Annotated in this window: 46 protein-coding genes, 3 tRNA genes and 2 pseudogenes (2 of these 51 cut by a window edge); 39 read left to right on the top strand and 12 right to left on the bottom strand. The window is 58.5% G+C overall.

Annotated elements, in window-relative coordinates; translation table 11 throughout:
- The 3 genes and pseudogenes from ACA048_RS03775 to ACA048_RS03785 all read right to left on the bottom strand — a co-directional run.
- Window positions 1–567 carry the 5' end (the start) of a LutB/LldF family L-lactate oxidation iron-sulfur protein gene (locus ACA048_RS03775; protein WP_497627997.1) on the bottom strand. It extends 888 nt beyond the left edge of the window, so only the first 567 of its 1,455 coding nucleotides appear in the window; the start codon lies at window positions 565–567; its stop codon lies beyond the left edge, outside the window.
- Window positions 564–1,388: a (Fe-S)-binding protein gene (locus ACA048_RS03780; protein WP_497627998.1), complete on the bottom strand. Its 825-nt coding sequence runs from the start codon at window positions 1,386–1,388 to the stop codon at window positions 564–566. The genes ACA048_RS03775 and ACA048_RS03780 overlap by 4 nt, the downstream gene beginning before the upstream one ends.
- A 151-nt stretch (window positions 1,389–1,539) precedes the next feature.
- Window positions 1,540–3,233: pseudogene (locus ACA048_RS03785) on the bottom strand (lactate permease LctP family transporter).
- A gap of 263 nt (window positions 3,234–3,496) precedes the next feature.
- Between ACA048_RS03785 and ACA048_RS03790 the strand changes: the two are divergent.
- Entirely contained in the window at window positions 3,497–4,264 is a 768-nt protein-coding gene (locus ACA048_RS03790) for an FCD domain-containing protein (protein ID WP_223516354.1), read from the top strand.
- A 51-nt stretch (window positions 4,265–4,315) separates the two neighbouring features.
- Here the strand turns inward: ACA048_RS03790 and smpB are convergent, their stop codons facing one another.
- Window positions 4,316–4,798: an SsrA-binding protein SmpB gene (smpB, locus tag ACA048_RS03795; RefSeq protein WP_007942908.1), complete on the bottom strand. Its 483-nt coding sequence runs from the start codon at window positions 4,796–4,798 to the stop codon at window positions 4,316–4,318.
- A gap of 118 nt (window positions 4,799–4,916) precedes the next feature.
- On the opposite strand from smpB, the gene ACA048_RS03800 reads away from it, so the two are divergent.
- From ACA048_RS03800 to ACA048_RS03810, 3 genes are read left to right on the top strand one after another with little or no spacing between them, the layout of a single operon-like run.
- Window positions 4,917–6,320 (top strand): sodium-dependent transporter, encoded by a 1,404-nt coding sequence (locus ACA048_RS03800; RefSeq protein ID WP_497627999.1) that lies wholly within the window; start codon window positions 4,917–4,919, stop codon window positions 6,318–6,320.
- A 7-nt stretch (window positions 6,321–6,327) separates the two neighbouring features.
- Window positions 6,328–6,762: a type II toxin-antitoxin system RatA family toxin gene (locus tag ACA048_RS03805; protein WP_223516357.1), complete on the top strand. Its 435-nt coding sequence runs from the start codon at window positions 6,328–6,330 to the stop codon at window positions 6,760–6,762.
- A complete protein-coding gene (locus ACA048_RS03810; protein WP_497628000.1) occupies window positions 6,755–7,069 on the top strand; it encodes an RnfH family protein in 315 nt (104 codons plus the stop codon). Before ACA048_RS03805 ends, ACA048_RS03810 begins: the two co-directional genes overlap by 8 nt.
- A 60-nt stretch (window positions 7,070–7,129) precedes the next feature.
- On the opposite strand, the gene ACA048_RS03815 is transcribed toward ACA048_RS03810, so the two are convergent.
- Window positions 7,130–7,651, bottom strand: a complete 522-nt coding sequence (locus ACA048_RS03815) for an outer membrane protein assembly factor BamE (protein ID WP_497628001.1) — start codon at window positions 7,649–7,651, stop codon at window positions 7,130–7,132.
- A gap of 97 nt (window positions 7,652–7,748) precedes the next feature.
- Here ACA048_RS03815 and fur point away from each other — a divergent pair, with 97 nt between their 5' ends.
- Complete coding sequence (fur, locus tag ACA048_RS03820; protein WP_003197684.1) at window positions 7,749–8,153, top strand: ferric iron uptake transcriptional regulator; 405 nt, start codon at window positions 7,749–7,751, stop codon at window positions 8,151–8,153.
- A gap of 75 nt (window positions 8,154–8,228) precedes the next feature.
- Here the strand turns inward: fur and recN are convergent, their stop codons facing one another.
- Window positions 8,229–9,902, bottom strand: coding sequence for a DNA repair protein RecN (gene recN / locus ACA048_RS03825; protein ID WP_497628002.1), 1,674 nt, complete (start codon window positions 9,900–9,902; stop codon window positions 8,229–8,231).
- A gap of 239 nt (window positions 9,903–10,141) precedes the next feature.
- Here recN and grpE point away from each other — a divergent pair, with 239 nt between their 5' ends.
- The 8 genes from grpE (at window position 10,142) to ACA048_RS03865 (ending at window position 20,603) form a co-directional block, all read left to right on the top strand.
- The gene (grpE, locus tag ACA048_RS03830) at window positions 10,142–10,708 is read left to right on the top strand and encodes a nucleotide exchange factor GrpE (protein WP_452624892.1); all 567 of its coding nucleotides are present in this window, start codon (window positions 10,142–10,144) and stop codon (window positions 10,706–10,708) included.
- Window positions 10,709–10,810: 102 nt separating this feature from the next.
- Window positions 10,811–12,727 (top strand): molecular chaperone DnaK, encoded by a 1,917-nt coding sequence (dnaK, locus tag ACA048_RS03835; protein WP_497628003.1) that lies wholly within the window; start codon window positions 10,811–10,813, stop codon window positions 12,725–12,727.
- Between the two features lie 297 nt (window positions 12,728–13,024).
- Window positions 13,025–14,149 (top strand): molecular chaperone DnaJ, encoded by a 1,125-nt coding sequence (gene dnaJ, locus ACA048_RS03840; RefSeq protein WP_497628004.1) that lies wholly within the window; start codon window positions 13,025–13,027, stop codon window positions 14,147–14,149.
- A gap of 10 nt (window positions 14,150–14,159) precedes the next feature.
- Window positions 14,160–14,963 carry a 4-hydroxy-tetrahydrodipicolinate reductase gene (gene dapB / locus ACA048_RS03845; RefSeq protein WP_497628005.1) on the top strand — a complete coding sequence of 268 codons (804 nt, stop codon included), beginning with the start codon at window positions 14,160–14,162 and terminating at the stop codon, window positions 14,961–14,963.
- A 259-nt stretch (window positions 14,964–15,222) separates the two neighbouring features.
- On the top strand, window positions 15,223–16,359 hold the full coding sequence (gene carA, locus ACA048_RS03850; protein WP_497628006.1) for a glutamine-hydrolyzing carbamoyl-phosphate synthase small subunit: 1,137 nt from the start codon (window positions 15,223–15,225) through the stop codon (window positions 16,357–16,359).
- A 116-nt stretch (window positions 16,360–16,475) separates the two neighbouring features.
- Entirely contained in the window at window positions 16,476–19,697 is a 3,222-nt protein-coding gene (gene carB / locus ACA048_RS03855) for a carbamoyl-phosphate synthase large subunit (protein WP_497628007.1), read from the top strand.
- The gene (gene greA, locus ACA048_RS03860) at window positions 19,694–20,170 is read left to right on the top strand and encodes a transcription elongation factor GreA (protein ID WP_027924456.1); all 477 of its coding nucleotides are present in this window, start codon (window positions 19,694–19,696) and stop codon (window positions 20,168–20,170) included. Before carB ends, greA begins: the two co-directional genes overlap by 4 nt.
- Before the next feature lie 28 nt (window positions 20,171–20,198).
- Window positions 20,199–20,603, top strand: coding sequence for an MFS transporter (locus ACA048_RS03865; RefSeq protein ID WP_497628008.1), 405 nt, complete (start codon window positions 20,199–20,201; stop codon window positions 20,601–20,603).
- Between the two features lie 9 nt (window positions 20,604–20,612).
- On the opposite strand, the gene ACA048_RS03870 is transcribed toward ACA048_RS03865, so the two are convergent.
- Window positions 20,613–20,921, bottom strand: coding sequence for a YhbY family RNA-binding protein (locus ACA048_RS03870; RefSeq protein WP_007942889.1), 309 nt, complete (start codon window positions 20,919–20,921; stop codon window positions 20,613–20,615).
- Window positions 20,922–21,026: 105 nt separating this feature from the next.
- Here ACA048_RS03870 and rlmE point away from each other — a divergent pair, with 105 nt between their 5' ends.
- The 17 genes from rlmE (at window position 21,027) to ACA048_RS03955 (ending at window position 37,087) form a co-directional block, all read left to right on the top strand.
- Window positions 21,027–21,656, top strand: a complete 630-nt coding sequence (rlmE, locus tag ACA048_RS03875; RefSeq protein WP_020299918.1) for a 23S rRNA (uridine(2552)-2'-O)-methyltransferase RlmE — start codon at window positions 21,027–21,029, stop codon at window positions 21,654–21,656.
- A gap of 202 nt (window positions 21,657–21,858) precedes the next feature.
- Window positions 21,859–23,769, top strand: a complete 1,911-nt coding sequence (gene ftsH / locus ACA048_RS03880; RefSeq protein ID WP_497628009.1) for an ATP-dependent zinc metalloprotease FtsH — start codon at window positions 21,859–21,861, stop codon at window positions 23,767–23,769.
- An 8-nt stretch (window positions 23,770–23,777) separates the two neighbouring features.
- A complete protein-coding gene (folP, locus tag ACA048_RS03885) occupies window positions 23,778–24,629 on the top strand; it encodes a dihydropteroate synthase (protein ID WP_497628010.1) in 852 nt (283 codons plus the stop codon).
- Window positions 24,630–24,645: 16 nt separating this feature from the next.
- Window positions 24,646–25,983 (top strand): phosphoglucosamine mutase, encoded by a 1,338-nt coding sequence (gene glmM / locus ACA048_RS03890; RefSeq protein WP_497628011.1) that lies wholly within the window; start codon window positions 24,646–24,648, stop codon window positions 25,981–25,983.
- A 66-nt stretch (window positions 25,984–26,049) separates the two neighbouring features.
- On the top strand, window positions 26,050–26,805 hold the full coding sequence (gene tpiA / locus ACA048_RS03895) for a triose-phosphate isomerase (RefSeq protein ID WP_497628012.1): 756 nt from the start codon (window positions 26,050–26,052) through the stop codon (window positions 26,803–26,805).
- Between the two features lie 4 nt (window positions 26,806–26,809).
- Window positions 26,810–27,193, top strand: a complete 384-nt coding sequence (gene secG / locus ACA048_RS03900) for a preprotein translocase subunit SecG (protein WP_109787598.1) — start codon at window positions 26,810–26,812, stop codon at window positions 27,191–27,193.
- Window positions 27,194–27,215: 22 nt separating this feature from the next.
- Window positions 27,216–27,301 (top strand) — tRNA-Leu (locus ACA048_RS03905).
- 96 nt (window positions 27,302–27,397) lie between these two features.
- A tRNA-Met gene (locus tag ACA048_RS03910) sits at window positions 27,398–27,474 on the top strand.
- Between the two features lie 138 nt (window positions 27,475–27,612).
- Window positions 27,613–28,071, top strand: coding sequence for a ribosome maturation factor RimP (rimP, locus tag ACA048_RS03915; protein ID WP_010463487.1), 459 nt, complete (start codon window positions 27,613–27,615; stop codon window positions 28,069–28,071).
- Between the two features lie 47 nt (window positions 28,072–28,118).
- Window positions 28,119–29,600: a transcription termination factor NusA gene (gene nusA, locus ACA048_RS03920; protein WP_007942874.1), complete on the top strand. Its 1,482-nt coding sequence runs from the start codon at window positions 28,119–28,121 to the stop codon at window positions 29,598–29,600.
- Between the two features lie 27 nt (window positions 29,601–29,627).
- Window positions 29,628–32,156 carry a translation initiation factor IF-2 gene (infB, locus tag ACA048_RS03925; RefSeq protein ID WP_497628013.1) on the top strand — a complete coding sequence of 843 codons (2,529 nt, stop codon included), beginning with the start codon at window positions 29,628–29,630 and terminating at the stop codon, window positions 32,154–32,156.
- Between the two features lie 159 nt (window positions 32,157–32,315).
- Window positions 32,316–32,717 (top strand): 30S ribosome-binding factor RbfA, encoded by a 402-nt coding sequence (gene rbfA, locus ACA048_RS03930; protein ID WP_007942872.1) that lies wholly within the window; start codon window positions 32,316–32,318, stop codon window positions 32,715–32,717.
- Between the two features lie 3 nt (window positions 32,718–32,720).
- The gene (gene truB, locus ACA048_RS03935; RefSeq protein ID WP_064679784.1) at window positions 32,721–33,638 is read left to right on the top strand and encodes a tRNA pseudouridine(55) synthase TruB; all 918 of its coding nucleotides are present in this window, start codon (window positions 32,721–32,723) and stop codon (window positions 33,636–33,638) included.
- Between the two features lie 115 nt (window positions 33,639–33,753).
- Entirely contained in the window at window positions 33,754–34,023 is a 270-nt protein-coding gene (rpsO, locus tag ACA048_RS03940) for a 30S ribosomal protein S15 (RefSeq protein WP_003176135.1), read from the top strand.
- 195 nt (window positions 34,024–34,218) lie between these two features.
- On the top strand, window positions 34,219–36,324 hold the full coding sequence (gene pnp, locus ACA048_RS03945) for a polyribonucleotide nucleotidyltransferase (RefSeq protein WP_007942868.1): 2,106 nt from the start codon (window positions 34,219–34,221) through the stop codon (window positions 36,322–36,324).
- 132 nt (window positions 36,325–36,456) lie between these two features.
- Window positions 36,457–36,532, top strand: a tRNA-Thr gene (locus ACA048_RS03950).
- A gap of 249 nt (window positions 36,533–36,781) precedes the next feature.
- Complete coding sequence (locus ACA048_RS03955; protein ID WP_497628014.1) at window positions 36,782–37,087, top strand: DUF6388 family protein; 306 nt, start codon at window positions 36,782–36,784, stop codon at window positions 37,085–37,087.
- A 99-nt stretch (window positions 37,088–37,186) separates the two neighbouring features.
- Here the strand turns inward: ACA048_RS03955 and nadC are convergent, their stop codons facing one another.
- Window positions 37,187–38,035 (bottom strand): carboxylating nicotinate-nucleotide diphosphorylase, encoded by an 849-nt coding sequence (nadC, locus tag ACA048_RS03960; RefSeq protein WP_223516391.1) that lies wholly within the window; start codon window positions 38,033–38,035, stop codon window positions 37,187–37,189.
- A gap of 153 nt (window positions 38,036–38,188) precedes the next feature.
- On the opposite strand from nadC, the gene ampD reads away from it, so the two are divergent.
- From ampD to ACA048_RS03980, 4 genes are all read left to right on the top strand, one after another.
- Entirely contained in the window at window positions 38,189–38,749 is a 561-nt protein-coding gene (gene ampD, locus ACA048_RS03965) for a 1,6-anhydro-N-acetylmuramyl-L-alanine amidase AmpD (RefSeq protein WP_497628015.1), read from the top strand.
- The gene (gene ampE, locus ACA048_RS03970; protein WP_497628016.1) at window positions 38,746–39,582 is read left to right on the top strand and encodes a regulatory signaling modulator protein AmpE; all 837 of its coding nucleotides are present in this window, start codon (window positions 38,746–38,748) and stop codon (window positions 39,580–39,582) included. The genes ampD and ampE overlap by 4 nt, the downstream gene beginning before the upstream one ends.
- A gap of 1,509 nt (window positions 39,583–41,091) precedes the next feature.
- A complete protein-coding gene (locus tag ACA048_RS03975; protein WP_411741848.1) occupies window positions 41,092–41,796 on the top strand; it encodes a methyl-accepting chemotaxis protein in 705 nt (234 codons plus the stop codon).
- Between the two features lie 163 nt (window positions 41,797–41,959).
- On the top strand, window positions 41,960–42,349 hold the full coding sequence (locus ACA048_RS03980; RefSeq protein WP_497628017.1) for a hypothetical protein: 390 nt from the start codon (window positions 41,960–41,962) through the stop codon (window positions 42,347–42,349).
- Here ACA048_RS03980 and ACA048_RS03985 read toward each other — a convergent pair whose 3' ends face one another.
- Together ACA048_RS03985 and cra are read right to left on the bottom strand one after the other, a co-directional pair.
- Entirely contained in the window at window positions 42,350–43,126 is a 777-nt protein-coding gene (locus tag ACA048_RS03985) for a TatD family hydrolase (protein WP_497628018.1), read from the bottom strand.
- 3 nt (window positions 43,127–43,129) lie between these two features.
- Window positions 43,130–44,125: a catabolite repressor/activator gene (gene cra, locus ACA048_RS03990; protein WP_497628019.1), complete on the bottom strand. Its 996-nt coding sequence runs from the start codon at window positions 44,123–44,125 to the stop codon at window positions 43,130–43,132.
- A gap of 280 nt (window positions 44,126–44,405) precedes the next feature.
- Here cra and ptsP point away from each other — a divergent pair, with 280 nt between their 5' ends.
- From ptsP to ACA048_RS04010, 4 genes and pseudogenes are all read left to right on the top strand, one after another.
- Entirely contained in the window at window positions 44,406–47,267 is a 2,862-nt protein-coding gene (gene ptsP, locus ACA048_RS03995; RefSeq protein ID WP_497628020.1) for a phosphoenolpyruvate--protein phosphotransferase, read from the top strand.
- Complete coding sequence (gene pfkB, locus ACA048_RS04000; RefSeq protein ID WP_497628021.1) at window positions 47,267–48,208, top strand: 1-phosphofructokinase; 942 nt, start codon at window positions 47,267–47,269, stop codon at window positions 48,206–48,208. Before ptsP ends, pfkB begins: the two co-directional genes overlap by 1 nt.
- Window positions 48,209–48,219: 11 nt before the next feature.
- Complete coding sequence (locus ACA048_RS04005; RefSeq protein ID WP_497628022.1) at window positions 48,220–49,959, top strand: PTS fructose-like transporter subunit IIB; 1,740 nt, start codon at window positions 48,220–48,222, stop codon at window positions 49,957–49,959.
- 151 nt (window positions 49,960–50,110) lie between these two features.
- Window positions 50,111–51,733, top strand: a pseudogene (locus ACA048_RS04010) (alkaline phosphatase D family protein).
- 386 nt (window positions 51,734–52,119) lie between these two features.
- Here the strand turns inward: ACA048_RS04010 and ACA048_RS04015 are convergent.
- On the bottom strand, window positions 52,120–54,648 hold the full coding sequence (locus ACA048_RS04015) for a PepSY domain-containing protein (RefSeq protein ID WP_497628023.1): 2,529 nt from the start codon (window positions 54,646–54,648) through the stop codon (window positions 52,120–52,122).
- Window positions 54,649–54,814: 166 nt separating this feature from the next.
- Window positions 54,815–57,133 carry a TonB-dependent receptor gene (locus tag ACA048_RS04020; protein WP_497628024.1) on the bottom strand — a complete coding sequence of 773 codons (2,319 nt, stop codon included), beginning with the start codon at window positions 57,131–57,133 and terminating at the stop codon, window positions 54,815–54,817.
- Window positions 57,134–57,341: 208 nt separating this feature from the next.
- Between ACA048_RS04020 and ACA048_RS04025 the strand changes: the two genes are divergently transcribed.
- Window positions 57,342–57,671, top strand: partial view of a Fe2+-dependent dioxygenase gene (locus ACA048_RS04025; protein WP_497628025.1) — the 5' portion only. The gene runs 351 nt beyond the window's last position; 330 of the gene's 681 nt are visible here — the first part of the coding sequence; its start codon is at window positions 57,342–57,344; its stop codon lies off the right edge, out of view.

Below are 57,671 nucleotides of genomic sequence, written 5' to 3' on the forward strand. Positions count from 1 at the left end.
TTGGTCAACGTCCTTGGTGTATTCCACGCCAAGTTTGTCGTGGAACAAGGACGCGACCTGACCGGCATTCTTGTGGATCGCCGGCATAATAATGTGTGAAGGCTTCTCGTGGTCGAGCTGGACAATGTACTCCCCCATGTCCGACTCCAGGCATTCAATGCCTTGAGCCTCGAGGACATGATTCATCTCCATCTCTTCGCTGACCATCGATTTGCCCTTGATCACTTGCCGCCCCTCGTGAGCGCGGATGATCGAGAGGACGATGCCATTGGCTTCGTCCACCGTTTCCGCCCAGTGCACTGTCACACCGTTGCGGGTCAGGTTCTGTTCAAGCTGCTCGAGCAGGTCGGGCAACTTGGATAACGCACGTGCGCGGACAGCATTGCCCAGCGCTCTCAGATGTTCTCTTTCGTGGGCATCGCTGAAGGACGCTGCCCGTTTGGCCATCAGTGAATCCATCGCAGTGCGAAAGTTGTTTCGCAATTGCTTGTCGTCCAAAGCCTTGTGAGCCCGGGCGCGAAAATCTTCTTCGACGTTGACCGTCGGAATAATCGTGGACGTGCTCATTGGGCACCTCCGGTTCGCTGCCAGAGGAAACTGGCCAGGTGTTGGCCGCGCAACGCTTCCTGCTGTTTCTCCAGCGAGCCGTTGATGTTCATCAGGCAACCGCAGTCGGCACTGAGTACCTTGTGCGCACCGGACTCTTTCAAGGACCGGGTCTTGTCCGCCACCATCGCGCCGGAAATGTCCGGCATACGGACGCTGAATGTCCCGCCAAAGCCACAACATTCGCTTTCGTGATCGTGATTGACCCGCTCCACGTTACTCAGTTGTGACAAAAGCTCGCGACCGTGCAGGTGGGTGTTCATCTCACGGCGTGCCGAGCACGACGTGTGCAACGCCACTTTGACCGGCTCGCCGCTGTCCTTGAGCTGCACCTTGCAGACAAACAGCAGGAACTCGGCCAATTCATACGTCCGGGCGGCGAGCGCCTGGACCTGCTTCAACGTGTCCGGCTCGTCCTTGAACAAGTCGGCGTAGTGTTCGCGCAACATCCCGGCACACGATCCCGACGGCACCACCACCGGATAATCCCCGGCGAACAGCGCCAGTTGCGAGCGTGCCACGGTCCTTGCCTGCTCGGTGTAACCCGAGGTGTAGGCCGGTTGTCCGCAGCAGCTTTGCCCTTGCGGGTACTCGACACGAATGCCTTCACGTTCCAGCAAGTGGATCGCGTCCATCCCGGCTTCCGGGTAGAACAAGTCCACCACGCAGGTGCCGAACAGGTAGACCCGTGACGGTTTCTCGCTGGGGTATTGCCGAGGCTCGGGCGGTGGCGGGGCGACGCGGGTCGCGTTCGGCACAGCGTTGTAAAAAAGCTCGCTCATCAGGCGTGTCTCCGGGTGGGCCCGGTTATCCGTCCGCTGAGGCTGCTGAACATAGAGCGGGAAGCTTTCAGCAGCCTTGCAGCCCGGGTTGTGAATTGCTGACGCCGGAATCGTGGTCCGGCGTCGGTTTTTGCTTTTTAACCTGTAGTACTTAGTGCACCAGCATGCCGGTGAACCAGTAGGCCTGAGCCAAGGTGATCAAACCGACTATCGTTGCAAAGAATAGGCTGTGCTTGAGGGTGAAGCGGAACAGATCCGATTCTTTGCCCACCAGGCCGGTCGCAGCGCAGGCCACGGCGATCGATTGTGGCGAGATCATCTTGCCGGTCACGCCGCCACTGGTGTTCGCCGCCACCAGCAACACATCGTTGACGCCGATTTGATGCGCAGTAGTCGCTTGCAACGAGCTGAACAGGGCGTTGGAGGAGGTGTCAGAACCGGTCAGGAACACACCCAGCCAGCCGAGGAACGGCGAGAAGAACGGGAACGCTGCGCCGGTGCCGGCCAGTACGAGGGCCATGGTCGACGACATGCCCGAGTAATTGGTGACGAAAGCAAACGCCAACACCATACCGATCGACAGAATCGGCCAGCGCAGCTCGTAGAAGGTCTCTCTCAAAGTGGTCAGACCAGTTTTGATGTTGATCTTCAATACCAGCATCGAGATCAGCGCGGAGAAGAAAATAGCGGTGCCGGTTGCGGAGATCGGATCGAGCTTGAACACCGCCGGAATAGCGGTTGGAGCCGCAACGATGGGTGCAACCTTGATCACCATTTGATCCAGGTGCGGGATCGCGAAGTTGAACACCCAGCTGTACATCGAACCGCCGGCAGCGAACATTGCCTTGAACGGTTTCAGGGTCCAGATGGTGACCAGCACGGTGAGGATCAAGAACGAGACCAGGCTTTGATGATTTCCAGGAGGCTGTAAGGAGAAGCGACGGTGGTGCGCTTCTGGCCGAAACCACCAACGCTGGCGGTCACCACGGACGCCGAGACGGCGCCGACGATGTGCTGCCCGGCGGCGCGTTTCGGTTGCCAGACTTTGAGGAACAGGGTCAGGGAAATCAGGCTGGCCAAGGCCGAGGTGATGTCCGGCAGTTCCGGGCCAATGAAGTTCGAAGTGAAATACTGGGTGACGGCAAAGCTCAAACCAGCCACCAGTGCAGCAGGCCAGGTTTCCCGAACGCCGCGCAGGCCATCCATCATGAACACCAGCCAGAACGGCACGAATAGCGACAGCAGCGGCAGTTGACGGCCAGTCATGGCGCCGATCTTGAACGCGTCGATGCCGGTCACTTGCCCGGCAACGATGATCGGAATCCCCAATGCACCGAATGCGACGGGCGCGGTGTTGGCGATCAGGCACAGCCCGGCCGCGTACAGCGGATTGAAGCCCAGTCCGACCAGCAGCGCGGCGGTAATCGCAACCGGGGCGCCGAAGCCAGCGGCGCCTTCGAGGAACGCACCGAAGCAGAACCCGATCAGCAGCACCTGCAAACGCTGGTCGTCGGTGATTGACAGTACTGAACTGCGGATCACTTCAAACTGGCCACTCTTGACCGTCAGTTTGTAGAGGAACACGGCTGCCACAATGATCCAGGCGATGGGCCACAGACCGTAAGCGAAGCCATACCCGGCGGCGGCGAACGCCATGTCGACCGGCATCTGGAAGGCAAAGATCGCCACGGCAATGGACAACGCCAGGGTGATGCTGCCGGCCACGTGGCCTTTGAGGCGGAACACCGCCAACGCCAGGAAGAAAAACACGATAGGGATAACGGCCGCGAGGGCGGAGATGCCGAGACTGCCGAGCGGGGTATAGAGCTGTTGCCAGGTTTGCATATGGGGTGGCCCCTAATTGTTGTTGGTCAGGCACTGTGCAGCGTTCTTGGCTAATTGGTAATACCAATTTACAATCGCTGTTGGCTAGGGTAAAAGCCTTATGTGCGGTGTGTCAATTTGCCGCCCTAAAACTTTTGTCGAATAAGCCGTGCGCATTGCTGCTGACCGGTTTGATCGAGCGTCGTCTTGCCAGGTGCTGGCGTCGCGCCAATAGGCCAGAATAGAGAGCCCGGCGAGCGGTCGGGATCGTGGAGAATTGAGTTATGGGGTTTGATCAGATTCGTCAGCGCCGTTTGTCTGACGATATTGTCGAGCGGCTCGAGGGGATGATCCTTGAAGGCACGCTGAAGTCCGGTGAGCGCTTGCCGGCCGAACGTGCGCTGGCCGAGCAGTTCGGCGTGTCACGCCCTTCGTTGCGCGAGGCGATTCAGAAACTGGCCGCCAAGGGCTTGCTGGTCAGTCGTCAGGGCGGGGGCAATTATGTCGTCGATTCGTTGGGGTCGACCTTCAGCGATCCATTGCTGCACCTGCTGGAAAATAACCCCGAGGCGCAGCGCGATCTGCTGGAGTTTCGCCACACCCTGGAAGCCTCCTGCGCTTATTACGCGGCATTACGCGCCACCGATGTGGACCGTGAGCGGCTGACAGCCGCGTTTGAAGTATTGCAGGATTGTTATTCGCGTCATGACGACGTGAGTCGGGCCGAAGAAGGCGCGGCGGACGCGAGTTTCCACCTGGCCATTGCTGAAGCCAGTCATAACGCGGTGTTGCTGCACACGATTCGCGGGCTGTTCGATCTGCTCAAGCGCAATGTGGTGACCAACATTGGCGGCATGTATAAACAACGCACCGAAACCCGCGACATGCTGATCACGCAGCACCGGGAGTTGTACACGGCGATTATCGAAGGGCGAGCGGAGCAGGCGCGGGAAGTCTCCAGTCGACACATCTTGTATGTGCAGGAAGTGCTGGAAGAGGTGCGTCAGGAAGTGCAGCGCATGGCTCGGGCGGAGCGGCGCAAGGGGATGTAGTCAGCAAACGATCGTTCCCACGCAGAGCGTGGGAATGATCAGGGTAGGAAATTAATCTTCCTTGCCCTTGTTGCGCACCGCACGCGCCAATTCACGACCGGCGTCGCGTTCGCGTTCGGTGTCACGCTTGTCGTATTCCTTCTTGCCCTTGCCCAGCGCGATCTCGCACTTGACCATGTGCTTGCTCCAGTACCAGGACAGGCACACGCAGGCATAACCTTTTTGCTGCACGGCGGTAGCCAGCTTTTCCAGCTCGCGGCGGTTGAGCAGCAATTTTCGGGTGCGGGTCGGGTCAGCGATGACGTGGGTGCTGGCCGTCATCAGCGGCGTAATGTGGCTGCCGAGCAGCCAGGCTTCGCCATCCTTGAGCAGCACGTAACTGTCGACCAGTTGCAGCTTGCTTGCCCGCAAACTTTTTACTTCCCAGCCGGCCAGGACCAGACCAGCCTCGAACTTATGCTCGATGAAGTAATCGTGTCGCGCCTTTTTGTTCTGCGCGATGGTCCCTGTGGGGTGTTTCTTCTGTTTAGCCATAGGGGCGGCATTATAGGGAGTTGCGCGCGAGTCGGCTACGGTATCGCTACGTGCTTGAGCAGGTTGATTGAATCCCGGACAATGCGGCCTCTTTTTTGAACGCTTGGGCGTGATAACGATGTCGACAGACAAGGTTTCTGTCCACGGCAGTTGGGCTAGCCGCTGGGTCTTCATACTCGCCGCGACCGGTTCGGCCGTGGGCCTGGGTAGTATCTGGAAATTCCCGTACATGGTCGGCGTCTACGGCGGCGGGGCTTTCGTGCTGATGTTCCTGGCCTGTATCGCCCTGATCGGCGTGCCGGTCATGTTGGCTGAAACCCTGATCGGCCGTCGTGCACGGCAAAGTCCGGCCAACGCCTTGAAGGTGCTGGCGCTGGAGGCGGGGCACTCGGCCAAGTGGTCCTGGGGCGCTTTCGCCGGGATGATCACGGCGTTGCTGATCCTGTCTTTCTATAGCGTGGTCGGCGGCTGGTCGCTGGATTACATCATCGACATGGGGCGTGGCGATTTTCAGGGGGTGACGGCTGATCAGGTCGGCGCGTACTTCGGCAATGTGATTGCCGATCCGTGGCGCCTGACACTTTGGCACACGATTTTCATGCTGCTGTCGGCTGTCGTGATCGCCAAAGGCGTGGTCGCCGGGCTTGAGCGCAGCTTGCGCATCATGATGCCACTGCTGTTTGTGATGGTTATCGTTCTGCTGGGTTACAGCATGACCACCGGCCATTTCATGGACGGTGTGCATTTCATGTTCGACTTCCACCCGGAAAAAGTCCTCGACGGTTTGCTGCCCGCCATGGGGCACGCATTCTTTTCGCTGAGCGTGGGTGTCGGCTCGATCATGATCTACGGCGCTTACATGCCGAAGCACTCGTCGATTTCCGGCACTATCGTCGGCGTGGCGCTGCTCGATACGTTCGTTTCGTTGGTGGCCGGTCTGGCATTGTTTCCGATTGTGTTCGCCGCGGGTCTGAACCCGAGCGAAGGCCCTGGTCTGATGTTTGTCAGCCTGCCATTTGCCTTTGGCAACGTAGCGTTCGGCCAGTTGATGGGCGTAGTGTTCTTCGTGCTGGTCGCGGTCGCCGCCTGGAGTTCGGCGATTTCACTGCTGGAACCGATGGTTGCGTACCTGGTTGAGCGCACCAAAGTCAGCCGCGCCTGGGTGACGTTCTGGTTGGCATTCATCTGCTGGTTCGTCGGGCTGGGCACGGTGTTTTCCTTCAATATCTGGAAGGAAGCCAAGTTTTTCGTGAACGAAGGCGGGATGTTCCATCTCTACCAATGGGGTGCGGCCGGCGGTCTGGACTTCTTTGGCGTGATCGACTTCTTCACCTCGCGGATCATGTTGCCACTCGGTGGTTTGTGTTTCGTGGTGTTTGCAGGCTGGATCATGGGGCGTGAAGCGGTGCGTGACGAGTTGTCGATCCGCAGCCCAATGCTGTTTGGCTTCTCCCTGTTTTTGATGCGCTATGTGGCGCCCATCGGCATTCTCGTAGTATTTGCCGCCCAGCTGTGGAAGTGACGCTGACATGACGACGCATATTCAACGTTCGGCCCTGCTGCCGTACCCGGCGCAGGCCCTGTATGACCTGGTCAATGACGTGGCGCGTTATCCGGAGTTTCTGCCATGGTGCTCGGCTGCCGAGGTGCTGGAAAGCTCACCTGAGCATATGCGTGCCAGTGTGGGTGTGGCGAAGGGTGGTTTGAGTCAGCATTTCGTCACTCGAAACACTTTAGTGCCCGGCCATTCGATTGAGATGAATCTCGAAGAAGGCCCTTTCACTCAATTGCACGGCATCTGGGTGTTCAAGCCGCTGACTGAGAAGGCCTGCAAGATCAGTCTGGACCTGTCGTTCGACTACGCCGGACCGATTGTTCGCGCGACGTTGGGGCCCTTGTTCAATCAGGCTGCCAACACGTTGATGGACGCGTTCTGCCAGCGCGCCAAACAGATTCATGGTTGAGGCCTTGATCGATGTCGAGGTGGCGTATGCCGCCGTTGATCGTCAGGTGTTGCTGGTGGTTGCTGTGCCTGAGGGCACATCGGTGCGCGAAGCGTTGCGCCGATCTACGGTCGGCGCTCAATTTCCTGAGCTGGATCTGGGTAATTGCCCGGTGGGAATATTCGGCAAGGTCATTGCCGACCCGCAGGTGCGCCCGGTTCAGGCAGGAGATCGGATCGAGATTTACCGGCCATTACTGGCGGATCCGAAGGAAGTTCGTCGGTTGCGTGCCGCCAAGGCGGCCGAGGCTAAAGCCCGGAATCAGTGAGTCGCTAAACGCTGGACAATAAAAAACCCGGATATTCCGGGTTTTTTATTGCGTCGCAAATTATTGCGGCGTGGTGTTCAACGGTTCTGGCGTCGGGACTGGGACGGTTTGTGCTCCGTCAACGTCCTTCTGGATCTGATCCAGTAACGAGCCTGGCTTGACCGGTTTTTCAGGTTTCGGCAACTCGAGGTGTTCTACTGGTTCTTTGATTGGCGTGTCGGTGCCGAGAATGGCTTCATCGCGGCTCATGCCAGGCATGAAATCACCAGAAAGGCTGACAAGCTGATCGTTTGGGTTGAAGATAACGGTAACGCGTTCCTGCTGGCGTTCACCGCCACCCGGTTGCATGCTGTACAGATAATCCCAGCGATCGGCATGGAACGTGTCGGTCAACAGAGGGTTACCCATGATAAACCGTACTTGCTTGCGGGTCATTCCCGGGCGTAACTGGTCTATCATGTCCTGCGTGACGACATTGCCCTGCTGGATGTCGATTTTGTAAACCCCGGGGAATGAACAACCGGCGAGTGCGAGCAGTCCCACAAAGGTGAAACTGGTTAGCAAGAGCTTGGTGTTTTGCATCGGTGGGCGACTTCCACTATCTTGGCTGGGACAACGTAAACGCCGATCATACCCGCATTAAGAGAAGCTGCGAAGCAGCATCGCGAGAAAGCTGACCATGGTTGAAAATAGCGAACTACGCAAAGCCGGCCTCAAAGTGACCCTGCCACGGGTCAAAATTCTGCAAATGCTCGATTCCGCCGAGCAGCGCCACATGAGTGCCGAAGATGTTTATAAGGCGCTGATGGAGGCTGGTGAGGACGTCGGTCTGGCCACGGTTTACCGTGTACTGACTCAGTTCGAGGCAGCTGGCCTTGTGGTGCGGCACAACTTCGACGGAGGCCACGCGGTCTTCGAACTGGATGACGGCAAGCATCACGACCATATGGTCAACGTCGAAACCAGCGAAGTGATCGAATTCTTCGACGAAGAAATCGAGCGCCTGCAGAAAGCCATCGTCGACAAGTATGGTTTCGAGATGGTTGATCACAATCTGGTGCTGTACGTACGCAAGAAAAAGTAAGCATGTCGCGCGAATTTCACATTCGCGAAACGAACGAAGGCGACCCCAGGGTCGCCTTCGTGCTGTCTGCCGTTCTTAAATTTTTGCAGTAACGACCATTTTTCTCGCGTGCGCCAAGGACTCCTTGGTCAGGTCGATGCCACCCAGCATCCGCGCCACTTCCTCCACGCGATCATTCTTGCTCAGCTTGGAAACGGCTGTGTGGGTCGCTGCCTCACCGCGCACTTTGTGCACGAATAAATGTTGGTGACCCTGCGCCGCCACTTGCGGCAAGTGAGTCACCGTCAGCACCTGCCCGCGTTCCCCGAGTCGGCGTAACAATTGGCCAACGATCTCGGCGGTCGGGCCGCCGATACCCACGTCCACTTCGTCGAACACCAATGTCGGTACACGAGAGGTCTGTGCGGTGATCACCTGAATCGCCAGGCTGATCCGCGACAGCTCACCGCCGGATGCCACTTTGGCCAAGGCCTTTAATGGTTGGCCAGGGTTGGCGCTTACCAGCAACTCAACCTGCTCAAGGCCATTGGGCAGCAGTTCATCGCTGCTGTTGGGGCGCAGTTCGATAGTGAAGCGACCACCGGGCATGCCCAGTCGTTGAATCTCTTGTTCTACGGCGCTGGCCAGACTGCTCGACGCTTGATGACGCAAGTCACTCAGTTCGCGCGCCTTCTCCTGATAATGACGGGCATAGGAGGCCAGTTCATCGCTCAGTCGTTCGATGGACTCATCGTTGGCATTCAGGGTTTCGATTTCATCCAGCAGCCGCTGCTGCATCTCCGCGACCTCTGTCGGCTGGATGCGGTGTTTGCGGGCCATGGTGTAGATCGCGTCGAGGCGTTCTTCCAGGTATTGCAGGCGCGCCGGGTCGGCGTCGAAGTTATCGAGGAAGCGGTTCAACTCGCCCACCGCTTCTTCAACCTGAATCTGTGCGCTGGTCAGCAGGCTGCTGGCTTCGCCCAGGGCGCCGATCGAATTGTTGACGCTCGAGAGGCGGTTAAGGCTGGCGGTCAGGGCGTTCAGGACATTGCCGGAATCACTTTCGCTGCACTGCTCGACGACCTGCCGACAGATGCCCAGCAAAGTTTCGGCATTGGTAAGGTTCTTGTGTTCCTGTTCCAGTTGCTCCAGCTCGTTTTCACCGAGGCCGAGGTTCTCCAGCTCTTCGAGTTGATAGCTGAGCAATTGATGCCGAGCGCGTTGCTCGTCGCCGGAGTTGGAAAGGCGTTCCAGTTCCTGGCGGGTCTGGCGCCAGCGTTGGGCCGCCAGTTGTACCTGGCGGGCAAGGTCCGTCGCGCCGGCGTACTCGTCGAGCAGGCGGCGGTGTGTGTCGGTTTTGAGCAGCGATTGGTGTTCGTGCTGGCTGTGGATATCGATCAGCAGCTCGCCCAAGGCTTTGAGGTCGCCGAGCGGGCAGGGTGTGCCGTTGATATAGCCACGGGAACGGCCTTCGGCGGTGATCACCCGGCGCAGGATGCACGGGCCATCACTTTCGAGGTCGCGCTCGGCGAGCCAGGCGCTGGCTTCCGGGATATCGACCAGGTCAAAGGTCGCCAGAATGTCGGCCTTGTCGGCGCCGGGGCGAACCACGCCACTGTCGGCTCGATCGCCCAGTGTCAGGCCCAGGGCGTCGAGCATGATCGACTTGCCGGCGCCGGTTTCCCCGGTGATCACGCTCATCCCACGATCGAGTTCGAGATCGAGGTGTTCAACGATGGCGTAGTTATGTACGGACAGGTGCACCAGCATAAAGGCCGCTCCCAGGCTTTAGGTCTGGTTATTTATACAGTGTTTTATTTGCGCCTGACAATGCCCTGCATGCCTCGATTTGCTCGGTCTGACGAAATGCCTGGCGCATCGGCAAATCGCAATGCAGCGCTTTTTGTAGGGTTAATCACAACAACCCCCTTGAAGCTGATTTTTGCGGCCCCATATACCGGGGCAGAAGCGTGAGTTGAGCTCACGGACGATATTGAAAGGAGAAATCTATGGCTGACGAACAGACAGTGGATACGCAAAATCAAGACGCCAACCAGGGCTCCGCGGCTTCGGGTGAAGACCTGGCGGCTCGTGTACAAGTGCTCGAAGAGCAACTGGCAGGCGCGCAGGATCAGGCTTTGCGTGTTGCCGCCGATCTGCAGAACGTCCGCCGTCGCGCCGAGCAGGATGTAGAAAAAGCGCACAAATTCGCCCTGGAAAAATTCGCAGGCGATTTGCTGCCGATCGTCGACAGCCTGGAGCGTGGTCTGGAGTTGTCCAATCCGGACGACGAAAGCATCCGCCCAATGCGCGAAGGTATCGAGCTGACCCTGAAAATGTTCCAGGACACCCTCAAGCGCTATCAGCTGGAAGCCATCGATCCGCATGGCGAACCATTCAATGCTGTTCAGCATCAGGCAATGGCCATGCAGGAAAGCGCCGACGTCGAGCCGAACAGCGTGCTCAAGGTGTTCCAGAAGGGTTATCAGCTCAATGGTCGCCTGCTGCGCCCGGCCATGGTCGTGGTTAGCAAGGCCCCTGCGCCAGTTTCGCCTTCGATTGACGAGCAGGCTTGAAATTGGCCGCAAGGCCCCCATTTATAAGCCAAGCGTTTAAGTGCTACCGCAGTTAGCCACCACTGCTGCGGCAACCAAATCCAAAGTTTCGGGAGAGTGAACATGGGCAAAATTATCGGTATCGACCTGGGGACTACCAACTCCTGCGTCTCCGTGCTGGAAAACGGCGTAGCCAAAGTTATTGAAAACGCTGAAGGCGCGCGTACTACGCCGTCGATCATCGCTTACGCCAACGATGGCGAAATCCTCGTGGGCCAGTCGGCCAAGCGTCAGGCTGTGACCAATCCGCATAACACCCTGTACGCGGTGAAGCGTCTGATCGGTCGTAAGTTCGACGAAGAAGTCGTACAGAAAGACATCAAGATGGTGCCTTACAAAATCGCCAAGGCTGACAACGGCGACGCGTGGGTAGAAGTGAACGGCCAGAAAATGTCGCCGCCACAAATCTCGGCTGAAATTCTGAAGAAAATGAAGAAGACCGCCGAAGACTACCTCGGCGAGCCAGTGACCGAAGCGGTGATCACCGTTCCGGCCTACTTCAACGACAGCCAGCGTCAAGCCACCAAAGACGCCGGCCGCATTGCGGGTCTGGACGTTAAACGTATCATCAACGAACCAACCGCGGCCGCTCTGGCTTACGGTATGGACAAGGCGAAGGGCGATCACACCGTGATCGTTTACGACCTGGGCGGCGGTACTTTCGACGTTTCCGTGATCGAAATCGCTGAAGTCGATGGCGAGCACCAGTTCGAAGTATTGGCCACCAACGGTGACACGTTCCTGGGCGGTGAAGACTTTGACATTCGTCTGATTGACTACCTCGTTGACGAATTCAAGAAAGAAAGCGGCATGAACCTTAAAGGTGACCCGCTGGCCATGCAGCGCCTGAAAGAAGCCGCTGAAAAAGCCAAGATCGAACTGTCCTCCGCTCTGTCGACCGACGTGAACCTGCCGTACATCACAGCAGACGCTACCGGTCCTAAGCACTTGAACGTGAAAATCTCCCGCGCCAAGCTCGAAGCGCTGGTAGAAGACCTGGTTCAACGCACCATCGAACCTTGCCGCATCGCTCTGAAAGACTCGGGTATCGACGTTGGCGCTATCAACGACGTAATCCTGGTAGGCGGTCAGACCCGTATGCCACTGGTTCAGAAGCTGGTAACCGAGTTCTTCGGTAAAGAAGCTCGTAAAGACGTGAACCCGGACGAAGCTGTTGCCATGGGTGCTGCTATCCAGGGCGCGGTATTGGCTGGCGACGTGAAAGACGTTCTGCTGCTGGACGTTAGCCCACTGACCCTGGGTATCGAAACCATGGGTGGCGTGATGACTGCGCTGATCGAGAAAAACACCACGATTCCTACCAAGAAATCGCAAGTGTTCTCGACTGCCGATGACAACCAGGGCGCTGTGACCATTCACGTGCTGCAAGGTGAGCGTAAGCAAGCGGCTCAGAACAAGTCCTTGGGCAAGTTCGACCTGGCCGAGATTCCGCCAGCGCCACGTGGCGTGCCACAAATTGAAGTGACCTTCGACATCGACGCCAACGGCATCCTGCACGTAGGCGCCAAAGACAAGGCCACCGGCAAGACTCAGTCGATCGTGATCAAGGCCAACTCCGGTCTGTCCGAGGAAGAAATTCAGCAGATGATTCGCGATGCTGAAACCAACGCTGACGCAGATCGCCAGTTCGAAGAGCTGGCAACCGCTCGCAACCAGGGTGATGCGCTGGTTCACTCGACGCGCAAAATGGTCGCTGACGCTGGCGATAAAGTGACTGCCGAAGAGAAGACTGCAATCGAAGCCGCTGTTGTTGCTCTGGAAGCCGCTGTTAAAGGCGACGACAAAGCTGCAATCGAAGCCAAGGTTGAAGAGCTGTCGAAAGTCTCTGCTCCAGTGGCGCAGAAGATGTACGCCGAACAGGCCCAGCCTGCTGAAGGCGCGGCACCGCACGACGAAAAAGCTGAAAAGGCTGACGACGTTGTCGATGCCGAGTTCGAAGAAGTCAAAGACCACAAGTAAGTTGTTGGTCGCCCGGTTGACTGCCTTCAGGCGGTGACTGGTAGGATGTCGCCGCGCGGGAGCTTGCTCCCGCGTTGGCGTGTCTGGAACACGCGAATTTTTACAGCATGCGACAACGTTCGCGTGCTGCTGGTATGGCCGGGAATGCTCCTGCTTTTCGTGCCGAAAGTACCGCAATGAATCAAAGACCAGGATCGTTGAATTGACGTGAGTTGGGTCCGGGCCTGTATTGGGGCTCAACGAGTTTGGCAAGGTTCAGGAGAGGTTTGCCGAACGTCCTCAAGAGTGCAAAGACATATGGCAAAGCGTGACTATTACGAAGTATTGGGTGTTGAGCGTGGCTCAAGCGAAGCGGACCTGAAAAAGGCCTACCGTCGCCTGGCGATGAAGCACCACCCGGACCGTAATCCCGATGACAAAGCGTCGGAAGAGATGTTCAAAGAGGCTAACGAAGCCTACGAAGTGCTGTCCGATTCAGGCAAGCGCGCGGCCTACGACCAGTACGGTCATGCTGGTGTCGACCCAAGCATGGGTGGCGGCGGTGCCGGTTTTGGCGGTCAGAACTTCTCCGACATCTTTGGCGATGTCTTCAGTGACTTCTTCGGTGGCGGTCGCGGCGGTTCCCGAGGCGGTGCCCAGCGCGGCAGTGACCTGCGTTACACCCTGGAATTGAATCTGGAAGAAGCGGTGCGCGGTACCACCGTGAATATCCGTGTTCCGACGCTGGTCAACTGCAAGCCATGCGACGGCTCGGGTGCCAAGAAAGGCTCCTCGCCAGTCACTTGCCCGACGTGCGGCGGTATCGGTCAGGTCCGTATGCAGCAAGGTTTCTTCTCGGTGCAGCAAACCTGCCCGCGCTGCCACGGCCAAGGCAAGATTATTTCCGACCCGTGCAACTCCTGCAATGGCGAAGGTCGTGTAGAAGAGTACAAAACCCTTTCCGTGAAAGTGCCGGCCGGTGTCGATACCGGTGACCGCATTCGTCTGTCCGGCGAAGGCGAGGCGGGCGCTCAGGGTGGGCCGACTGGCGACCTGTACGTGGTGATCAATGTGCGCGAGCACGCGATCTTCCAGCGTGACGGCAAGCACCTGTTCTGCGAAGTGCCGATCAGTTTTGTCGATGCTGCATTGGGCGGCGAGCTGGAGATTCCGACCCTCGATGGTCGAGTCAAGCTGAAAATCCCTGAGGGGACCCAGACCGGCAAGCAGTTCCGTGTTCGCGGCAAAGGTGTTGCGCCAGTGCGTGGCGGCGGAGCAGGTGATTTGATGTGCCGTGTGGCGGTCGAAACCCCGGTCAACCTGGGTCGTCGTCAGCGTGAATTGCTGGAAGAGTTCCGCAGCTCCTTGGCGGACGACAACAGCCATTCGCCAAAAACCACCGGTTGGTTTGAAGGCGTGAAGCGCTTCTTCGGCGATTTGTAAGGAGACAGGCATGCGACGTATTGCAGTGATGGGCGCCGCGGGGCGCATGGGCAAAACCCTGATCGAAGCGGTTCAGCAAACCCCTGGCGCCGGTCTGACGGCTGCCATTGATCGTCCTGACAGCTCGCTGGTTGGCGCGGATGCCGGTGAGTTGGCTGCGCTGGGCCGTATCGGTGTGCCATTGTCGGGTGATCTGGATCGGGTGGTTGACGAGTTCGACGTGTTGATCGACTTCACGCACCCGACGGTGACGCTGAAGAACCTCGCGTTCTGCCGCAAACATCACAAGGCGATGATTATCGGCACCACCGGTTTCAGCGTTGAAGAGAAGCAATTGCTGGCGGAAGCGGGCAAGGACATTCCGATCGTCTTCGCCGCCAACTTCAGCATCGGTGTCAATCTTTGCCTGAAGTTGCTCGACACTGCTGCTCGCGTGTTGGGTGATGATGTCGATATCGAAATCACTGAAGCCCATCATCGGCACAAAGTCGATGCGCCGTCCGGCACCGCCGTTCGCATGGGTGAAGTGATTGCCGATGCGCTGGGGCGTGATCTGAAGAAAGTGGCGGTTTATGGTCGTGAAGGCCAAACCGGCGCTCGTGCTCGCGAGACAATCGGATTCGCCACTGTACGTGCCGGTGACATCGTGGGTGATCACACGGTGCTGTTCGCTGCCGACGGTGAGCGTGTCGAGATCACCCACAAGGCGTCCAGCCGCATGACCTTCGCCAAGGGCGCGGTGCGTGCTGCGTTGTGGCTGGATGGTCGTGAGCCTGGCCTTTACGACATGCAAGACGTGCTCGATCTGCGTTAAGATACGCCCGAAATCGGGCTCAAGCCCTGCGTTTGAGCCCGGTTTTGCCCCGCCAAGCGACGACCTGTCGCATTCTCCAGCCTTTCGGGCTCATTGGCGGTAGACCAAAAATTCCTTTTTCTGTAAGCTACAGCTTTAGTGTGTCCACTAAAAGCGCGCAGAATTATTCGGTGAAGAAGCGGGGTGACGTGTCCATACGTCACTCCGCTTTTTTACAACCTGCGATCGCCCTTTCAGGCTTTATTTACGGGAGGTCTTCTTGACTAAGCCAGCCATACTCGCCCTTGCTGATGGCAGCATTTTTCGCGGCGAAGCCATTGGAGCCGACGGTCAAACCGTTGGTGAGGTGGTGTTTAACACCGCAATGACCGGCTATCAGGAAATTCTTACCGATCCTTCCTACGCCCAGCAGATTGTTACCCTGACTTACCCGCACATCGGCAACACCGGCACCACGCCGGAAGACGCCGAGTCCGACCGCGTCTGGTCCGCTGGCCTGGTCATCCGTGACCTGCCGCTGGTTGCGAGCAACTGGCGTAACACGATGTCTCTGTCCGATTACCTGAAAGCCAACAACGTTGTGGCTATCGCCGGTATCGACACCCGCCGCCTGACGCGCATCCTGCGTGAAAAAGGCGCACAGAACGGCTGCATCATGGCCGGTGACAACATTTCCGAAGCCGCCGCCATCGCCGCCGCACAGGGTTTCCCTGGCCTCAAAGGCATGGACCTGGCGAAAGTCGTCAGCACCAAAGAGCAGTACGAATGGCGCTCGACGGTCTGGGATCTGAAAACCGACAGCCACGCGACCATCGACGCTTCCGAGCTGCCGTACCACGTGGTGGCCTATGACTACGGCGTCAAGCTGAACATCTTGCGCATGCTGGTCGAGCGCGGTTGCCGCGTGACCGTCGTGCCTGCACAGACGCCAGCCGCCGACGTTCTGGCGATGAAGCCGGACGGCGTGTTCCTGTCCAACGGCCCTGGTGATCCGGAGCCTTGCGACTACGCGATCCAGGCGATCAAAGATGTGTTGGAAACCGAAATTCCGGTATTCGGCATTTGCCTGGGTCACCAACTGCTGGCTCTGGCTTCCGGCGCCAAGACCCTGAAAATGGGCCACGGCCACCACGGTGCCAACCACCCGGTCCAGGATCTGGACAGCGGTGTAGTGATGATCACCAGCCAGAACCACGGTTTTGCGGTAGACGAAGCGACCCTGCCAGCCAACGTTCGCGCGATCCACAAATCGCTGTTCGACGGCACCCTGCAAGGCATCGAGCGTACCGACAAGAGCGCCTTCAGCTTTCAGGGTCACCCGGAAGCCAGCCCTGGCCCGAACGACGTAGCGCCATTGTTCGATCGCTTCATCAACGAGATGGCCAAGCGACGCTGATCTCGCCTTGATGGTGCGAAGCTTGAGGGCGGTCCCGACACCGGCGGCCCCCTCAAGGCTTCAAAGATTGAACAAGACGGCTTGCCGACTGACCTGCGGATTTGAGTGACAAACCCATGCCAAAACGTACAGACATTAAAAGCATCCTGATTCTCGGCGCTGGCCCGATCGTTATCGGCCAGGCCTGCGAATTCGACTACTCCGGCGCCCAGGCCTGCAAAGCCCTGCGCGAAGAGGGTTACCGCGTCATCCTGGTGAACTCCAACCCGGCGACCATCATGACCGACCCGGACATGGCTGACGCCACGTACATCGAGCCGATCAAATGGCAGACCGTTGCCAAGATCATCGAAAAAGAGCGTCCGGACGCGCTGTTGCCAACCATGGGCGGCCAGACTGCTCTGAACTGTGCACTGGACCTGGAGCGCGAAGGCGTTCTGGAGAAGTTCGGCGTAGAGATGATTGGCGCCAACGCTGACACCATCGACAAGGCTGAAGACCGTTCGCGCTTCGACAAGGCGATGAAATCCATCGGCCTGGATTGCCCGCGCTCCGGTATCGCCCACAGCATGGAAGAGGCCAACGCAGTCCTCGAAAAGCTGGGCTTCCCGTGCATCATTCGTCCGTCCTTCACCATGGGCGGCACCGGTGGCGGTATCGCTTACAACCGTGAAGAGTTCGAAGAAATCTGCGCCCGCGGTCTGGATCTGTCGCCGACCAAAGAGCTGCTGATCGACGAGTCCCTGATCGGCTGGAAAGAATACGAGATGGAGGTTGTCCGCGATAAGAAGGACAACTGCATCATCGTCTGCTCTATCGAAAACTTTGACCCGATGGGCGTGCACACCGGTGACTCGATCACCGTTGCTCCGGCACAAACCCTGACGGACAAGGAATACCAGATCATGCGTAACGCCTCGTTGGCGGTACTGCGTGAGATCGGCGTGGAAACCGGCGGCTCCAACGTCCAGTTCGGCATTTGCCCGGACACTGGCCGTATGGTCGTGATCGAGATGAACCCGCGTGTATCCCGCTCTTCGGCACTGGCCTCGAAAGCCACTGGTTTCCCGATTGCGCGTATCGCTGCCAAGCTGGCGATCGGCTACACCCTCGACGAATTGCAGAACGAAATCACCGGCGGCGCTACTCCTGCGTCCTTCGAGCCGTCCATCGACTACGTCGTGACCAAGCTGCCGCGTTTCGCCTTCGAGAAATTCCCGAAAGCCGATGCGCGCCTGACCACTCAAATGAAGTCGGTCGGCGAAGTCATGGCCATTGGCCGGACATTCCAGGAATCCCTGCAGAAAGCCCTGCGCGGCCTGGAAGTGGGTGTTTGCGGTCTGGACGAGAAGCTCGACCTGGGCAACCCGGAAAGCATGAGCGTACTCAAGCGCGAACTGACCGTGCCGGGCGCTGAGCGTATCTGGTACGTGGCTGACGCCTTCCGCGCCGGCCTGTCGGTCGAAGACATCTTCGGCATGAACATGATCGACCCGTGGTTCCTGGTGCAGATCGAAGATCTGATCAAGGAAGAAGAGAAGGTCAAGACCCTGGGTCTGGCCAGCATCGACCGCGACTTGATGTTCCGCCTCAAGCGCAAAGGCTTCTCCGACATGCGTCTGGCCAAGCTGCTGGGCGTGACCGAGAAGGCCCTGCGCCGCCACCGCCACAAGCTTGAGATTTACCCAGTCTACAAGCGCGTTGACACCTGCGCGGCCGAGTTTGCCACCGACACCGCTTACCTCTACTCGACGTACGAGGAAGAGTGCGAAGCCGCGCCATCGGGTCGCGACAAGATCATGATCCTCGGCGGCGGTCCAAACCGAATCGGCCAGGGCATCGAGTTCGACTACTGCTGCGTGCACGCGGCACTGGCCCTGCGCGAAGACGGTTACGAGACCATCATGGTCAACTGCAACCCGGAAACCGTTTCCACCGACTACGACACCTCCGATCGCCTGTACTTCGAACCAGTGACCCTGGAAGACGTGCTGGAAATCGTCCGCGTCGAGAAGCCAAAAGGCGTGATCGTCCAGTACGGCGGCCAAACCCCGCTGAAACTGGCTCGCGCTCTGGAAGAAGCCGGCGTGCCGATCATCGGCACCAGCCCTGACGCCATCGACCGTGCCGAAGACCGTGAACGCTTCCAGCAGATGGTTGAGCGTCTGAACCTGCGTCAGCCACCAAACGCCACCGTGCGCAGCGAAGACGAAGCGATTCGTGCTGCTGCGAAGATCGGTTACCCGCTGGTGGTTCGTCCGTCCTACGTACTGGGCGGTCGCGCGATGGAAATCGTCTACGAAGAAGAAGAGCTGAAGCGCTACCTGCGTGACGCGGTGAAAGTGTCGAACGACAGCCCGGTGCTGCTCGATCACTTTCTCAACTGCGCCATCGAAATGGACGTGGATGCGGTTTGCGACGGCACCGACGTGGTGATCGGCGCGATCATGCAGCACATTGAACAGGCGGGCGTTCACTCCGGTGACTCCGCGTGCTCCCTGCCACCGTACTCGCTGCCTGGCCACATCCAGGACGAGATGCGCGAGCAAGTCAAGAAAATGGCCCTGGAGTTGGGCGTGGTCGGCCTGATGAACGTTCAGTTGGCGCTGCAAGGCGAAGACATCTACGTCATCGAAGTCAACCCGCGCGCTTCCCGTACCGTGCCGTTCGTGTCCAAGTGCATCGGTGTTTCCCTGGCAATGATCGCGGCTCGCGTGATGGCTGGTAAAACCCTGAAAGAAATCGGCTTCACCAAAGAAATCATTCCGAACTTCTACAGCGTGAAGGAGGCGGTGTTCCCATTCGCCAAATTCCCTGGTGTGGACCCGATCCTCGGCCCAGAGATGAAGTCCACCGGTGAAGTGATGGGCGTGGGCGACACCTTCGGTGAAGCATTCGCCAAAGCCCAGATGGGCGCCAGCGAAGTGCTGCCGACCGGCGGTACCGCGTTCATCAGCGTACGTGACGACGACAAGCCGCTGGTTGCAGGCGTAGCCCGTGATCTGATCAACTTGGGCTTCGAAGTGGTTGCCACTGCCGGTACTGCCAAGCTGATCGAGGCTGCAGGCCTGAAAGTGCGCCGTGTGAACAAGGTGACCGAGGGTCGTCCGCACGTGGTCGACATGATCAAAAATGACGAAGTCACCCTGATCATCAACACCACCGAAGGTCGTCAGTCGATCGCTGACTCGTACTCCATTCGTCGTAATGCGCTGCAGCACAAGATCTACTGCACCACGACTATTGCTGCTGGCGAAGCTATCTGCGAAGCGCTGAAGTTCGGTCCCGAGAAGACCGTTCGCCGCTTGCAGGATCTACACGCAGGATTGAAGGCATGATCAAATACCCAATGACCGTCCAGGGCGCGAAAGCCCTGGAAGAAGAACACGCTCACCTGACCAAGGTCGTACGTCCCAAGCTCAGCCAGGACATCGGGACGGCCCGTGAGTTGGGTGACTTGAAGGAAAACGCCGAATACCACGCTGCTCGTGAGCAGCAGGGGATGGTCGAGGCGCGGATTCGTGACATCGAAGGCCGGATTCAGAATCAGGTCATCATCGATGTCACGACCATTCCTCACACCGGCAAAGTGATTTTCGGCACCACCGTTGAAATCGCCAACGTCGAGACTGATGAAAGCGTCACTTACCACATCGTGGGTGAGGATGAGGCTGACTTCAAGCTCGGCAAGATTTCCGTCGGTTCGCCACTGGCCCGCGCCTTGATTGCCAAGGAAGAGGGTGACGTGGTTGCCGTGAAAACGCCGAGTGGCGTCATCGAGTACGAGATTGTCGAAGTCCGCCACATCTAAAGGCCTGCGCCCACTACGTGCGGGCGCCATGGTTTGGCAGCTGACTCAGATGTTGTGGGTTGGCGGTCTGTGGCTGTTACACATCGGTCTGGTGCCGGCGTTGGGTCGAATTGGCCTGGCGCCGCTGCTGATCGACGAAATTGCAGGCATGCTGAATGTGCTGATGGTGGGATTCGCCGCAGCGTGCGTGATTTTTCAGGCTTTGGTGCTGGTACAGGCCGAGGGCCTTGCCGGGCTATGGCGCGATATTCGTGGGCAGTTGCTGCTGATGGCGCTGAGTACGTGTGCGATGTTTTTCGCTGTGCGCTTCGGTTGGCCGGATGCAGTGCGTTGGCAGGTGTTCAGCTATCTTGTTCTGGGATTTTCCGGGCTGGTGCTGGTGTTGCAGCCGGTGCCGGGGAGGAGCGGCAGGGTGCGCGAAGCACACCCTTGACCCTTGCCATCACTTGAAGCGATGGACGTTCGACAGCTGCTTGTTGACGCTGAAGTTCTTGCGGTAAATCAGTGCCATCTTGCCGATGACCTGAACCAGATCCGCTTTACCGACCTTGCAGAGTTCTGCAATGGACGCCAGGCGTGATTCGCGATCGAGGATGTTGAGCTTGATTTTAATCAGCTCGTGATCCGCCAACGCGCGTTCAAGTTCGGCTAACACACCTTCAGTCAAACCGTTGTCAGCCACAATCAAAACTGGTTTCAGATGGTGGCCAATGGATTTGTACTGTTTCTTCTGCTCTTGAGTGAGCGGCATAATCTGACCCCTGCGTCTGATCTTGTAAAAAGCGGCGGCCAGTTTACCCGAGCGAGTCCGGGACCGCCCAGTTAATCACGACCCGTTTTATTTTCGAGGTGGCCCGTGGCCCGTTCCAAGACAAGCCTTAAGTGGCTGCAAAGACATGTCAATGATCCCTATGTGAAGCAGGCGCAGAAGGATGGTTACCGCTCGCGTGCAAGTTACAAGCTTCTGGAGGTCCAGGAGAAATACAAACTGATCCGTCCAGGTATGAGTGTTGTCGACCTGGGAGCGGCGCCCGGCGGCTGGTCGCAGGTCACTAGTCGGCTGATCGGTGGTCAGGGGCGTCTGATCGCCTCGGACATCCTGGAAATGGACAGCATTCCGGACGTGACTTTCATCCAGGGTGACTTCACCCGGGACGACGTGCTCGCTCAGATCCTTGAAGCCGTTGGTAATTCGCAGGTGGACCTTGTGATTTCCGATATGGCCCCCAATATGAGTGGTACGCCTGAGGTGGACATGCCGAAAGCCATGTTTCTATGTGAGCTGGCTCTTGATCTGGCGGCTCGGATACTCAAGCCGGGTGGTAATTTCGTGATCAAGGTGTTTCAGGGCGAAGGGTTTGATGCTTACGTGAAGGACGCTCGTCAGAAATTCGACAAGGTCCAGATGATCAAGCCGGACTCTTCCCGTGGCAGTTCCCGCGAGCAATACATGCTGGCTTGGGGTTACCGCGGACGTAGTGAGTAAAACGAGGTTTTTTAGCGGGTCGATAGGTTTTTCGTATTTCGCCTCGCGAGCTTTAGCGAATATTGTGTAGAAAGTGTTTCACAAAGGGTTACAGACGGCGCCTGCCAGAGCCGTAGGTAATGTAGTAAGTTAGGCCGGTGAATATCATGCGAAGCGCGCGCCATTAGCGGAGCTTGCTTCAGAGGGTAGTTAATTGAACGATATGGCAAAGAATCTGATCCTGTGGTTGATCATCGCGGCTGTCCTGGTGACAGTGATGAACAACTTCTCCAGCCCTAACGAGCCGCAGACCCTCAACTATTCCGACTTCATCCAGCAGGTCAAGGATGGCAAGGTCGAGCGCGTAGCAGTTGACGGCTATGTGATTACCGGTAAGCGCACTGATGGCGACAGCTTCAAGACCATCCGTCCGGCAATCCAGGACAACGGTCTGATCGGCGATCTCGTGGACAACCACGTCGTGGTCGAAGGCAAGCAGCCTGAACAGCAAAGCATCTGGACTCAACTCCTGGTCGCAAGCTTCCCGATCCTCGTGATCATCGCCGTGTTCATGTTCTTCATGCGGCAGATGCAGGGTGGTGCGGGCGGCAAGGGCGGGCCGATGAGCTTCGGCAAGAGCAAGGCGCGCCTGCTCTCCGAAGATCAGGTGAAAACCACCTTGGGTGACGTTGCCGGGTGTGACGAAGCCAAGGAAGAAGTCGGCGAACTGGTCGAGTTCCTCCGTGATCCGGGCAAGTTCCAGCGTCTGGGTGGTCGTATTCCACGCGGTGTGCTGATGGTCGGTCCTCCGGGTACCGGTAAAACCTTGCTGGCCAAGGCGATTGCCGGCGAAGCGAAAGTGCCGTTTTTCACCATCTCCGGTTCCGATTTCGTTGAAATGTTCGTTGGCGTCGGTGCAAGCCGTGTTCGCGACATGTTCGAGCAGGCCAAGAAGCACGCGCCATGCATCATCTTCATCGATGAAATCGACGCCGTTGGTCGCCACCGTGGCGCCGGCATGGGCGGCGGTCACGATGAGCGCGAGCAGACTCTCAACCAGTTGCTGGTAGAGATGGACGGCTTTGAAATGAATGACGGCATCATCGTTATCGCTGCAACCAACCGTCCGGACGTATTGGACCCGGCATTGCTGCGTCCAGGCCGTTTCGACCGTCAGGTTGTGGTGGGTCTGCCAGACATTCGTGGTCGCGAACAGATTCTTAAGGTTCACATGCGCAAGGTGCCAATGGGTGACGACGTCGCTCCGGCAGTGATCGCTCGCGGTACACCTGGTTTCTCCGGTGCTGACCTGGCTAACCTGGTGAACGAGGCCTCCTTGTTCGCAGCCCGTGCCGGCAAGCGCATCGTCGAAATGAAAGAGTTCGAACTGGCGAAAGACAAGATCATGATGGGCGCCGAGCGCAAATCCATGGTCATGTCCGAGAAAGAAAAGCAGAACACCGCTTATCACGAAGCCGGTCACGCTATCGTTGGTCGCGTCGTGCCAGAGCATGATCCGGTTTACAAGGTCTCGATCATTCCGCGCGGTCGTGCGCTGGGTGTGACCATGTTCCTGCCGGAAGAAGATCGTTACAGCCTGTCCAAGCGTGCGCTGATCAGCCAGATCTGCTCGCTGTACGGCGGCCGAATTGCTGAAGAAATGACCCTGGGCTTCGATGGCGTCACCACAGGTGCCTCCAACGACATCATGCGTGCCAGCCAGATTGCGCGGAACATGGTGACCAAGTGGGGCTTGTCGGAAAAACTCGGTCCGTTGATGTATGCCGAAGAAGAGGGCGAAGTGTTCCTCGGTCGCGGCGGCGGTGGTCAGAGTGCAAGCTTCTCCGGTGAGACAGCCAAACTGATCGATTCCGAAGTGCGCAGCATCATTGATCAGTGTTACGGCACGGCCAAGCAAATCCTCACGGATAACCGCGACAAGCTTGATGCCATGGCAGATGCCTTGATGAAATACGAGACGATCGATGCTGATCAGATCGATGACATCATGGCGGGTCGTGCGCCTCGCGAACCTCGTGACTGGTCAGGCGGTACCGGTACTTCCGGGGCACCTCCGGTGGTGCAGGATGAGCGTCCGGAAACACCGATCGGCGGTCCGGCTGCTGACGTATAAGGTTTGAAATGACTTCTGTTCAGTCCTCGACCCGGTTGCCTTGCGGCAACCGGGTTCTTGATTTGGCCCAGACGCATGTCATGGGCATACTCAATGTCACTCCTGATTCCTTTTCTGATGGCGGCCGATACAGCCAGCTCGATGCGGCTCTGCGCCACGCCGAGTCGATGGTGGCGGCAGGTGCGACGCTGATTGATGTCGGTGGCGAGTCAACCCGTCCAGGTGCCCGGGCGGTTTCACCGCTTGAGGAGCTGGAGCGCGTAGCGCCTATCGTTGAGCGCATCAGTCGCGAACTGGATGTGATTATTTCTGTCGATACCTCCACCCCGGCGGTTATGCGCGAGACTGCGCGGTTGGGTGCTGGCTTGATCAATGATGTGCGCTCGCTACGTCGAGACGGTGCCCTGGATGCTGCGGCAGCCACCGGGCTGCCCGTGTGCCTGATGCATATGCTCGGTGAGCCGGGTGACATGCAGGACAATCCGTTCTACCAGGACGTCACCAAAGAAGTGGGCGAATTTCTCGCTGAGCGCATGGCTCAGTGCGCGTCGGCGGGAATCCCATCGGAGCGGATTATTCTTGATCCGGGTTTTGGCTTCGCGAAAACCTTGCAGCACAATCTAAGCTTGTTTAAGCATATGAAAGCCTTGCATGTCTTGGGGCGGCCTCTGTTGGTCGGGGTTTCGCGAAAGAGCATGATTGGTCAGGCCTTGAATCGCCCGGTTGGGGAGCGTCTGTACGGTGGTCTGGCGCTCGCAGCGCTGGCTTCGGCCAATGGGGCGCGTATATTGCGCGTCCATGATGTAGCCGAAACAGTGGATGTGGTGCGGATGATCGCCGCAGTGGAATCAGCCGAATAAAAATGATGGAGCACTTATGAGTAAAAAATACTTTGGCACCGACGGTATTCGTGGCCGGGTCGGTGAATACCCGATCACTCCTGATTTCATGCTCAAGCTCGGTTGGGCTGCGGGCATGGCGTTCCGCAAGATGGGCGCCTGCAAGGTGTTGGTAGGCAAAGACACCCGAATCTCTGGTTATATGTTCGAGTCGGCACTCGAGGCCGGTCTTACGTCGGCAGGCGCTGACGTGATGCTGCTGGGCCCGATGCCTACACCGGCGATCGCCTACCTGACGCGCACCTTTCATGCCGAAGCCGGTATCGTGATCAGTGCCTCGCACAATCCTCACGATGACAATGGCATCAAGTTTTTTTCCGGAAAGGGCACCAAGCTTCCGGATGAAGTCGAGTTGATGATTGAAGAGTTGCTCGATACGCCGATGACCGTGGTTGAGTCGAGCAAGATCGGTAAAGTGTCACGTATCAACGACGCCTCTGGCCGTTATATCGAATTCTGCAAAAGCAGCGTCCCGACCAGCACCAGCTTCGCGGGCCTGAAGATCGTCATCGACTGCGCCCACGGCGCGACCTACAAGGTTGCCCCGAGTGTGTTCCGTGAGTTGGGGGCTGAAGTCGTTGTGCTGTCCGCTCAACCTAACGGCCTGAACATCAATGACAATTGCGGTTCGACCCATATGGGTCAATTGCAGGCTGCCGTATTGGCCGAACACGCCGATCTGGGTATCGCATTCGATGGTGACGGTGATCGCGTCCTGATGGTCGATCATACGGGTGCCATTGTTGACGGTGACGAGCTGCTTTACATCATCGCCCGCGATCTGCATGAGCGAGACATGCTGCAAGGTGGCGTGGTCGGTACGTTGATGAGTAACCTGGGGCTGGAGCTGGCCCTGGCTGATCTGTCGATTCCATTTGTGCGCGCCAACGTTGGCGACCGGTATGTCATCGCTGACTTGCTTGAGCGCAACTGGTTGGTGGGTGGTGAGAACTCGGGGCATATCGTCTGCTTTAACCACACTACTACTGGTGATGCGATAATAGCGGCATTGCAGGTTCTGATGGCGCTGAAAAGGCGCTCCGAAGGTCTGGCGCAGGCTCGTCAGGCGCTTCGTAAGTGCCCGCAGGTGCTGATCAATGTCCGATTTGGCGGTGGTGCGAATCCGCTCGAGCATCCTTCGGTCAAGGAGGCCAGCGATCGCGTCACCAAGGCTATGGCGGGTCGTGGTCGTGTGCTCTTGCGCAAGTCCGGGACAGAGCCATTGGTGCGTGTCATGGTCGAAGGCGAGGACGAAGCACAGGTTCGCGGTTACGCCGAAGAGCTGGCAAAACTCGTTACTGAAGTTTCTGCCTGAATTCGGCTTGCCAGCCTTGATTGTGTTGGGTAACATCTGCGCCCACTTTGACCGACGAGGTACAGCATGCGTCGCCCTATGGTAGCTGGTAACTGGAAGATGCACGGTACCCGCGCCAGCGTCGCTGAGCTGATCAACGGCCTTAGTCATCTGGCCTTGCCGAGCGGTGTTGATGTAGCGGTATTCCCGCCTTGCTTGCATATCAATCAAGTGATTGATGGCTTGAAAGGAAAGTCGATTTCGGTCGGCGCGCAGAACTCTGCGGTGGAATCCGGGCAGGGCGCATTGACCGGTGAAATTGCGCCGAGTCAGTTGGTGGATACAGGCTGTTCCCTGGTGCTTGTCGGGCACTCTGAGCGCCGCCAGATAATGGGCGAGCGAGACGAGATGCTGATTCGCAAGTTTGCAGCGGCACAGGCATGTGGCTTGATTCCGGTGTTGTGTGTAGGGGAGACCCTTGAGCAGCGCGAAGCCGGGAAAACTCTTGAGGTTGTCGGGCGTCAGCTGGGCAGTATCATAGAGGAGCTGGGTGTCGGTGCTTTTGCAAATGCAGTAATCGCTTACGAGCCGGTCTGGGCCATTGGTACCGGGCTGACTGCTTCGCCGCAACAGGCGCAGGATGTGCATGCAGCCATTCGCGCTCAGTTGGCGGCAGAGAATTCTGAAGTCGCACAAGGTGTGCGGCTTCTATACGGCGGCAGCGTGAAGGCGGCCAATGCGGTCGAACTGTTCGGCATGCCGGATATCGATGGGGGGCTCATTGGTGGAGCTTCCCTGAATGCAGACGAGTTCGGTGCGATCTGTCGCGCCGCGGGAAACTGAAAAAATGCTGGAAACAGTCGTAGTCGTTTTTCATCTGCTGGGTGCATTGGGCGTAGTTGCTCTGGTATTGCTGCAGCAGGGTAAAGGTGCGGATGCTGGCGCGTCTTTCGGAGCAGGTGCTTCAAATACTGTGTTCGGAAGCCAAGGTTCCTCTACCTTTCTTAGTAAGTTTACTGCTATACTTGCCGCAGGTTTTTTCATAACCAGCTTAGGGTTAGGTTACTTTGCTAAAGAGAAAGCTCACCAGCTGACTCAAGTAGGTCTCCCAAATCCAGCGGTGTTGGAAGTTCCAAAGCAGCAACCGGCTTCTGATGATGTCCCGGTGCTTCAAGAGCAAAAGTCGGCTAATCCAGCGACTGACGTACCTCCAGCTCAAGAGCAAAAGTAAGAAGAGTTTCAAGCGTAGTATTGCCGAGGTGGTGGAATTGGTAGACACGCAACCTTGAGGTGGTTGTGCCCATAGGGTGTAGGGGTTCGAGTCCCCTTCTCGGTACCAATTATCAGGAGAGCCCGCTGTTGCGGGCTTTCTTGTAGGTGGAAGGTTACATTGACCCTGTCAGGGATCGGTCGTATACTTCCGCCCCAGCTTTGTCGCGGGGTGGAGCAGTCTGGTAGCTCGTCGGGCTCATAACCCGAAGGTCGTCGGTTCAAATCCGGCCCCCGCAACCAGTTTAAGGAGCCCCTTTTAAGGGGCTTTTTGTTAGCTGGACACTTTCTACGCCGCTGTTCGACGGCGTTTCAAGGATGGGCGTTTCGCCCATTTTTTTATTTTGCATAGCATGCACATACATGCACGAGGGGGTTCAGGTGTCGAGCAAGCTAGAAGAGTTGCAGGCCTTGTTGGCCCCGGTGGTCGTGGCCCTGGGCTATGAATGCTGGGGTATTGAGTTTTCGGCTCAGGGTCGTCACTCGATGTTGCGCGTTTATATCGATAAAGAGGGCGGCGTGCTGGTGGACGATTGCGCCATTGTCAGCCGTCAGATCAGCGGTGTCCTGGATGTTGAAGATCCGATCGCCGTTGAATACACCCTTGAAGTTTCCTCGCCTGGCATGGAACGCCCGCTGTTCACTATTGAGCAGTTTGCAAAATTTGCCGGTGAACAAGTGAAGATCAAGCTGCGCTCGCCTTTTGAAGGACGACGCAACTTTCAGGGCCTTCTGCGCGGTGTAGAAGAGCAGGACGTCGTGGTGCAGGTAGAAGACCATGAGTTCCTGTTGCCGATCGATATGATCGACAAGGCCAACATTATTCCCAGTTTTGACTGAGACGCGGATCCCGCGGATCCAATGGCTTGCGAAAGGCGAGGCGTACGATGAGCAAAGAAGTACTGCTGGTTGTTGAGTCGGTATCCAATGAAAAGGGCGTACCGGCAAACGTAATTTTTGAAGCGTTGGAGCTGGCTCTGGCCACTGCTACCAAAAAGCGTTTTGAGGACGAAGTCGATCTGCGTGTGGAAATCAATCGCCACACCGGTGCTTACGAGACATTCCGTCGCTGGACGGTTGTCGAAGAAGCAGACCTGGACGATCCGGCCATTGAAACCTGGCCTAGCAAGGTTGCCGAAACGCATCCTGGTTCCAAGGTTGGTGATGTAGTCGAAGAAAAAATTGAATCCATTGAGTTCGGCCGTATCGCTGCACAGACTGCCAAGCAAGTCATCGTGCAAAAAGTTCGTGAAGCCGAGCGCGCTCAAGTCGTTGACGCCTATCGCGAGCGCCTGGGGGAAATCATCTCCGGCACCGTGAAGAAAGTGACCCGCGACAACGTGATCGTCGATCTGGGCAACAACGCTGAAGCGTTGCTGGCTCGTGAAGACATCATTTCTCGCGAAACCTTCCGTGTCGGTGTGCGCCTGCGTGCGCTGCTCAAGGAAATCCGCACCGAGAACCGCGGCCCGCAGCTGATCCTGTCGCGTACCGCGCCGGAAATGCTGATCGAGTTGTTCCGCATCGAAGTGCCGGAAATCGCTGAAGGCCTGATCGAAGTAATGGCTGCGTCCCGTGATCCGGGTTCGCGCGCCAAGATCGCGGTCCGTTCCAAGGACAAACGCATCGACCCGCAGGGCGCTTGCATTGGTATGCGCGGTTCGCGCGTCCAGGCAGTGTCGGGTGAGTTGGGCGGTGAGCGTGTGGACATCGTCCTGTGGGACGACAACCCGGCTCAGTTTGTGATCAATGCAATGTCGCCGGCTGAAGTGGCGGCAATTATCGTTGACGAAGATGCCCATGCAATGGACATCGCCGTTGGCGCAGACAATCTGGCTCAGGCCATTGGTCGCGGTGGTCAGAACGTGCGTCTGGCTAGCCAATTGACTGGCTGGACCCTGAACGTGATGACCGAATCGGACATCCAGGCTAAGCAGCAAGCAGAAACCGGCGACATCCTGCGCAACTTCATCGACGAGCTGGAAGTCGACGAAGACCTGGCACAGGTGCTGGTAGATGAAGGCTTCACCAGCCTGGAAGAGATTGCCTACGTACCGTTGGAAGAAATGCTCAACATCGACGGCTTTGACGAAGAAACCGTCAACGAGCTTCGTGCTCGTGCCAAGGATCGTTTGTTGACCAAAGCCATCGCTACTGAGGAAAAGCTGGCAGACGCCCATCCGGCCGAAGACCTGCTCTCGCTTGAGGGTATGGACAAGGATTTGGCGATGGAACTGGCGGTGCGCGGCGTAATTACCCGCGAAGACCTGGCCGAGCAGTCTATTGACGACCTGCTCGACATCGACGGCATTGACGATGATCGTGCCGGCAAGTTGATCATGGCCGCCCGAGCCCACTGGTTCGAGTAATTAGGCGCGGCCTGAGGAGAGAAGTGCATGACGCAAGTCACGGTGAAACAACTGGCCGATGAGGTCAAAACACCGGTAGAGCGCCTGTTGCAGCAGATGCGTGAGGCAGGTCTGCCGCACACCGCCGCCGAAGAAAATGTGACTGACAGTGAGAAGCAATCTTTGCTGACTCATTTGAAAAGCAGCCACAAGGCGAAAGTGGAAGAACCACGCAAGATCACGCTGCAGCGTAAAACCACCAGCACCCTGCGTGTTGCTGGCAGCAAAAGCATCAGCGTTGAAGTCCGTAAAAAGAAAGTTTTCGTACAGCGTAGCCCGGAAGAAATCGAAGCCGAGCGCAAGCGGGAACTGGATGAACGTCGCTCAGTAGAAAGTGCTGCTCGTCAGAAGGCTGAAGAAGAAGCCAAGCGTCGCGCCGAAGAAGAAGCGCGTCGCCAGCCTGCTGCTGCGCAAACCGCTACTACCGCCGCTGTTGCGGCGCCTGCTGCAGTTGCCGAACCCGTGCGTGAAAGCGCTCCGGTTGTAGCCGCTGCTCCAGCGCCGTCTGCCGATGTTCGCAACAAGCAGAATGAACAGCGCCGTCCGGACAAACCACGTGCCGACGATAACAATCGTCGTGGCAGTGGCGATGGTGAGCGCAAAAACGCTCCGCATCGTGCTTCGGTCAAAGAGAAAGCGCCTGCTCCACGCGTTGCCCCACGTACTACCGACGAAGAAAGCGATGGCTTCCGTCGTGGTGGTCGCGGCAAGGCCAAGCTGAAGAAACGCAACGCTCACGGTTTCCAGAGCCCAACCGGCCCTGTCGTGCGTGATGTGCAGATCGGCGAGACCATCACTGTTGGCGATCTCGCCAATCAGATGTCGGTCAAGGCTGCTGAAATCATCAAGTTCATGTTCAAACTGGGTACTCCAGCGACCATCAACCAGGTGCTTGATCAGGAAACTGCTCAACTGGTAGCCGAAGAGCTGGGCCACAAAGTGACCTTGGTCAGCGACACCGCCCTGGAAGATTCCCTGGCCGAGTCCCTGAAGTTTGAAGGTGAGACGTTCTCCCGTGCGCCAGTCGTGACCGTAATGGGCCACGTTGACCACGGTAAGACGTCGCTGCTCGACTATATCCGTCGTGCCAAGGTAGCTGCTGGCGAAGCCGGCGGTATCACCCAGCACATCGGTGCGTACCACGTTGAAACTGATCGCGGCATGGTCACTTTCCTCGATACCCCGGGTCACGCCGCGTTTACCGCAATGCGTGCCCGTGGTGCCAAGGCGACTGACATCGTGATCCTGGTCGTTGCAGCGGACGACGGCGTAATGCCGCAGACCATTGAAGCGGTCCAGCACGCCAAGGCTGCCGGTGTTCCACTGGTCGTTGCTGTGAACAAAATCGACAAGCCGGGCGCTGATCTCGATCGCATCCGTAGCGAACTCTCGGTTCACGGCGTGACTTCGGAAGAGTGGGGCGGTGACACCCCGTTCGTATCGGTTTCGGCGAAAGTCGGTACTGGCGTGGACGAGTTGCTCGAAGCTGTTCTGCTGCAAGCTGAAGTTCTGGAATTGAAAGCGACTCCTTCGGCTCCTGGCCGTGGCGTTGTGGTTGAATCGCGTCTCGACAAAGGTCGTGGCCCGGTTGCAACCGTTCTGGTTCAAGACGGTACCCTGCGCCAAGGCGACATGGTGCTGGTCGGTTCGAACTACGGCCGTGTACGTGCCATGCTCGACGAGAACGGCAAGCCGATCAAGGAAGCCGGTCCTTCCATCCCTGTCGAGATCCTCGGCCTGGACGGTACCCCGGACGCTGGCGATGAGATGAGCGTGCTGTCGGACGAGAAGAAAGCCCGTGAAGTGGCTCTGTTCCGTCAAGGCAAGTTCCGCGAAGTCAAACTGGCTCGCGCTCACGCTGGCAAGCTGGAAAATATCTTCGAAAACATGGGTCAGGCAGAGAAGAAGACGCTCAACATCGTCCTCAAATCCGACGTCCGTGGTTCGCTGGAAGCGTTGAACGGTGCCTTGAACGGCCTGGGTAACGACGAAGTGCAAGTGCGTGTTGTCGGTGGCGGTGTCGGTGGTATCACCGAGTCCGACGCCAACCTGGCACTGGCCTCCAACGCTGTATTGTTCGGCTTCAACGTGCGTGCCGATGCTGGCGCTCGCAAGATCGTCGAGCAGGAAGGTCTGGATATGCGTTACTACAACGTGATCTACGACATCATCGAAGACGTCAAGAAAGCCCTCACCGGTATGCTGGGCAGCGATGTTCGCGAGAACATCCTGGGTACCGCTGAAGTGCGTGACGTGTTCCGTTCGCCGAAGTTTGGCGCGATCGCCGGTTGCATGGTTATCGAAGGTGTTGTTCACCGTAACCGTCCAATCCGTGTACTGCGTGAAGACATCGTTATCTTCGAAGGCGAGCTGGAATCCCTGCGCCGCTTCAAGGATGACGCTTCCGAAGTACGTGCCGGCATGGAATGCGGTATCGGCGTGAAGAGCTACAACGACGTCAAAGTCGGTGACAAGATCGAAGTCTTCGAGAAGGTTCAGGTTGCTCGCAGCCTCTAACTTGCGCACTTCAAGGGCCACGGTGAGCCGCCGCATGCAGATGCGCGGCACAGCGTCAGGACTCTAAACGCAACGCCCGGTCTGGCTTTTGTCAGGCCGGGCGTTTGCCGCTTTCAGACCCCTCGGGTTTCACCGTGGGGCAGTAACAGGTAACAAGACATGGCAAAAGAATACAGCCGTACCCAACGTATCGGCGATCAGATGCAGCGTGAGCTGGCACAGCTGATCCGTCGTGAAGTCAAAGACCCGCGCGTCGGCCTGGTCACCATTACCGCTGTTGAAGTCAGCCGTGACGTCGGTCACGCCAAGATCTTCATCACCGTGATGGGGCAGGACAACGCCGAAGACATCGCGCAAAGCATCAAAGTGCTCAACTCCGCCGCTGGTTTCCTGCGCATGCAGTTGGCTCGCGAAATGAAGTTGCGCAGCGTTCCTCAGCTGCACTTCCACTACGACGAAAGCGTCGTGCGTGGCGCGCACCTGTCGGCCCTGATCGAGCGTGCGGTGGCTGAAGACAATCAGCACCCGGTAGCCGCTGAACCCGAAGACGCCAAGGAGTAATCGGTGGCTCAGGTCAAACGTATCCGTCGTAACGTCAGCGGCATTATCCTGCTCGACAAACCGCTGGGGTTCACCTCCAACGCCGCGTTGCAGAAGGTTCGCTGGTTGCTGAACGCCGAGAAGGCCGGGCACACCGGCAGTCTCGATCCGCTGGCCACCGGCGTGTTGCCGTTGTGCTTCGGTGAGGCGACCAAGTTTTCGCAGTACCTGCTCGACTCCGACAAGGCTTATGAAACCCTGGCGCAACTGGGCAAGACCACCACCACGGCCGATGCCGAAGGTGAAGTTTTGCTGGAACGCCCGGTGACCGTTGGTCGCGCCGATGTCGAAGCTGTTTTGCCGGGTTTTCGTGGGCAAATCAGTCAGATACCGCCGATGTACTCGGCGCTCAAGCGTGATGGGCAGCCGCTGTACAAGCTGGCCCGTGCTGGCGAAGTAGTGGAGCGCGAACCGCGTTCTGTTACTATTGCGCGCTTGGAATTGCTGGCCTTCGAGGGTGATACTGCGCGGCTTGCGGTGGATTGCAGCAAAGGCACCTATATCCGCACCCTGGTGGAGGATATCGGTGAGCAACTCGGTTGTGGCGCTTACGTGGCTGAATTGCGACGTACCCAGGCCGGGCCTTTCACGCTGGCGCAGACGGTCACGCTTGAAGAGTTGGAAGCAGTACATGCCGAAGGCGGCAACGAAGCGGTCGACCGCTTCCTGATGCCATCGGACAGCGGCCTGCTGGATTGGCCGCTGTTGCAGTTCTCGGAGCACAGCTCGTTCTACTGGCTTAACGGCCAACCGGTACGAGCCCCGGATGCACCGAAGTTCGGCATGGTACGGGTACAGGATCACAACGGTCGCTTCATCGGTATCGGTGAAGTGAGCGAAGACGGGCGCATCGCGCCGCGTCGACTGATTCGGTCAGAATGACCGGACGAGGGTGGCTGTCAACAGGCACGGTCACTACTCATTTTTAGATACAGGGATTTGTCCCTGGCCTGTTGAAACCGTCCTCTGGATGGTTTCCTGATAAAAGGATTGCCTCATGGCTCTCGACGTTCAAGAAAAAGCTCAAATCGTAGCTGACTACCAGCAAGCTGTTGGTGACACTGGTTCGCCAGAAGTGCAAGTTGCACTGCTGACCCACAACATCAACAAGCTGCAAGGTCACTTCAAGGCCAACGGTAAAGATCACCACTCCCGTCGTGGTCTGATCCGCATGGTAAACCAGCGCCGTAAGCTGCTGGACTACCTGAAAGGCAAGGATCTGGGCCGTTACCAGGCTCTGATCGGTCGCCTGGGTCTGCGTCGCTAATAAGCGATTGCGCTAGAGGTTGGTTGTTTGCTGTGTGTCAGCGGGTTTCCCGCAGGCACATGGCAGGCTCCCAGCCTCAAGTTTTATCTGGATAGTCGTTTTACCCTGGACAGGCGTTGGGCCGATTCCCGACATTGCCCAAGAATTTCGCAAGAAGACAAGTTCCCCAAGAGCCACAAAAGAAGGTAGGACACCGTGAACCCGGTAATCAAAAAATTCCAGTTCGGTCAGTCGACCGTTACCCTCGAGACTGGCCGTATCGCCCGTCAGGCCTCCGGCGCAGTATTGGTCACCGTTGACGACGACGTCAGCGTATTGGTGACCGTAGTCGGTGCCAAACAAGCCGATCCAGGCAAGGGCTTCTTCCCTCTGTCCGTTCACTACCAGGAAAAGACTTACGCTGCCGGTAAGATCCCTGGCGGTTTCTTCAAGCGTGAAGGCCGTCCTTCCGAGAAAGAAACCCTGACTTCCCGACTGATCGACCGTCCGATCCGTCCGCTGTTCCCAGAAGGCTTCATGAACGAAGTGCAGGTTGTCTGCACCGTCGTTTCCACCAGCAAGAAGACCGATCCGGACATCGCTGCGATGATCGGTACCTCGGCTGCCCTGGCCATCTCCGGCATTCCTTTCGATGGCCCGATCGGCGCTGCCCGCGTTGCGTTCCACGAAAGCACCGGTTACCTGCTGAACCCGACTTACGAACAACAGAAAGCTTCGAGCCTGGACATGGTCGTTGCCGGTACTTCGGAAGCCGTGTTGATGGTTGAATCGGAAGCCAAAGAGCTGACCGAAGACCAGATGCTGGGTGCAGTACTGTTTGCTCACGACGAGTTCCAGGTGGTGATCAACGCTGTCAAAGAACTGGCCGCTGAAGCAGCCAAGCCAACCTGGACCTGGGCTCCACAGCCAGAAGCCACCGCACTGCTGGGCGCTATCCGTGCCGAGTTCGGCGACGCGATCTCCCAGGCTTACACCATCACCATCAAGGCCGACCGTTACGCTCGTCTGGGCGAACTGAAAGACCAGGTGGTTGCCAAGCTGTCCGGTGAAGAAGGTCAGCCTTCTTCCAGCGAAGTCAAAGCTGCTTTCGGCGAAATCGAATACCGCACCGTTCGCGAAAACATCGTAAACGGCAAGCCACGTATCGACGGCCGCGACACCAAGACCGTACGTCCTCTGAACATCGAAGTCGGTGTTCTGCCAAAGACCCACGGTTCGGCACTGTTCACCCGTGGCGAAACCCAGGCTCTGGTAGTCGCGACTTTGGGTACTGCCCGTGACGCACAACTGCTGGACACCCTGGAAGGCGAGAAAAAAGACCCGTTCATGCTGCACTACAACTTCCCTCCGTTCTCGGTAGGTGAGTGTGGTCGCATGGGTGGTGCTGGTCGTCGCGAAATCGGTCACGGTCGTCTGGCCCGTCGTTCGATTGCAGCCATGCTGCCTGCTGCTGACGTGTTCCCGTACACCATCCGTGTTGTGTCGGAAATCACCGAGTCCAACGGTTCGAGCTCTATGGCTTCGGTCTGTGGCGCTTCCCTGGCCCTGATGGACGCTGGCGTTCCGATGAAGGCACCGGTTGCCGGTATCGCCATGGGTCTGGTTAAAGAAGGCGAGAAATTCGCCATCCTGACCGACATCCTGGGTGACGAAGACCACCTGGGCGACATGGACTTCAAAGTAGCCGGTACCGCCAAAGGTGTTACCGCGCTGCAGATGGACATCAAGATCAAAGGCATCACCGAAGAAATCATGGAAATCGCTCTGGGCCAAGCCCTGGAAGCGCGCCTGAACATCCTCGGTCAGATGAACCAGATCATTGGCCAGTCGCGTACCGAACTGTCGGAAAACGCTCCGACCATGATCGCGATGAAAATCGACACCGACAAAATCCGTGACGTTATCGGTAAAGGCGGCGCGACCATTCGTGCGATCTGTGAGGAGACCAAGGCTTCGATCGACATCGAAGACGACGGCTCGATCAAGATCTTCGGCGAAACCAAGGAAGCGGCTGAAGCGGCACGTCAGCGCGTACTGGGTATCACCGCTGAAGCTGAAATCGGCAAGATCTACGTCGGTAAAGTTGAACGCATCGTCGACTTCGGCGCATTCGTCAACATCCTGCCAGGCAAGGACGGTCTGGTTCACATCTCGATGCTGAGCGACGCTCGTGTTGAGAAAGTGACCGACATCCTGAAAGAAGGTCAGGAAGTGGAAGTTCTGGTACTGGACGTGGACAACCGCGGCCGTATCAAGCTGTCCATCAAAGACGTAGCAGCAGCCAAGGCTTCGGGCGTTTAATCACTCCCCACGCCTGACCGCTTCAACGTTATAAAAAATGCCCCGCAGTGAACACTGCGGGGCATTTTTTTTATCTGCGAAACAGGGTGTGAAGTTGCTGGCCTTCGAACCCGGTGCTAGGTTTAGCCCACTGCCCGTGTAGCTCAGTTGGTAGAGCAGCGCACTCGTAACGCGAAGGTCGCAGGTTCGACTCCTGTCTCGGGCACCATTCCCTGTTGTTTCACCTTTGCGCTCAAAGCCCTTCCAGCGTTTTTTGTCGAATTGATGTAAAAGTCCATATAAATCGTCAACCAAACGTCCTATATTCGGTGCTTGTACACGTACCACTTTGCAGTTTTCAGATGATCCCCGAATGGTTCTGAAGGCCAGACAAACCGGGCTTTTACCGGTTTTTTGCGTCAGAGAGATCCTTGATGATCCAGATCCATCTTCCATTCCCCAGATCAGCGAGAACGACATGACCGTTAAAGAATTGACCCAAGAAGCCAGACACGAAGAAGCGCTCAAGAAGTACTTGCTGGATACGCCCCAGCTTGCCGAAGAGATCAAGGACCTGCCGGCCGACGATCAGAAAGACCAGATTCAATGGGCGTTCGAGGATGAGGCGGAGTCTCAGGGCTTGCAGCCGTGGGAATTGACGCTCAAGTACACCTCGACCCCGGAAGAGTACGAGGCTGCGCGCCTGGTGCTGCACAAGGAGGCCGCCGAGGTGCTGGGTGTCGAGTGGGAAGAGTATTGCGAAATGAACAATCTGGTGGTCTGACCTGCGGGAGCGAGCCTGCTCGCGTAGCGATGAGTCAGACGACAAGTATGTCGACTGATACGCCCCCATCGCGAGCAGGCTCGCTCCCACACTTTTCGATCAGAGGCTGAGTCGCATCGACAGATCGACAGCCTTCACGTCCTTGGTCATCGCGCCAATCGAAATGTAGTCCACCCCGGTTTCGGCGATCGGCAACAACGTACTTTCGTTGATCCCGCCGCTGGCTTCCAGTTTGGCTTTGCCTGCGTTCAGGCGCACGGCTTCGCGCATGTCATCCAGGCTCAATTCATCGAGCATGATGATGTCAGCACCCGCCGCCAGAGCTTCTTTGAGCTCGCTCAGGCTTTCCACTTCGATCTCCACCGGTTTGCCCGGGGCAATCTTGTGCGCGGCGTTAATGGCTTCAGGGATGCCACCGCTGGCGGCGATATGGTTTTCCTTGATCAGGAAGGCGTCATATAGGCCGATGCGGTGGTTGTGGCAGCCGCCGCAGGTCACGGCGTACTTTTGTGCCAGACGCAGGCCGGGCAGGGTTTTGCGGGTGTCGAGCAACTTCACTTGGGTGTTGGCGACAAAATCCGCCAGATACTGCGCACGCGTGGCCACGCCCGACAGCAGTTGCAGGAAATTCAGTGCACTGCGTTCGCCGGTGAGCAGCGAACGCGCCGGGCCTTCGAGGTGGAAAAGCGCCTGATTGGGTTTTACCCGTTCGCCGTCACACACCTGCCAATGCACCGCGACCCGTGGGTCCAGTTGCCGGAAAACCGCATCAACCCACGCAGTGCCGGCAATAACGGCGGCATCACGAGTGATGATGGTGGCTTTTGCCAGGCGTTCGGCCGGGATCAACTGCGCGGTGATGTCGCCGCTGCCGATGTCTTCGCGCAATGCACGGCGTACGTTGGCTTCGATTTCGGCGGTCAGGTCGGCGAGACGTAGATTCGGCATAACGGACTCCACAAACAAAGTGGTCCGATTATAGGGCCATGGCACGAGTCAACCCAAGGTCTCATAGACTTTCCATTCGCGGCAAGTGATCGCATACGGAGGGGCTATCGCGGCATACTGGGCGCCAACACAGTCGCCGCTGAAGGAACCTGTATGCAGTTGGACCCCGCGAGTGGTTGGTGTCAGGGCGTGCGTTTATGCCCCTCACCCAACTTCAATGCGCGCCCCTCGGGCGAAATTTCCCTGCTGGTGATCCACAACATCAGCTTGCCGCCAGCGCAGTTCGCCACCGGCAAAGTGCAGGAATTCTTCCAGAATCGTCTGGATGTCACAGAGCATCCTTATTTTGAAGGCATTGCTGACTTGCGGGTATCAGCGCACTTTCTGATTGAGCGTGACGGCACTGTCACTCAGTTTGTCTCTTGTAGTGAGCGTGCCTGGCACGCCGGTGTTTCGAGTTTCGAGGGCCGGGAAACCTGTAACGATTTTTCGGTGGGCATCGAGCTTGAAGGCACGGATGATCTGCCGTTCACCGATGCTCAGTATCTCGCGCTGACGGCTTTGACCCGACAACTGCAAAACGCCTACACCGGCATCACTGCGCAGCGCATTTGCGGGCACAGCGACATCGCGCCGGGGCGCAAGACCGATCCGGGACCGGCGTTCGACTGGGCACGCTATCGCGCGGCCCTGGCAAAAGAGGAAGGACAATGAGTTTTCTGGTGTTGCTGTTGGCGGTGTGGATCGAGAAATTCTCGGCACTGCGCCATCGGGTCCAGCGTGATGGCGGTTGGGTGCGCGAGTTGAACAAGCTTGAGGTCACGCCACGTCTGATCGACCGGCCATGGTTGATCCTGGTCATTATGGTGTTGCTGCCAGTCGCATTGCTGGGGCTGCTGCTGGTGGTGCTGGACCCCGTAGCCTATGGTCTGCTGGCGTTACCGGTGCATTTGCTGGTGGTAATTTACAGCCTGGGCCGCGGCGATCTGTTGGCCGGCCTCGGGCCATTTCGCGATGCCTGGCGCCGGGAAGACCTGCAAGCCGCTGAGCATGTGGCCGAACGTGACCTGGATATTTGCGCCGACAGTGCCGAGCAATTGCTGGAGCGGGTCGAGGCGCACCTGCTGTGGGAGGCTTACCAGAGTTTCTTTGCAGTCATTTTCTGGTACTTCGTGCTGGGGCCGGTTGCCGCCCTGAGTTATCGCTTGTTGGCACTGACCGAAGAGCATGGGCAGATCCCGGCCGTGGTCGAGCGCGCGGCACAATTGCGTCACGCCTTTGATTGGGTGCCCGTGCGGTTGCTGGCGATGAGTTTTGCATTGATCGGCAACTTTGTGGCGGTCAGCCGGGTCATGCTGCATGAGTTACTGAACTGGAACATCAGCGCCGCTCAGTTGATCGAGAAAGTCGGACTGGTAGCCGGTGAAATTCCGGCACCGGTCGTCGGACCGGATGGCATCAACAGCCTGGACCGGATCTGGGAGTTGCTGCTGCGCGCGGCGGTGCTCTGGTACGCCGGTTTTGCGTTGTGGACTGTCCTGCCTTAACGCAATACAACCCCCACTGTGGCGAGGGAGCTTGCTCCCGTTGGGGTGCGAAACACCTCCGTTAACCTTAAGTTACAAAACATCCTGCCGATTTAAGATATACAGGGATAGCGCTGAGTAGTGGCTATCTGCCGCCGGTCTGTGCGTGCCAAATAAAAATAAGAATTCAAAGGGAGACTTCCAGTGAAGAGCTTGCTCTATCCCGCCGTCGCGCTGATGAACCGCCTGAGCTTCGGCATGAAGTTCAGCCTGATCAGCGTGCTGTTCCTTGTGCCCATGCTGGTCACCAACTTTTATCTGGTGCGCGACTCCTATCGTGAATTTCAGGGCACGCAAGTCGAACTGCAGAGCCTCGACCTGCTGGGCAGCGGCCTGACCCTTCGGCGAGACCTGGAAACCCTGAACAATCTGGTACAGATCAACGTCACGCTGGGCCAGTCCGGCAAGGCCGGCAATGTCGAGTCGAAAATCGGCGCGCTGGAGCAAAGTATCCTGGCGCGCCTGCAAGGGCTGACGGCGATGACCACTGATCCGGAGCAGATCACGGCTTTCGACGGCAAACGCGATGAAATGGTCGCTGCATTCAGGGCCCAGCAATCGGAATCCTCCCTGCAAAGCAAAAGTGGAATGATCAGCAAACTGCTCGGCAACGCGCAGATTTTCAGCCAGATGATCGCCACTCAGGCCGGCCTCAGTCGCGACAGCCAAAGTGACATGCGTCAACTGAGCGAGCTGATTACCAGCGTCACCCCACCTGTGACCCAACTGCTGGGAGAAGGCCGGGCGATGGGTTCCTTTTCGCTGGGGCAAGGCTTTATCAACTCTGCGTCGAGCAATCGATTTGATGAGCTGTTGGCGCAGATCGAAAAGCTTCAGGGCGAATACGGCCTGAAGTTGCAGGACGCCTTGGGCTCAAGCAAGGCGGCGCGCGAAACCCTGGCTGCGCAAGCTGATAGCAGCAAGGCCTCGCTGAAAAAAGCCAGTGAGTTGTTCGAAGAAAAAGTGGTGATGGCGGACACACTCGATACACCCTGGCAGAGCTTTTACGATCAGGTCACCGGCCTGATGGACCAAACGTACCAACTCAACGAAGCCACACTGAAGTTCCTCGGCACCCAGTTGCAGCAGCGACTGGAGCAAAACCGCACCCATATGGTCTTGCAGGCCGTGGCGCTGTCGGTGGTGTTTGTGCTGATTTTCTACCTTTACGGCGGCTTCTACGCTTCAACCCGCACCACCCTCAAGCGGCTTGGCGAAATGATGGACACGGTCGCTGCCGGCGACATGACGGTGACCTTCCGCGCTGAAAGCCGCGATGAGCTTGGCGAGTTGGGCGAGGTGTTCAACGGCACCGTGAAGAAAATCCATGACCTGATCGAGCGTGTCGGGAAGACCGTGAATGAGGTCGAGCGTCAGGCCGGGCAGGTTCAAAGTGTTTCTACCCAGAGCAACCAGGCAGTGGCCGGGCAGCGTACGCAGATTGAGCAGGTTGCCACGGCCATGAACCAGATGTCGGCCACCTCCCTTGAGGTGGCGCGCAGTGCGGCTGCCGCGGTCAGCAGCGCCCACAGCGTCAACGACGAGACCATCAACGGTCGCGGGTTGGTGGCGTCCCAGCAGGGCAGCATCGCGCAATTGGCCAGTGAGATCGATCAGTCGGTGCTGGTGATCAATCAACTGGCCAGCGACAGCCAGTCCATCAGCCGCGTGCTGGAAGTGATCAAAAGCATCGCTGAGCAGACCAATCTGCTGGCCCTTAACGCGGCCATTGAAGCCGCGCGGGCCGGAGAGCAGGGGCGTGGTTTTGCGGTGGTGGCCGATGAGGTCCGGACGCTGGCCAAACGCACCCAGCAATCGACCGAAGAAATCGAACAGATGATCAGCAAGCTCCACAGCGGAGTCGGCGCGGCGGTGAAAGCCATGGGCATCAGCCATCAGGTGGCTGACGGCACGGTCGGACAGTCGGAAAAGGTCCAGCAGGCGCTGGAAAACATCCTCGGCGCCGTCGGCATGATCGTTGACCAGAACCAGCAAATCGCTGCTGCTGTCGAGCAGCAGACCGCCGTCGCCCATGACATCGATCAGAACATTGTCGAGATCAACCGTGCCGGTGAGCGCACCGCAGAGGGGGCGCACCAGACCGAGGATGCAAGTCGTGCGTTGTCGGCCCAGGTGGTGGAACTCAAGCACCTGATCAGCGCGTTTCGGGTGTAAAGAACCCTTGTGGGAGCCAGCTCGCTCCCACAGACGTTGCACACATTTTGTAGTACGTTTTCTTTTTTCGGGCAGATAATGGCCTGCTGGCCTCAGTGCTCTGATTTTTCGTCTTCAATGAAGGAGGATCATTCACTCGGGCTTGCCATGAGGAGGCACGGTTATGTCTGTCGCAAACATCGGAGTCCAGGGGCGCTGCGCCCATTGCGGGTGTACCTGTGTGCTCGAAGCCTGGCAACTCAACGCCATTGCAATCAACGAGTCGTTCGCCTGTACTCGCTGCCATAAAGCCTTGCAGTTGATCGACCCGAAACAGATCAAGCGCTTCAAGTCTCTCGACTCACTTGCCATGCTCCGGGCGAGTACCCTGGTGATGGTGTGCACTGCGGTCCTGGTGGCGTTGGTCATGGAATGGATCGGAATGCTCAGCGTGGTCGAACAACTGAATTTTTCACTGATCGCGATTCTCGTCTATTTCCTCGTCAATCAGTTCGCTCGGCACCGGCAACACCTCACGCTGATTCTGGAGGCCGCCAAGGCCCACGCCGACTGATTACCAGTTGAACAGCTCGCAGGCGTTGGCCGTGCTGGCGCTGGCCAGTTGCTCAGGGCTGATCGCCATGATCTGCGCCAGCGCCGAGCAAATGGCCGGCAGGTGCGCCGGGCTGTTGCGTTGACCGGGAAACATGGCTGGGGCCATGTCCGGTGAGTCGGTTTCCAGCACCACGGACTCGAGCGGTAATTCGGCGAGCACGCGGTGCATGCGCAGCGCTTGCGGCCAGGTCGCAGCGCCGCCCAGACCCAGCTTGAAACCAAGCTTGATGTACTCGCGCGCTTCTTCTTTGCTGCCCGCGAAGGCGTGGATGATCCCTGCACGTTTCAAACGAATTCGTTTCAGCGTGGCAATTACCGCCGCATGGCTGCGCCGTACATGAATCAACGCCGGCAGATTGAAGTCCACTGCCAGTTGCAGTTGCGCATCGAACAGCGCCTGCTGGCGCTCGCGGTCCAGGGTTTCGATGAAGTAATCCAGACCGATCTCGCCCACTGCGCACAACTGCCGATGGCCGGCCAGGCGCGTCAGCCAGTCACCGAGTTCCTGTAGATTTTCAGGTCGATGGTCCTCCAGATACACCGGGTGCAAACCGAATGCCGCATGCAGGTCGGGATCGCTTTGCACCAGGTCCCAGACACGCTGCCAATTCGCCTGATAGACCCCCAGCACCACCATTCGACGCACGCCCAGGGCGCGGCTTTCGGCCAGCAGCGCCGGACGATCCGCGTCGAAATCCGGAAAATCCAGATGAGTGTGGCTGTCGATCAGCTCCACGGTTCAGTCCCGGTGAATACGCTGCTTGAAAGTCCGCGCGATGGCCTGCACGCCGGGTTGGTAGTCGGACTGCTCGATGGCGGCCAGTGCGAGCTCAAGGGCTTTATCGGCGATCAACTGATGCTGCTGAGCCATGGCGTTGACCGGCAGCGGCAGGAAGTCCAGCAACTGCGTGTCGCCGAACGTACCCAGGCGCAACGGACGGGTTTTTAGCGGATAGTCGTGCAAGGCATCGAACACACCCTGAAGCAGCACGTAGGAGGTGGTCACCAGAGCATTCGGCAGATGTCCCAGACGCTGGAGCATTTCTTCCATCAACTGCTTGCCACACTCGCGGCTGAACGACTCACCGTGCTCGATCAACACCTCGCCTTGGAACCCGTCCAGCGCTTGTTTGAAGCCGGCTGCGCGTTCCTGGCTGATGCTCAACTCGGGGCGCGCGCCGATCAAGGCGATCTGCTTGGGCAACGGGTCCAGTAGACTGCGGGTCAAGTGCAGGCTGGCCTCGCGATCATCACTGATCACCGAGCAGAAATGCTCGGGCTCCATGACCCGGTCGATGGCGATGATCGGAATACCTTTGGCCTGCAACTGGCGATAGCTGTCGTCACCCGTCGGCAGGCAACTGGCGACGATCAGCGCATCGCAGCGCCGGGCACGGAATAGTTTCAGCAATTGCCGTTCACTGTCCGGCGCATCGTCGGAGCTGGCGATCAGCAATTGATAGCCGCGCGCCCGGGCGCCTTGTTCCAGCAGTTTGGCGATTCGTGCGTAACTGGGGTTTTCCAGGTCCGGCAGAATAAAGCCCAAGGTGCGCGTGTGCCGACTGCGCAACCCGGCCGCTTGAGGATTGGGCGTAAAGCCGTGTTGTTCGACGACCGCGCGCACGCGCTCGACAGTGGCACTGCTGATGCGTTGCTGTTCGGCCTTGCCATTAATGACATAACTGGCGGTGGTTACGGACACACCGGCCAACTGTGCGATATCACTGAGTTTCAACTCGGGTTTCCTTGTTTTTCGGCCGACATTTTCGCCAATCCTACCCGAATCAGGCAGACGACTATTGCCCAGGCACATCCGACAAGTTGGGCTTCAAGGATGAGACATTTTCGAGTAACGTGCCAAGTATTCTAGATTAAACGTTTCAGCAGGCGTATTTTCGGGCTGTAAGCACCTTTGGCCGGTTCTGCCGTGAAACCGCCAAAAGTGAAGATTAAGCGCCTAAGCTGATCCATTCAAAACAATACCTGGCGTCATCAGACGCCAAAAAGGAGAAAGCATGCTCGAGCTCACCATAGAGCAGATTTCCATGGGCCAGTCGGCTGTGGACAAGTCCGCTGCGTTACAGTTATTGGCCGAGCATCTGGTCGCCGATGGCCTGGTTGCCGAGGGGTATCTGGTCGGTTTACAGGCGCGTGAAGCTCAGGGCTCGACCTTTCTCGGACAAGGTATTGCAATCCCCCACGGTACACCGCAAACCCGCGATCTGGTGTTTTCCACCGGCGTGCGGCTGATGCAGTTCCCCGAGGGCGTGGATTGGGGGGACGGCCAGATCGTTTACCTGGCGATCGGTATCGCGGCCAAGTCCGATGAGCATTTGCGTTTGTTGCAACTGTTGACCCGCGCCCTCGGCGAAACCGATCTGGGCCAGGCCTTGCGCCGTGCGAGCTCCGCCGAAGCCTTGTTGAAACTGCTGCAAGGCGCGCCGCAGGAGTTGGCGCTGGATGCACAGATGATTGGCCTGGGTGTGTCCGCCGATGACTTCGAAGAGCTGGTCTGGCGCGGTGCGCGTTTGCTGCGCCAGGCCGATTGCGTGAGCAACGGGTTCTCCGCCGTGTTGCAACAGGTCGAAGCGTTGCCGCTGGGCGACGGCTTGTGGTGGTTGCACAGCGAGCAAACGGTCAAGCGCCCGGGCCTGGCCTTCGTCACCCCGGACAAACCGATGCGTTACCTCGGCCAGCCGCTCAGCGGACTGTTTTGCCTGGCCAGCCTCGGTGAAGCGCATCAGGCCTTGCTCGAACGTCTATGTGCGTTGCTGATTGAAGGTCGCGGCCACGAATTGGGCCGCGCCACCAGCAGCCGCAAAGTGCTCGAAGTCCTCGGCGGCGAACTGCCGGCAGATTGGCCCAGCGCGCGCATCGCCCTGGCCAACGCCCACGGCTTGCACGCACGCCCGGCGAAGATCCTCGCGCAACTGGCGAAAAGTTTTGAAGGTGAAATTCGCGTGCGTATTGTCGACGGCCAGGACAGCGCAGTGTCGGTAAAAAGCTTGAGTAAACTGCTCAGCCTCGGCGCCCGTCGGGGCCAAGTGCTGGAAATTATCGCCGAACCAAGTATTGCCGCCGATGCCTTGCCAGCCCTGCTGGCTGCCATCGAAGAAGGCCTCGGTGAAGAGGTTGAGCCATTGCCGGCGCTAAGCCAACAGCGCGAAGAGATCGCCGATGTAGCCGAAGTGCTGCTTGCCCCGGCATCCGGCAGTGTGATTCAAGCCATCGCCGCGGCCCCGGGCATTGCCATCGGCCCGGCGCATATTCAAGTGCTGCCAATCATCGATTATCCGCTGCGCGGTGAATCCGCCGCTATCGAACGCGAGCGTCTCAAGCACGCATTGGCGCAGGTGCGTCGCGACATCGACGGCTTGATCGAACGCAGCACGTCCAAGGCCATCCGCGAGATTTTCATCACCCATCAGGAAATGCTCGACGACCCGGAACTGACCGATGAAGTCGACACCCGCCTCAAGCAAGGCGAAAGCGCCGAGGCGGCGTGGATGGCGGTGATCGAAGCGGCGGCCAAACAACAGGAATCGTTGCAGGACGCGTTGCTCGCCGAGCGCGCGGCTGATTTGCGCGACATCGGCCGGCGCGTGCTGGCGCAACTGAGCGGCGTCGAAACACCGAGCGAGCCGGACCAGCCTTACATTCTGGTGATGGACGAAGTGGGGCCGTCCGACGTGGCACGTCTCGATCCGGCTCGCGTCGCCGGCATTCTCACGGCTCGCGGCGGCGCGACGGCCCACAGCGCCATTGTCGCCCGAGCGCTGGGCATTCCGGCGCTGGTCGGTGCAGGGGCGGCCGTGTTGCTGCTGGCGCCGGGCACACCGTTGCTGATTGATGGCCAACGCGGCCGCCTGCATGTGGACGCCGATGCGCTGACCTTGCAGCGCGCCACCGAAGAGCGCGACACCCGCGAACAGCGCCTGAAAGTGGCCGCTGAACTACGTCATCAACCGGCGCTGACCACTGATGGTCACGCAGTCGAAGTGTTCGCCAACATTGGCGAAAGCGCGGGCGTCACCAGCGCGGTGGAGCAGGGCGCCGAAGGCATTGGCTTGTTGCGCACCGAACTGATTTTCATGGCCCACTCGCAGGCGCCGGACGAGGCCACTCAGGAAGTCGAATACCGTCGCGTCCTCGACGGCCTGGCCGGTCGGCCACTGGTGGTGCGAACCCTTGATGTCGGTGGCGACAAACCGCTGCCGTATTGGCCCATCGCCAAGGAAGAAAACCCGTTCCTCGGCGTGCGTGGCATTCGCCTGACACTGCAGCGTCCGAAAATCATGGAAGCGCAATTGCGCGCCTTGCTGCGGGCCGCCGACAACCGTCCGTTGCGGATCATGTTTCCGATGGTGGGCAGCGTCGATGAATGGCGTCAGGCGCGGGACATGACTGAACGCTTGCGTCTGGAAATCCCGGTCGCCGACCTGCAACTGGGGATCATGATCGAGGTGCCATCGGCCGCCTTGCTGGCTCCGGTGCTGGCCAAAGAGGTCGACTTCTTCAGCGTCGGCACCAACGACCTGACGCAATACACCTTGGCCATCGACCGTGGACATCCGACCTTGTCCGCCATGGCTGACGGTTTGCACCCGGCGGTGCTACAACTGATCGACATCACCGTGCGCGCGGCGCATGCCCATGGCAAATGGGTCGGGGTCTGCGGCGAGTTGGCGGCCGATCCGTTGGCGGTGCCGGTGTTGGTCGGACTGGGGGTGGACGAACTCAGCGTGTCGGGCCGCAGCATTGCCGAGGTCAAGGCGCGCATTCGCGAACTCAGCCTCGCCCAGACCCAAACTCTCGCCCGACAGGCCCTGGCCGTGGGCAGCGCCAATGAAGTGCGCGCATTAGTGGAGGCTCTGTAATGGCCCGGATTCTAACCCTGACCCTCAACCCGGCGCTGGACCTCACCGTCCAATTGCCGCGTCTTGAACCCGGTCAAGTCAACCGCAGCGACGCCATGCACACCCACGCCGCCGGTAAAGGCGTGAACGTGGCGCAAGTGCTGGCGGACCTTGGTCATCAGGTGACCGTCAGCGGATTCCTCGGGGAGGACAACCTCCAGGCGTTCGAAACCCTGTTTGCCAAACGCGGTTTTGTCGACGCGTTCATCCGTGTTCCCGGCGAGACTCGCAGCAACATCAAACTGGCGGAAAGCGACGGGCGCATCACCGATATCAATGGTCCGGGGCCGAGGGTGAGTGAGGCGGCGCAGCAGGCGTTGCTCGATCGCCTTGTGCTGATTGCGCCAGGTCACGATGCAGTCGTCGTCGCCGGAAGCTTGCCGTTGGGCGTCAGTGCGCGCTGGTTGCAGGCGTTGATTGTGCGCCTGAAAAAACTTGGGTTGAACGTCGCCCTCGACACCAGCGGTGAAGCGTTGCGTGCGGCGCTCAAGGCCGGACCGTGGCTGATCAAACCCAACACCGAAGAGCTGGCCGATGCGCTGGGTTGCGAGGTCGTTTCGGTCACGGCACAGGCGGAAGCGGCGAGCCGTTTGCACGCTCAAGGCATCGAGCACGTGGTGATCTCGCACGGGGCTGATGGCGTGAACTGGTTCAGTGTCGGTTCGGCGCTGCATGCCACGCCGCCCAAGGTCAGCGTCGCCAGCACGGTGGGCGCGGGCGATTCGTTATTGGCCGGCATGCTGCATGGATTGCTCAGCGCTGATACGCCAGAGCAGACCCTGCGCACCGCCACGGCGATTGCCGCGATGGCGGTCACCCAGATCGGTTTCGGCATCGGCGATGCCACGCAATTGGCGCAGCTCGAACAGGGTGTGCGCGTGCGCCCCCTGACAGAACAATAAGAGGGTTTGTGATGAAGTTAGCCATTGTTACGGCCTGCCCGAACGGCATGGTCACCAGTGTGCTGTGCGCACGCTTGCTCGATGCGGCGGCACAGCGTCAGGGCTGGATGACCTGCGTCGAAGTGGTGGATGCGGCGCATCCGGAGCGGCAACTGTCGGCGGCCACAATCGAGGGCGCCGAGTGGGTGTTGCTGGTGACCAGCGCGCCGGTGGACATGACTCGATTTGTCGGCAAGCGCGTTTACCAGAGCACCCCGGCGCAAGCCCTGCAAGATGTTGAAGCAGTGCTGCGTCGCGGCGCTGAAGAAGCTCAGGTGTACGTTGCTCCCGAACGGGTCGCCGAGCCCGTCGCCCTCACAAAAAACGCGCCACGACTGGTCGCGATCACTGCGTGCCCGACCGGCGTCGCGCACACGTTCATGGCCGCCGAAGCCTTGCAACAAGCGGCCAAACGTCTGGGCTATGACCTGCAAGTGGAAACCCAGGGCTCGGTCGGTGCGCGCAATCCGTTGAGCGCGGCGGCGATTGCCGATGCCGATGTGGTGCTGTTGGCCTGTGATATCGAAGTCGCCACCGAGCGTTTCGCCGGCAAGAAGATTTACCGTTGCGGCACCGGCATTGCGCTGAAACACGCCGAAGCGACGCTGAACAAAGCGCTGGCCGAAGGTCAGCAGGAAACCGCCGCCGCGGGTTCCAAAGGCCCGGCCAAACAAGAGAAGACGGGCGTCTACAAACACCTGCTGACCGGGGTGTCGTTCATGCTGCCGATGGTGGTGGCGGGCGGGTTGATGATTGCGTTGTCTTTTGTGTTCGGCATCACCGCGTTCAAGGAGCCGGGCACGCTGGCGGCAGCGCTGATGCAGATTGGCGGTGAGACTGCGTTCAAGTTGATGGTGCCGCTGCTGGCGGGCTACATCGCCTACTCGATTGCCGACCGGCCTGGCCTGGCGCCCGGGATGATCGGCGGTATGTTGGCGAGCACCCTGGGGGCCGGTTTTATCGGCGGGATCATTGCCGGTTTCATTGCCGGTTATGCCGCTCAGGCGATCAACCGCTACGCGCGTTTGCCGCAAAGTCTTGAGGCACTGAAACCGATCCTGATCATCCCGTTGCTGGCGAGTCTGTTCACCGGTCTGGTGATGATTTACGTGGTCGGCAAACCGGTGGCCGGGATGCTCGAAGGGCTGACGCACTTCCTCGACAGCATGGGCACCACCAATGCGATTCTGCTCGGTGTGCTGCTGGGCGGCATGATGTGCGTGGACCTTGGCGGGCCGATCAACAAAGCGGCTTACGCGTTCTCGGTGGGGCTGCTGGCGTCGCAAAGTTATGCACCGATGGCCGCGACCATGGCTGCCGGCATGGTGCCGCCGATTGGCCTGGGCATCGCCACGTTCATTGCGCGGCGCAAGTTTGCCCAGACCGAGCGCGAAGCCGGCAAAGCGGCACTGGTGCTGGGGTTGTGCTTCATCTCCGAAGGCGCGATTCCGTTTGCCGCGAAAGACCCGTTGCGGGTGATCCCGGCGAGCATTGCCGGTGGCGCACTGACCGGGGCATTGTCGATGTATTTCGGCTGCAAACTGATGGCACCGCATGGCGGTTTGTTTGTGCTGGCGATCCCGAATGCGATCAACCATGCGCTGTTGTACCTGCTGGCGATTGTCGCCGGGAGTTTGCTGACGGCAGTGGCGTATGCGCTGCTCAAACGGCCTGAGGTGGTCGAGTTGGCGCTAGAGCCCGCAAACGCCTGACATCCACCCCCTGTAGGAGCCGAGCTTGCTCGCGATGACGGTGTAACAGTCAACATTTTCGTTGAATTTTAAACCGTCATCGCGAGCAAGCTCGGCTCCTACAGGGGGCGTGTCGCAGTCATTTATGTTTTTCCTTTTCAGGGAGAACACCATGAGCGAATTTGACCTCGGTCGCCGTCGTGTCCTGCAGGCGGTGGGCGCCGGGCTGCTGTTATCGGGGCTTGCGCCGGCCGTGATCGCCTCGGTCAAGGATCGTCCGCAACTCACTGATGGCGTGCAGTCCGGCGACGTGCTGGGTGACCGGGCGATGATCTGGAGCCGCAGCGACCGCCCGGCCCGGATGGTCGTGGAATGGGACACCCGCAGCCTGTTCAGCAACCCGCGCCGATTTGTCTCGTCGGTGGCCGATACCCGCACCGATTTCACCGCGCGCGTGGAGCTCACCGGGCTGCCCGCCGATCAGGCGATTTTCTATCGCGTGTCCTTCGAAGATGTCCAAAGCGGTGTCGCCAGCGAACCCTGGTTCGGCCATTTGCGCAGCGTGCCGCAAACCCGCCGTGACATTCGTTTTGTCTGGAGCGGCGACACCGCCGGCCAAGGCTTCGGCATCAACCCGGACATCGGCGGCATGCGCATCTAAGAAGCCATGCGATTGCGCCTGCCGGATTTCTTTATTCACAGCGGCGACACCATCTACGCCGACGGCCCGATCCCCGCGCAACTGACCACCGAAAGTGGCCGGTTGTGGCGCAACATCACCAGCGAAGCCAAGAGCAAAGTCGCGCAAAACCTCGACGACTTTCGGGGTAACTATCGCTACAACCTGATGGACGAAAACATCCGCCGCTTCAACGCCGAGGTCCCGCAGATCTGGCAATGGGACGACCACGAAGTGGTGAACAACTGGTCGCCGGGCAAGCAACTCGATGCGCGCTATCAGGAGAAAGATATCCACAACCTGGTCGGCCGCGGGCGTCAGGCCTGGCTCGAATACGCACCGATGCGCTTGCAGAGCGCCGACAACGGCGGGCGGATTTGTCGCAAGCTCGGCTATGGGCCGCTGCTCGATGTGTTTGTGCTCGACATGCGCAGTTATCGCGGCGCCAATGATGACAACCTCGGCGCTGCCAAACCCTTTCTCGGGCGTGAGCAACTGGACTGGCTCAAGCAGGCATTGAAAGGCTCGCAAGCTCAGTGGAAAGTCATCGCCGCCGACATGTCGATTGGCCTCGGTGCGCCCGACGGTGAGGTCAGCCCCGGCGTGACGCGGTGGGAAGCGGTGGCCAATGGTGACCCGGGACCGGCTCAGGGGCGTGAACTGGAAATCGCTGAATTGTTGGGATTCCTGCGGGCGCAGCAAGTGCGAAATTTCGTGTTTTTGACGGCGGATGTGCATTACTGCGCGGCGCATCACTACCACCCGGATCGAGCCGCGTTTCAGGACTTTGAGCCGTTCTGGGAGTTTGTCGCCGGGCCTTTGAATGCGCGGAGTTTCGGGCCGGATTCGCTGGATAAGACGTTCGGGCCGGAGGTGGTATTCGAGAAGGCGCCGCCTACGCAGAACGCCTCGCCGTTTGCCGGGTTTCAGTTTTTTGGCGAGGTGAATATTGACGGGCAGACAGGGGAGATGAGGGGGGTGTTGCGGGATCTGGATGGGGTCAGTGTGTTTGAGCAGAAGTTGCAGCCAGTGCAAGGGATGATGACGAATTGCCTGATGGTCCGTAGTCATGTTAGCCAAACTGTCACGGGCTTATTTGGTATTGAATATTCATGATAGGGCGAATGCTTAAATTTACAGAAGGGCATGCCACTCGAAACTATTTGAGGGTAATACTTTTAGTGGCGAGGTTACGTCATCGATTCTGCTGTTTTTAGAGTACGGATCTTAAGTTTTCTACCGCTAGCGATAATTGGGACCTTTCAGCCCCGTATATAACCGATTTCGAGGAGTGGGATGCAATACAAAAACCAAAAGCTAATCCTGCAAACTCGACTTCAAGAAAATTTTTTGTGGACCAAGGGGGAGGAGGAACTCTTGATAGATAGGTATAAAAGCTCTGCTATCGTTGAGTTGCTCTTGATTGGGTGTGCCAGTTTAGTGATGTAGCCTCCCCCATCCTTAATGGGGGAGGTTAAATGCTTAAGTTAAAAATGCTTGTATTAATAGACGTCGCGGCGGTAGCGGCCTTGTTCGATCAGCCGATCTACCTCCGCAATCCCTAGCACCTCGTTGAGGACGTGATCCACGCCCGATGCCATTCCCTGCAAGCTGCCGCAGATGTAGATGACGGCGCCATCGGCCAGCCATTTCTTCAACTCTTGCGCAGACTCACGCAGGCGATCCTGAACATAAATCTTCTCGGCCTGATCTCGCGAGAACGCCAGATCCAGTCGCTCCAGATCACCTGAAATCAACCACTCCTCAAGCTCATCGCGGCACAGGTAATCGTGTTCGCGATTACGTTCGCCAAACAGCAACCAATGCCGTTGTTGCCTATCGGCAATCCGCGCCTTGAGCAAACTGCGCAGCCCGGCCAGGCCGGTGCCGTTGCCCAGAAGGATCATCGGCACCGGCTCGGCCGGCAGATGGAAACCACTGTTGCGCCGCACTCGCAGGCTGATGGTGCCGCCCACGGGCGCGTGTTCGGTCAGCCAGCCGGAGCCGATGCCCAGGCTGCCGTCGGCGTGCATTTCCTGACGCACGATCAGCTCCAGAATGCCATCAGCCGCAATCGAGGCGATGGAGTATTCGCGCATCGCCAATGGCACCAATGCATTGAGCAATGCCTGAGCATGCAGGCCGACCAGGTGGGCTCTGTTCTCAGGCAGCTGGCGCGTGGCGAGCGCTTGCTCCAGAGGTTGTGACAAGCCATCAAACGCGACTGAAGCACGACCGTCGATGCCCAGACCATCGAGGAAGTGCTCGATGGCCCACGGGCAATTACGCGGCAACACTTCAACCAGATCGCCGGCTAGCCAACTGCTGGTGGACGGGGCGGTAAGACCCAGCAAGTACACGGGCGAACCGCTGCTGTCCGGGTTCATCAATTCGCGGCGGGTCAGTGTCCAGTTGTCGTAGCCAGGTGCTTGCCAGGTGTCGACCGGTGTTTGCCCGGTCAACAGGCCCAGTTGTTGCTGCCAGTGACGCAAGGCGTACGGGTCGCCGCTGTCGACTTCCACCGGCGCGAACAGGGTCTTGCCGCCATGCTCACCCAGCCAGGCGTGCAAGCGTCGGGCGAAGCCGCAGAAGTGTTGATACTGGCGATCTCCGAGGCCCAGTACCGCATAGTTCAGGCTTTCCAGGCTCGATGCCCGACCTAGCAACGTGCGCTCGAAGCCCCGTGCACTGTCCGGCGCGTCGCCGTCACCGAAGGTGCTGACCACGAATAGCGCATTACTGGAATCAAGCAAATCCTGTTCGCTGACACTCGCCAGCGGCTGCACGTTCACCGGCAGTCCGGCGGCCTGCAATTGTCCCGCTGTCTGCCACGCCAGTTGCTCGGCGAAACCGCTTTGGCTGGCGAAGCCGATCAGCCACGCCGGCGCATCGCTGCCCGGTTGTTCGAGGCCTTTGCGTGCGTCCTTGATCTGCTTTTTCTTGCGCCGACGATCCAGGTACAGCAACCAGCCCGTGACGAAAAACAACGGCATGGTCAGCGCGGTAATGGTCAGGATGATCCGCCCGACAATACCGAAGTAGCTGCCGACGTGCAGCGCGTAGATGCTGGTCAGCCATTGCGCCTTGAGGCTCTTATCGCTGTAACGATCGTGCTGCTTGACGATTCCGGTCGCCGGATCGAGGGTGATCTGGTTCAGGGCACGGTCATGTGGGGAGGTTTTCAGCAGGTAGAACACGGTCGCCGGCTGGCCGGCCACTGGCGGCATACGGATGTTGTATGCGCTGAGTGCCGGGCCCGCGGCGCTGTAGACGCTGCTCCAGATGGCCGCGTAGTCGGCGGTCGGTGCCGGACCGCTCGGTGCCGGACCGCGACCCCCGCGCACGCGCTCGTTTTGCGGAGCGTCGGACAGCAAACGGGTCAGGCCTTTGTTGTACCACTCATAGGACCAGGACAAGCCGGTCAGCGCCGCGAAGAGGTAAAACACCAGGCACCAGGTGCCGGCCACAGAGTGCAAATCCCAGTTGAAGCTACGACCCTTTTTCTTCCAGTCCAGGGTCAGCCAGGCACGCCAGCTTTTCCACTGGCGCGGCCAGCGCAGGTACAGACCGGACAAGCAAAAAAACACCAGAATCAGCGTGCACGCGCCGGTGATGTTGCGGCCGGTGTCGCCCATGGCGAGGAAACGGTGCAGTTGCAGCATCAAGCCGAAGAAATCCTGGCCGGTGGCGTCGCCCATGAACTCGGCGGTGTACGGATCGAAGTAGCGCATCTCGCCACGGCGTTGGCCCGGTGGCGGCGTGAAAAACACCTTGGCCGCATTACCGCTCTCGGTCTCGACGGAGAGCATCGAGACTTTTTTGCCGGACGCGGCTTCGATGTGCTCGACCAGTTCGACGGGCGGCAGGACGCCAGCAACCTGTTTTTCGACCTGCAACACAGAAGGGTTCAGTGCGCTCAGGATTTCATCCTGAAACGATACCGTTGCCCCGGTGATGCCCATCAGGGCCAGGACCAGCCCGGCGCTGATGCCGAAAAACCAGTGCAACTGGAACAGGGTTTTCTTTAACACGTCGCTCGCCTTGTTCGTTCAAAAAGTGTCATCACGGCGCGCATTATGCCGTGGGTTGTCGAGAAACATTCTTTTTTACACGCAAAAGCCCCGCTCATTGAGATGAACGGGGCCTGACCCTGATTTCAGCCTTCATCCACACTCCTTGTGGGAGCGGTGACTGCAATCAGAAGTGGAAGTTGGTGCTCAGCAATGCCGTACGGCCCGGCGCCTGGTTGGCGAAGTGGGTCGAGAAGGCTTTGTCGTAATACGTTTCGTTGGTCAGGTTCTGCACGTTCAGTTGCAGGTCGACGTTTTTGCTCAGCTTGTAGGCCGCCATCGCGTCGTAACGAACGTAAGATTCAACCATGGTGGTGTTGGCGACGTTGCCGAATACATCGTCGACATAGAACGCACCGCCACCGACAGTCAGCCTCGGCATGACCTGATAGGTCGTCCACACACTGGCGCTGTTTTTCGGCGTGTTAGGCAGTTCGTTGCCATCGTTGACGGCACCCAGCGGGCCGCCGTCGATTTGCTCGCTGTCCATGTAGGCGTAGCCGGCGAACACTTGCCATTTGTCGGTGATCCTGCCGGTGGCCGACAGTTCGACACCTTGAACGCGGGTTTTGCCGACGTTTTCAAACGTCGTTGTGTTGACTTGAACGCGGGCGTTATCTTTTTCGGTTCGGAAGATATCGGCTGTCAGCGACAGTTGATCATTCATCAGGTCCCACTTGGTGCCGATTTCGTAGTTCTTGGTGGTTTCCGGTTCCATGTCGCTTTTCAGCAGGTTGCCGTTGCGATCCGGTGTGCCACCCAACGGGTTGCCTTCCGCACCATCACCCAGGGTGTTGCCCGGTGGAGTGGCAGACGTCGCGTAGGACGCATAGATGCTGCCGTTTTCCGCCGGTTTGTACACAACGCCGAACTGACCGGTGACGAATTCGCTGGTGTCATCGCCCTTGGACGTGGTCACGCTGGAACCGTTGAAGGTTTTGTAGTTGGTGTCGAAATGGTCGTAACGCAGGCCCATGTTCAACAACCACTGCTGGGACAATTCCAGGGTGTCGAACACATACAGCGCGTACGTGTCGGCCTTGGTGTCGGTGCCGGCGTAGTTACGCGAGATCGCACCGTTCCATGGATCGTTCGGGTTCGGGTTGGACAGCGAGGTGCAGTTGTAACCGCTTGGTACGCCGATCAATGCCGGGGAGCAGTTGGTGGTCACAGCCGCTGTTCCCGGCGTGGTGTCGGTGTTGACGTTGTACGAGGATTTCTGGCTCTCCTCGTGGGTGTACTCGATACCGGTGGCGTAGCTGTTCTTGAACCCGGCGATGTAGATGTCACCAAACAGATCGGTCTGGTTAGTCGTGGTCTCGGTGTTGCTGACCCGGGTGTTGGCCCGACGCCAGACGGTGCCATTGTTGACGTTGCCCTTGCTGTCGTCCGGCTGGGTCAGGATGTAATCCTGCATGCTGGAACCGTGACGCAAGGTGTTCTTGACGGTCATCGCGTCATTCAGGTCGTGCTCGATGGCGAAGGTCGCGGTGTCGGTGCGGCCCTTGCGGAAGTCTCGGTCATTGAGGCCGTAGAAGTTTGTGCTGTTGCCGCCGTCGTCCGGTTTGTCCGGATTGGATTTGGTACGGGCAGCCGAACCAGCAGCCGGAATGGAGTAGGGAATGCCCGAATCCGGTGTGTCGTTATTTTCCAGATGGTAGTAATCGAGGTTGACGCGGGTGTCGGTGCCCAGGCCGAAAGCCAGCGATGGCGCAATGCCCCAGCGGTCGTAGTCGACGCTGTCACGGCCGGCGACGTTGCTTTCGTGGCTCAACAGGTTCAGACGGCCAGCGGCGGTGTCGTTGAGCTGATAGTTGCCGTCGATGGTGTAACGCTGGGTCTGGTCCGAACCCCAAGTAAAACCACCATCAAACGAGTCGCCCAAGTGGGCTTTTTTGCTCACCAGGTTGATGCTTCCGCCAGCAGCGCCACGGCCCCCCATGGCCGAGTTCGGGCCTTTGCTGACTTCAATCGATTCGACGGCGAAGATCTCGCGGCTCTGCGAACCGGTGTCGCGCACGCCGTCCAGATAAGTATCGCCCTGCGCGTCGAAACCACGAATGAACGGACGGTCGCCTTGCGGGTTGCCACCTTCACCGGCACCGAAGGTGATGCCTGGAACGGTGCGCAGCGCGTCCTGCATATTGAGGGCGCCCGTGTCCTTGATGATTTGTTGCGGGATGACGGTGATCGAGCGCGGGGTGTCGACCAGCGGCGCGGTGTACTTGGACGAAGAGGCTTTTTCGACGAAGTAGGATGTCTCGTCCTGAGCCTCGCCAGTGATGGCGGTAGCGCCCAGCGACAGCACATTACTCGGTGCTTTTTCGTCGGCTTTTTCCGCCGCGAAAACCATGTGGCCCGCAGAGCCGGCAGTAATTGCCATGCCAATGGCTGATGCGAGCAGACGTGGTGAGCTGACCGGTACGTGTGGTTGTTGACGCGACATTTTGAATTTCCCTCCCCAAGGATTTGAGGCCGCGGAATATAGGGTAGACGCGTATTTGTATCAATTGCGAAACGTTATTATTCGCGAAGAATTTACATTCTTTACAATTTAACCTTACGGTTTTTGGTGTTTCGTCCGTCGTGAGGGTTTTACATGAGCAATAAGAATCAATACCATTAGCGCCCCTTTGGTTTCAGGTGTCTTTGCCATGCTGCTGCACATTCCCGGCTTGTTCGCGAAAGAAGAAGTGCAGCGCATTCGTGAGGCTCTGGAACAGGCCGATTGGGCGGACGGCAAGATCACCGCCGGCTATCAGTCGGCCAAGGCCAAGCACAATCTACAACTGCCTGAAGGTCATCCACTGGCCAAGGAAGTGGGGGCGGCGATGCTCGAACGGCTGTGGAAAAATCCACTGTTCATGTCAGCCGCGTTACCGCACAAGGTTTTTCCTCCATTGCTGAACTGCTACACCGCCGGCGGCAGTTTCGATTTTCATATCGATAACGCCGTACGCCAGCCCAAGGGCAGCATCGAGCGG

It is taken from the genome of Pseudomonas sp. LBUM1659, from assembly GCF_059716045.1.

Excerpts from the sequence above, each read along its gene's own strand:
- ACA048_RS03800 (WP_497627999.1), top strand. The coding sequence starts at position 4,917 with ATGTCGACAGACAAGGTTTCTGTCCACGGCAGTTGGGCTAGCCGCTGG.
- ACA048_RS03865 (WP_497628008.1), top strand. The coding sequence starts at position 20,199 with ATGGTTTGGCAGCTGACTCAGATGTTGTGGGTTGGCGGTCTGTGGCTG.
- secG (WP_109787598.1), top strand. The coding sequence starts at position 26,810 with ATGCTGGAAACAGTCGTAGTCGTTTTTCATCTGCTGGGTGCATTGGGC.
- ACA048_RS04020 (WP_497628024.1), bottom strand. The coding sequence starts at position 57,133 with ATGTCGCGTCAACAACCACACGTACCGGTCAGCTCACCACGTCTGCTC.
- folP (WP_497628010.1), top strand. The coding sequence starts at position 23,778 with ATGACTTCTGTTCAGTCCTCGACCCGGTTGCCTTGCGGCAACCGGGTT.
- dnaJ (WP_497628004.1), top strand. The coding sequence starts at position 13,025 with ATGGCAAAGCGTGACTATTACGAAGTATTGGGTGTTGAGCGTGGCTCA.
- recN (WP_497628002.1), bottom strand. The coding sequence starts at position 9,902 with ATGCTGGTGCACCTGTCCGTACATAACTACGCCATCGTTGAACACCTC.
- dapB (WP_497628005.1), top strand. The coding sequence starts at position 14,160 with ATGCGACGTATTGCAGTGATGGGCGCCGCGGGGCGCATGGGCAAAACC.
- ftsH (WP_497628009.1), top strand. The coding sequence starts at position 21,859 with ATGGCAAAGAATCTGATCCTGTGGTTGATCATCGCGGCTGTCCTGGTG.
- rbfA (WP_007942872.1), top strand. The coding sequence starts at position 32,316 with ATGGCAAAAGAATACAGCCGTACCCAACGTATCGGCGATCAGATGCAG.
- grpE (WP_452624892.1), top strand. The coding sequence starts at position 10,142 with ATGGCTGACGAACAGACAGTGGATACGCAAAATCAAGACGCCAACCAG.
- carB (WP_497628007.1), top strand. The coding sequence starts at position 16,476 with ATGCCAAAACGTACAGACATTAAAAGCATCCTGATTCTCGGCGCTGGC.
- ACA048_RS03975 (WP_411741848.1), top strand. The coding sequence starts at position 41,092 with ATGTCGGCCACCTCCCTTGAGGTGGCGCGCAGTGCGGCTGCCGCGGTC.
- ACA048_RS03805 (WP_223516357.1), top strand. The coding sequence starts at position 6,328 with ATGACGACGCATATTCAACGTTCGGCCCTGCTGCCGTACCCGGCGCAG.
- glmM (WP_497628011.1), top strand. The coding sequence starts at position 24,646 with ATGAGTAAAAAATACTTTGGCACCGACGGTATTCGTGGCCGGGTCGGT.
- ACA048_RS03955 (WP_497628014.1), top strand. The coding sequence starts at position 36,782 with ATGACCGTTAAAGAATTGACCCAAGAAGCCAGACACGAAGAAGCGCTC.
- fur (WP_003197684.1), top strand. The coding sequence starts at position 7,749 with ATGGTTGAAAATAGCGAACTACGCAAAGCCGGCCTCAAAGTGACCCTG.
- ACA048_RS03980 (WP_497628017.1), top strand. The coding sequence starts at position 41,960 with ATGTCTGTCGCAAACATCGGAGTCCAGGGGCGCTGCGCCCATTGCGGG.
- ACA048_RS04005 (WP_497628022.1), top strand. The coding sequence starts at position 48,220 with ATGAAGTTAGCCATTGTTACGGCCTGCCCGAACGGCATGGTCACCAGT.
- pfkB (WP_497628021.1), top strand. The coding sequence starts at position 47,267 with ATGGCCCGGATTCTAACCCTGACCCTCAACCCGGCGCTGGACCTCACC.
- tpiA (WP_497628012.1), top strand. The coding sequence starts at position 26,050 with ATGCGTCGCCCTATGGTAGCTGGTAACTGGAAGATGCACGGTACCCGC.
- ACA048_RS03780 (WP_497627998.1), bottom strand. The coding sequence starts at position 1,388 with ATGAGCGAGCTTTTTTACAACGCTGTGCCGAACGCGACCCGCGTCGCC.
- ACA048_RS03870 (WP_007942889.1), bottom strand. The coding sequence starts at position 20,921 with ATGCCGCTCACTCAAGAGCAGAAGAAACAGTACAAATCCATTGGCCAC.
- ACA048_RS03815 (WP_497628001.1), bottom strand. The coding sequence starts at position 7,651 with ATGCAAAACACCAAGCTCTTGCTAACCAGTTTCACCTTTGTGGGACTG.
- ampE (WP_497628016.1), top strand. The coding sequence starts at position 38,746 with ATGAGTTTTCTGGTGTTGCTGTTGGCGGTGTGGATCGAGAAATTCTCG.
- smpB (WP_007942908.1), bottom strand. The coding sequence starts at position 4,798 with ATGGCTAAACAGAAGAAACACCCCACAGGGACCATCGCGCAGAACAAA.
- ampD (WP_497628015.1), top strand. The coding sequence starts at position 38,189 with ATGCAGTTGGACCCCGCGAGTGGTTGGTGTCAGGGCGTGCGTTTATGC.
- nusA (WP_007942874.1), top strand. The coding sequence starts at position 28,119 with ATGAGCAAAGAAGTACTGCTGGTTGTTGAGTCGGTATCCAATGAAAAG.
- nadC (WP_223516391.1), bottom strand. The coding sequence starts at position 38,035 with ATGCCGAATCTACGTCTCGCCGACCTGACCGCCGAAATCGAAGCCAAC.
- ACA048_RS03790 (WP_223516354.1), top strand. The coding sequence starts at position 3,497 with ATGGGGTTTGATCAGATTCGTCAGCGCCGTTTGTCTGACGATATTGTC.
- ACA048_RS03810 (WP_497628000.1), top strand. The coding sequence starts at position 6,755 with ATGGTTGAGGCCTTGATCGATGTCGAGGTGGCGTATGCCGCCGTTGAT.
- rpsO (WP_003176135.1), top strand. The coding sequence starts at position 33,754 with ATGGCTCTCGACGTTCAAGAAAAAGCTCAAATCGTAGCTGACTACCAG.
- dnaK (WP_497628003.1), top strand. The coding sequence starts at position 10,811 with ATGGGCAAAATTATCGGTATCGACCTGGGGACTACCAACTCCTGCGTC.
- infB (WP_497628013.1), top strand. The coding sequence starts at position 29,628 with ATGACGCAAGTCACGGTGAAACAACTGGCCGATGAGGTCAAAACACCG.
- ptsP (WP_497628020.1), top strand. The coding sequence starts at position 44,406 with ATGCTCGAGCTCACCATAGAGCAGATTTCCATGGGCCAGTCGGCTGTG.
- greA (WP_027924456.1), top strand. The coding sequence starts at position 19,694 with ATGATCAAATACCCAATGACCGTCCAGGGCGCGAAAGCCCTGGAAGAA.